The organism is Aquibacillus koreensis (genome assembly GCF_025154055.1).
GTDB classification, from domain to species: domain Bacteria; phylum Bacillota; class Bacilli; order Bacillales; family Amphibacillaceae; genus Aquibacillus_C; species Aquibacillus_C koreensis.
Map to the genome: position 1 here is coordinate 57,672 of NZ_JAOALK010000049.1, position 53,098 is coordinate 110,769.

Genomic DNA, 53,098 nt, shown 5'->3' on the forward strand with positions numbered 1-53,098 from the left:
TTTTTTAAATTTATTTGTAGCTCTCGCTAACTTCATTGCATACTCTGCTACACGCTCGCTATGACCTCTAGTATAGGGATCCTTAAGTTCCAATGTAGCAATAATCCCTTTCACAATCCCTTCTAATTGCTTATCATAGGACTTCTTAACAGCTTCTACATAACTGTGTATCCGATGTAAAATGATATAAGCTATCATAGATAATACAACAACAATAAGAATTGGAAATAATACAACAGGATCTTGAATAGCTAAGCCTATTACTAAGTATTTTAACCCCGTTCCAATTGAAACTAAATAGAAGAACCTTTTATTCACAAAAATTGGTGAAAATAGTATAATGAATAGCTCTACAACATTACCATTCGTATAACTATTACCTTCACTTCCTAGATAAAACCATATGTCGCTTATTATATTAATAGATGTTAATCCAATAAAAAAAATATACTTAATTAAATACGGTTTATCATTCTTTAATAGGAACATCGAAACCGGTAAAAGACCAAATAAAATGATATATTGAACATAATCAAATATATTGGTTTCTTTGGCTAAGTCTGACCCCCATGGTAGTTCAGGTAATAAGTAATTGTAAAAAACATCATATATTATAAAAATTGCATAAAATAACCATAAAAACCATATTGTTGTTTTTACTTCCGCATTTGTTAAAGCACTACTCTTAAGTCGTTTTTGCATTTTTTAATCCTCACCGTTTCTAGTTAGTATTATGATACATGATTATTGACCTTCATTTTATTAAGATAATGTTAATAATCATAAAATTCTGTCATTATGTTAGTAATATTAGATGATTTGGTGATTAATTGTCTAGTTTTTGACTAGCGTTAAGGATTAGTTGATTTTTTTCATAGTCCATATTACTTATTTTTGATATTTTACTACTATATAGGTTTTTTCTGGGCTATTATGTACGTTCTTGTAATTAAATTCTAATACATTTATCTAGATCTTCAAAAAGAAATTTTTGCATACGATAGTCCAATACTTAACCAGAGAAGGTAGTAGTCTACTAGATTTAGCAAAGGTAGATTTATGTATATTTTTGATTGTATTAGTCATGTTATGTCCCTAACATTTACTAATTAATTGAAGTATAAGTGAATAATGGAAATGTGTAAATATTAGCTGAAATAAAACTGTAAACAGATTGTAAATTATTTCACAATATATAAGTATTTTATCCTATGTGAAAATGTAATTTTGGAACAATTCTATATTTTCTTATAAAAAATAGTGCAAAGGTGGGAATTTATTCTTAAAGCATTATTTGTTTCTATTTACTCGACCTTTTGCTGATTTCCATAGTTTTTAGGTGTTTTTACAATTAGAATTAAAAAAGCAATCCAAAGTCATTAAAAGTAATGACTTTGGATGTGCTTCTTAATAGAAATGTCATTGAGATTTATTAATGTAAGACGACTATTCCTGCCCTCCAACTTCCTCGTTCTCGCCTTCTCCTTCAACAGATTCATCTATTTCCTCACTAACTCCATTTTTTGCTCTTTCTTCTTTTAGATTATAATAAGCATCCATCATTCTTTTTCCAATATTGTGATGAGGAGAATAACCTTTTAATTCTTTCCCGTTTCTAGGAACAACGATGGCAAAAGCAACTTCTGGCTCGTCGTATGGTGCGTAACCAACAAGTGTAAGATTCTCTGTATTCCCTACTTTAACACCGTTCTCATATATATCATTTTCTGCAGTTCCTGTTTTCCCAGCAACTTTATACTTTCTATATTCTGGTTCACCCCAATAGGAAGATGAAGAAGCAGTACCTCTAGAACCGTGATATACATCAATTAAGCCTTGCTGAACACGGTTAATGTATTGATCACTCATATCAATTTTATTCATAACATCTGTATTTAAAGATTTTACGACAGGTCCTAGTTGACCTTTCTCAGACTCTGATTTTCTTATTTCTTTTACAAAGTGTGGTCGAACACGATAACCATCACTAGCAATTGTTGATATATACTGTGCTAACTGAAGTGTAGTGTACGTATCATATTGCCCAATCGCAATATCCAATAAGTTACCTGCTTGTTGATTTGCGCCAATTACTCCGACACTTTCATAAGGCATATCAATTCCGGTTTCAGTACCTAAACCGAATTGATTAAAATAATTCCGAAGCTCTTGAAAGCTATCCCAATCAAAGCCATATAATGGTTCATTATATCTGTAGGTAGCATCTGCTAAACGCATGGCAATATGAAACATATAGACGTTGGAAGACCGTTCTAATGCTACACGATCGTTTAACCAACCAAGGTTATTATAAGAACTTTTTTCTGGTGTTTGGGCTATTTTAACTGGTTTATCCTCAATTCTAGTTCCAATCCCAATCACTCCAGAATCTAGCCCAGCTAATACGGTTGCGCCCTTTACCGCAGAACCGGGCTGATACGCATCATAGATAACACGGAACGATTGATCAGAGTACGTCCCATCTTCACGGTCATAACGACTACCGGAAATTGCTAAGATCTCACCGGTTTTAGGTTCCATCAATACGGCTAAAGCATCTTGCAAAAATCTATTTGATCCTGGATATTGCTGAAGTGCTGCCTCTAATTCCTCTTGAACAATTACATCTAACTCTTTTTGTAATTCCATGTCAATGGTAAGCACTAAATCATTACCACTTTGACCATCTACAACGGTTTCTCTTCCCACAACTGCTCCACTCTTGTCAATTGTATATTGGACTTCTTCTTTAATTCCTCGCAGTTCACTTTCGTATTGTTGTTCTAAACCACTTAATCCTACACGATCATTTCTACTATAACCACGTGTTAAGTAGTAATCACTATTTTCACTTGGAATCCCTTCGCTGGAAGATGAGATCCTACCAATAAAGTTACTAAACGTATTTCCATAGACCGTTTCTCGACTCCAATCCGTTGCAGCGTCGATGCCTGGTAACTCATAAAGATGTTCAGCTACCTTGGCAAACTCTTCTGCAGTGACACCTTCGTTCTTTATCACATGCGGCGTCAATTCGTAAGCTTGGTCTAATTCCTTCTTAATCGCAACAATATTTAATAATTCTTTATCCGACCAGTCATATTCGTTATAATCCGCAGCTGTAATTTTATCAAGTATCCTCTGGTATTGCGGACCATTCTCTAAATCTTTTTCCTCTTCAGTGAGTCGTTCTGTGGCTTCGTCTGCATTAAATAGAAACCAATATTCTTTTTTATCTCTTTCTCTTATTCTATCTTTTAATTCTTCCTGATCTTCTTCAATCACGATAAACTCCGCTAATTTTTCTGCAAGGTCAAGGCGCTTATCTGCAGACTCACCACTTTTAGGTGGTGTATAAGTAATGGAACGCACAGGTTCATTATCCAGAATAATTCTACCGAACCGATCATACATGAGACCTCTTGGTACGGATAACTTTGTAGTTGTATCTGATGTTTTATTAATTTCCTGTTGTGCTTCTTCCCCATTTAATATTTGTACTACTCCTAACTGTAAAACTAACATGGCAAATAAAACGAATACAAAAATGAAAAGTATATTTAACCTAAAAGGCAGGTGTGACTTATTTTGTTTTTCTTTAGCCATTTTTTACCCCCCAAAACTTAAATACGGAACAATTAGCAATATTTCCCTTTAATTACATACTAACACAAATATTTCAAATCTTTATACATTTTAACGATTAAAATATTACAAAGAAAAAAATAGTATAATAGTTAAATTCTGTTAAAATAAAGATGTTATGAGGAAGCTATGAAGGTGAGGAGAAAACATGACCGTTTTAGAAGTAAAACAGTTAAAGAAGTCCTTTGGTGCAATTCGTGCCGTGGATGATATTAGCTTTTCTGTAAAAGCTGGTGAAGTATTTACAATTATTGGTCCAAATGGTGCTGGTAAAACTACAACACTTGAAATGATTGAAGGACTTGTTCCACCAGATCAAGGTGAAATTAAATTTGGCGAATTAAACTGGGATAAACATGCTGATCAAATTAAGATGAAAATTGGAGTCCAACCACAATCTAGTGCGATGTTTGATTTGTTAACACCAGAAGAAAATCTGAATTTATTTTCTACATTTTATACAAGTGCACGACCAACAGAAGAAATATTAGAGCTTATCAATCTTACAGAACATCGAAATAATCATGTCAAAAAGCTATCTGGTGGACAAAGGCAAAGACTTGCTATTGGGCTAGCCATGATAAGTGACCCTGAAATCATTTTCCTCGACGAACCTACAACAGGTCTAGACCCTCAAGCAAGACGCAACATTTGGGATATTATCTTACAACTTAAAGCATTAGGAAAAACAACAATACTTACAACACACTACATGGAAGAAGCAGAAAAGCTGAGTGACAGAGTATGTATTGTAGACCAAGGGAAAATTGTGACATTGGATACACCTGCTTCTCTAATTGAACAGCTTACACAAGAAAGAGAAGTACACTTATCATTTATTGACGGCGCTGAAGCAGCAGAACAAGCTGAGCTATTTATGACCAAACTAGAGTCTGTTACGCGTACAGAACGAAACCAAGCATCATTAAAAATTTGGACGACAAAGCCTGAAGATACTTTGTATGAGTTATTTAAGTTTACCAAGGAAAATAATTACCACGTCGAACAGGTGTCTATCCATGAGATGAGTTTAGAAGATGTGTTTATTGCATTTACTGGTAAGGAGTGGAGAGATTAACATGAATAATATGAAACAATTTCAACAGATGTTTCTCGCACAGCTTAAATTAACATTACGAGAAAAGCAAGCGTGGTTTTGGGGAATCTTCTTCCCTGTCATTCTTATGGTTATTTTTATGGTCATCTTCAGTGGTGAGTCGAACGAGGACTTTCAAGCCCAAGTTGCGGTTGTAAATGAAAACCAAAATGAAACTTCTGACATGTTATTAAGCCAGATTAGCCAAATGGAACTCTTGGATATCAAAGAGGGAACTTTTAACCGTGAAGATGCAGAGGAATTGGTGGAGGAACAAGAAGTAGATGCAGCTATAGTGCTACCTGCATCAATGGAAGAAACTTCCCTTTCTCTTATTATCAATAAAGAAAATGAACAAGGGGCAACTACGCAAGCTTTATCAGGTATCTTAGACAAATTAATTCAACAAGCTAATTTAAGTGCTGCAGGTGCAACTCAAACCTATCAATTACAATTTGAGTCCGTTACTTCTGGTACCAACGAATTAGATTATACTGATTTTCTCCTGACAGGAATGATTGCTTTAGCAATTGCGCAAGGTGGGTTATTCGGAATGGTGGATTTAGTAGAGATGCGACGAAAAGGTCTGATAAAAAGACTTCGAATGACCCCGGCGAAGATGAGTATATTTGGTCTTAGCGATATGGCAATGCGCTTCATATTCAGTATTATTCAGATCGTTCTACTTTCTCTTATTGGAGTCTTTATATTTGGTGCGAATCTTTATATTAACTTTTTTAGTCTTATAGTCGTATTCCTATTTGGAGCACTTTCTTTTAATGCACTCGGTTATTTTATTTCATCATTCAGTAAAACAACAGAAGCTTATATGGGTGTTGCAAATATCGTGAGTTTTCTCATGATGTTCCTAAGTGGAGTGTTTTTCCCAATTGAAACGATGCCCGAATGGATACAACCGGTTTCACATGTCTTACCACTCACCTATTTTGCACAAGGATTAAGAGATAGCATGGTCTATTCGACAAGTCTGGCATCAAGTACGCTATGGATAGGAATAGGAATTATTTTTCTTTGGGGAGCAATAGCTTACCTAATAGGTTCATGGTTATATAAAACAAAATCAATTGTAGCAACAAGGTAGCATTATGATAAAAAACGGGTCGTGTTCATTAACGACCCGTTTCCTTTCACAATATTAGTTTACATAATATCATTATGTTTAACTTACTTGTTTCTTTTGCAAGTAGTCAACAATTCCCTGTGCGCATATGGCCAGATCAACTTTTATATGCTGGTGTACATGATCCGAAGATGGAACACCTTTTTCCTCTAAAAATTCACTAATCATCTGATATAATTTAGCCTCCACAGACTTTGCCTTTTCTTCAAACGGTAAGTTTGCAGTCAAATCGTATTCCTTCTCCCCTATTTCAACAAATTTTGGAAGCCAAAATTTAATTTGTTCATAAACAGATTCAGGGTTTTGTGCTTTTCCATAATGCCCAAAAAAGATGGAATCAACCCCTAAGTCTTCAACTCGATCTAATGATAGTAACATATCCTCAGGATCAAATTGGTTAGGTGAAGTAGACGGAAGAACCAATTCAAAATCATGTGTTTCTGTTGGCGGGTAAAGAATCCCAAGTGTATCGCCTGTAAAGATACCGTTACTTAATGAATCATAAATCGAAAAATGATGTTTAGCATGTCCAGGTGTATCAAAAAAAGTTAATGTCCGATTTTCTCCAACTTTCAATGTTTCTCCATCATTTTTTGTTATTATTCGATCCTCTGGAACTGGCACAATAGGATCAAAAAGATGATCAAAGCTATCCCCATACACCGCTTTTGCGCCTTGGATTAGCCTCGAAGGATCAGCTAAATGTCTTTGTCCTCTTGGGTGAACATATACATATGCATTTGGGCATTTTTCCAGCAATAGGCCTACTCCACCAGCATGATCCAAATGGATGTGCGTAACGATAATATGTTTAACTTCATCTAAGCCGATATCCAATTGTTCCAATCCTTTGAGCAAATGCGGGATGGACGGACTCGCACTTGTCTCAATAACTGTTATTTCTTTTTCATGTAAAATATAGGAACCAGTTCGTTGTTCTAGACTCAGGTCATAAAGATCAATTAAGGACATGTTATAACCCATTGATTTTGGTTGTGACATATTACCACCTCATTATGAAATAGGATAAATGAATACTACTTATCCAACATCAAGATATCTCTGATGTCATCTTCTGTTAAATAAGCTCCATCTTGCTTCTCTTCATCTAAGATTTCCCCAATTAATTGGCGCTTTTTTCCTTGTAATTCATTCATCTTTTCTTCAATCGTACCACGTGTTACCAGCTTAATCACTTGAACATTTTGTGTCTGGCCAATCCTGTAAGCTCGATCAGCTGCTTGTTCTTCAATAGCAGGATTCCACCATGTATCGTACAATATAACGGTATCTGCCCCGGTTAAATTTAAACCAGTTCCCCCTGCTTTTAAGGATATAAGGAATACGTCACGCTCTCCTTCATTAAACATAGAGCAAATTTCTACCCTTTCTTCTGATGGGGTCTGTCCATCTAGGTAGAAAAATGAGCGTTCTTTTCCTGCTAATTCTCTACCAATCAAATCAAGCATTTTTGTGAATTGCGAGAAGATTAAAACCCGTCTCTTTGCTAATCTCGCTTCTTCAATCATCTCTATTAATTTGTCAAATTTAGCTGAACCAGCAGTATATTGATCAACAAACAAAGCTGGATGACAACAAATTTGACGTAATCGCGTTAAACCTGCCAAAATTCTTATTTTATTTTTTCGAATCGTATCCTGATCCAGATGTTTTAACGTATCATGTCTGAGTTTTGCTAAATAAGCCGCATACAATTTTTTTTGTTCCGGGTGTAATTCCACTGAGATTTGGGTTTCGCTTTTTTCTGGAAACTCTGATAACACATCTTTTTTCATTCTACGCAAAATAAATGGCTTAGACCTGCTTCTAATCTTCTTTTTTGAAAGGTGACTATATTCCTTTAAACCAAGAAAGAGATCTGGGAAAATAACATGAAAAATCGACCACAATTCTTCGATTGCATTTTCAACTGGTGTGCCAGTAAGCGCAAATTTATTCGTGGATTGTATTTTCTTAACAGCTCTAGCTGTTTGTGTAATTGGGTTTTTAAACGCTTGCGCCTCATCAAAAAACACGGAATGGAAGTGATGCTTTTCAAAGCCTTGGACATCCCTACGCAATAAGGAATAGGACGTAATAATTAGATCATTATTATCCATATTTTCTTGTAGTCTTAAACGATCTTTTTTCTTCCCATCTATTATCGATACCTTTATGTCTGGTGCAAACTTGTTCAACTCGTTTCGCCAATTGTACACAACAGAGGAAGGGCACACGATAAGTGATGGTTGATTAGTTGTTCGACTTTCTTCTAGTTCTGATAAAATAAAAGCAATACTTTGCAATGTTTTTCCAAGCCCCATGTCATCTGCTAAGATGCCACCAAAACCGTAATAAGCTAAAGTTTTCATCCACTGAAAACCTTCTACTTGATATCCTCTTAAAATAGTTGATAATGAATCTGGAACATCAAAAGTTAAGCTCCCTGGTTGTCGAATATGTTCTAAAAATGTACGAAAAGATTCCTCTACGAAAATAGCTTGATTTCTTTCTACGTTATCTAATAATTTTAAGCTTTTCTCAAGTGGCATACGTAATCCATTGATTGGATCTCCATTCTGCTCTGGTAAACCCTGAAGAAAACGTTGTATGTCATGAAATTCTTTTGTTTCTAGTGACATGAAGGACCCATTACGTAGTCGAAAATATTTACGTTTCTCTTCTAGAGCTTCTAATACCTCGCGAACTTGATCATCTGGAATACCATCAAGTTCAAACTTATATTCAAGCCAGTTCGTTCGTTCTTTCTTAAATTTAACCCGTATTCTTGGAAAAAAAGAATCTTTCGTAATCCGATTCCTAATTGCAGTGGTTGTATAGACTTGAGCAAGCTTTTGTAGTTTTGGGACAACATAGGTTAGAAAGTCATACTCTAAGTCTTCATTATGGAGGAAATAGCCACTATCCGTTTGGGTGAACTTACTATCCTCCATGATTTGAAGAATCTCCTCTTCCTTTTCTTTGTTCCTGATCAAGTTACTCGTTTGAGGATGAGATTCCAACGGATTGATGACTATACTTCCATAATGAAACTCCAATCCAGCTAGTAAACGATTACTAACACGGTCTAAATAAAGCTTCACCACTAACGGTGTTTTCTCCCATTTTTTTTGCAAAGATTTAGCGACCTTTACTTCACCTAGTCTTTTTAAGCCGGGTACCACTTTTTCTAAATAAATAGGAATCTGTTCTTTAGGAATAGGTATGTCGTTTGTGTTAATCGCACCTATCACTCGTTTGAATTCAAGGAGGCGATCACTATCTTGTTCAGATAGATTCCAGATGTTTGCCTTTTGAAGAACAATTGAATAATCACGCATGATAACGAATTTGTTTAACCCTTTAACGCTTAGGTAATAACTGTGATCTCTTTTTAGAAAGTCAAAGTGTAGAGGTAATTGTTCTTCCATCATGTTAAAACCGCTATAGTGCCCGCCGTCTACAAAAAATGATATATTTGCGACTTTTTTTAGTAATGGTGCAAGTGCCTTCCACGAAGAAGGGGGTATAAGTAGTTGACTTCCTGGCATATCACTTAGAAATAGTGCTTGTTTTTCTAGATATATTTGTTCATCAGAAATAATCTCAATGAGTTGTTGAATTACTGCATCTGTTTCTACTGAATAGCAATGCAAATCTAGGTCAAACGTGAATAGATTAGAAATCTTATAAGGACGATTAGCTTTCATATCTGTTAAAAATGTCCTAATTGGATTGATTTGTTCTCCATTTATTTGTACTTCTATTGAAAATAGAATTCGATCACTAACAGGTACAGGTCGAAGTGTAAAAGCAGCTTCTACCATTTCTCGATTTTCAAAATGCCGTTGAGATTTACCTGTTCGTGAGGGTGGTTCTTGGAACATATGGATCAAGTCATTAGATACAGACGCATTTTGGCCGCTTTCTAACAAGACAGGATTTCCACGCTCATGATGATAGATAGCTAACAAGACGGCAGCTACATGCTGACAATCTTTTTTATACCCTGCCAAAGTCGGACAACTACATGAAGAGTAGAAATCACCATTTCTTGCCTTTTTAATAATTACGCGAAAGTCTTCTGTTGTCTTAACAGTAGCTTCACAAACATCTACACTATAAGTATGGAAAGTAATATTGTTAGATTTATATATCGATTCCCCACTCTTAAAGGAGACTGTCCCACATCTTTCTTTAATGCTCTTATTGCTTACTTTAATGTTCATGTCCGCCCCTCCTATTATTCTTTTAGGGCTTTATTTTATCTATTTCAAAATTATATCATATTGTCTTTTTGCTCATAATCAAAAAGGCTATCCTTTTGTCGTAGAATACCCTTTTTTAGACTAGTTGAATAATTTAGTTGTACTTATCAAGATGTTGCTATTGTTTAATCCGATTAGAAAAGTAGAAAAGAATCCATTGGTTGGTTCATGACTTTTAAGTATATTTAAAAATCCATTTTAAAGAAAAAGATCTTTCAAATTACAAATAAAATAATTAATTATCATTGATTCAATTCAATCGTACTAGTTATTTCTGTTTCATTTAATGCCTGTGATGCTAGATGATCAGCTTCTCGATTTTTCTTTCGCGATACACTTCGATATTCTGGTGTAATGCCTAAGGCTTCTAATTTTGTTTCGATTCGATCTGCCCATCTGTTTAACTCCTCTTCCACACAAGGCCAATCACCAGTCAACTGGTTTACAACTACCTGTGAATCACCAATAAAGGTAACAGGCATATGGTGCACGCCAAGAAATTCTAACTCTTGAATAGCTAAATGTAATGCAGCATATTCTGCTTCATTATTCGTATTTAACTCTTTAACGAGCGCATTTTTCCTTAGCCGATACGATTTTCCGTTCTGTTGATAATAAATAGCACATCCTAATCCTGATGTGTACGTATCGATGTCAAAACCGCCATCAAAATATACCGTTACATCGTGGGCTTCTGTCTCTATCCCTTTCATATATTTCCTTAAATCTTTTATAGTCCACGTACTGTCCTGATCGTCTATGAAAGTAATTTCTTTGACGCGTCCAGTCTTTTCGATATCCTCTGCCAGTAATATTGCCTTTGCAACACGCATTGTTTCCGAAGTAAATGTTGTTTGTACACCTTTTGCTGTTTGATAAATGTATTCAATTCTTACATCCATCCAATTACCACCTTTTCAACATAATCAAGATTTTATATGGGTTTATTTCTTTATTCTCTCAACATTCGGTACATATCATCCATCTATTTTCTACCCATAAGTAGAATTCATACAAGGTCTACTTTAATATCGCCGATACCAGCATGTATATTTAGGTTAGTTAAATGTAACCAGATTGAATTAAGGTTTGTATCGGATGCACCAGCATTTACAAGCAGTAATTTACCTAAGACTTAACACTTAAGACTTATATTGTTATTATGTTATGCGATAAGCGCCTTTCGCTGTTACTACTCAATCAATACACTAATTGGATAAAGGTATGGTTGTGGAGGTTCTTGAATTTCCTTCCATTCTTTCACTTTAATTGCAGGGAGTTGTACGCCATTATAATCTTCAATGTAAATCGTACCGCTTATTTCCATCCATGTATCCTCCATGATAAGAGTTACATCGTCTAAATTAGATAAAAATCCAATAATGGTAGAATCGGCCACACAATGTGTAATAAGATATCTAGCTAGCACAAACTGATTTTCTTCAAAGTTATCTTCCTTATAGACAAACCCATTTAAAGTAATTTCTTTCCCCACATATTCTTCTACATTAGCACTTATCGCTTCATAATAGGCGGAATAAACAGTGTCATTCATTTCTATAGAAGGTTCAGTCTCTAGATTACTCGCAATCTCGTTATATTCTTCTTCTGTCATCGTATTTGAATCTAAATTAGGGTCTGGTTGATTGTCGCTGGTTGGTGGTGTTTCTTCCGGCTTTATATTTTGTTCTGATTCAGGTGTACTCGCAGAATTTTCGGGCAGATTTTTTAAGTCCGCATCACCTTCTACTTCTGTACGTTCGTTATCTAGTGCATTATTGGTAATGGATAGCATGACCCCTTTTTTAGATGCAATGGATGCATCTAATGTAGAAGGAGGTAAAATAAACCCTGTTACTATTGGTAATACAATAATAGAATAAGAAATCAACTTCCTTATGTTCATGCTTTTATCTCCATGATCGTGGTTGTGTTCGTGATCACTACAACATTCATGTGCTTGTTCTGATTTTGTTGACCAGATCCGCTGTAGTTGGACTGTAAATAGAATAAGTAGTATGATGACACCAATTTGACTAATCGTGTTATATTTTGGGTTGATCAGTTTTAATATATCTCTCGTATAGTGTAAGTTGATAATATATAATGCAAAAAGTAGTATAATAATCGCTCTAACCGCTTGTTGAATATTTAAACGCATAATAATCCCCCCTAATATAAGCCTTGAACTAAAATAAAGGTGCTAAATACTACAATCGTTACAATGCTTATAAAGATAACGACAAATCTAGTTTTAAATACACTTAACATCATCAAAGTATTTTTTAAATCAATCATCGGCCCATAAACAAGAAATGCTAAAATAGCCGTAGTTGGAAAGATATTACTAAATGATGCTGCGATAAACGCATCTGCTTCAGAACAGAGAGATAGTAAATAAGCTAACCCCATCATGACAGCTGTACTGGATGCAACGTCACCATTTCCTATTCCAACTAATGATTCGGAAGACACGTATGTTTGTACGAATGCAGCAAGCACTGCACCTATAATTAAGTATTTTCCCATATCAAAGAACTCATCTACCGCATGCATTAGAACATTTCCAATTCTTACTGTAATTGGTTTTTTATTGGAGTCATCTGAATGAATGTGGTTAGCACTTGTTAGTCCTTTTTTTAATTGGTTTGTTTTAAATAGGAAGCTGATGATAAGCGCTATAACTAAAGCAATTAAAAAACCTATAATCATACGTGACAATGCGATTTTCAAGTCATTTCCGAATGCCATATATGTTGAAAGAATAACTATTGGATTGATAAGAGGTCCCGTTAAAAGGAATCCAATACCTGCATAAATTGGCACACCCTTTGCAATTAACCTACGTACAATTGGAACAATGCCACATTCACATGCAGGAAAGAGTGCTCCAACTACGCAGCTCATAATAGCTGCTAAAAAGGTATTTTTAGGTATCCACCTTTTAATATGATCCTCTGTGATGAATATTTGAATAATACCGGCAATCACAACCCCAATTAAAACAAAAGGTAGTGCTTCTATTAAAATACTTAGAAAAATAGTATTCATATGAAGTACTGAAGAAGGTATATTCATATATTGTTGCAAGTTTTCACTAAAAGTTATTAAAAATATAGCCAAGCCGAACAACATAAGTCCAGTAAAATCTATTAAACTGATACGAAGTGTACGTTTCATTTTTTTCCTCCATAAACTATTAGGGAAACAACTTGTTTAGTTGTTTCCCTATGATCATACTATCTTTCTAAAACATTTAAAAGCACTTCTAGATTTTGATACATTAATGTAAAATAATCTTCACCATTTTCTATATTATCGTCTGTTAGTACAGATAGATTATGGATTTCAAGAGATTTTACCCCTGTTTCCGTTTGGATGACTTCAGCAACTTTAGGTCTAACATTCTGTTCAAACAAGAGGTGTTTAATATCATGTTCTCTAACCACGTTAATTACACTTTGCAACTGTTTTTGGGAAGGTTGATCAGAAGGTGATATGCCTGTAATCGCTATTTGCTTAATACCGTAGGCTTCTTCCCAATACCCATATGCAGCATGAGAAACTAGAATTTCATTCCTCTCTAGGCTTTCTAACTTATGATGAAACTCGTTATCTAATTCTTCTAATCTAGATTTTAAATTTTGGAAGTTATCTTCAAATTCCTCAGCTGCATCTGGTTTTAGTTGAATTAGTGTATCTTTAATATTTTCTGCTAGATTGATAGCACGGATTGGGTCCAACCATACGTGTGGGTCTACATTACCGTGGTTGTGATCATGTATATCTTGTTCATTACCATTTTCGTTGTGTGTATCTTCTTCATGTCCGTGATCATCTTCCGTATGTGCGTCTTCTTCATGTCCGTGATCATCTTCCGTGTGTGTATCTTCTTCATGTCCGTGATCATCTTCCGTGTGTGTATCTTCTTCATGTCCGTGATTATCTTCTGTGTGTGCATCTTCTTCATGTTCGTGCGTACTAGCTATCAATGCGAGTCCTTCTGCAGCTTCAACAGGTAATACCTTCTCATCTTTTAATGCATTTTTTATTTTTTTCGCATACGTTTCTAATTCTGCTCCATTATAAATAAAAGCATCCGACTTAGCTATGTCCACCATCGTTTTAGATGTTGGTTCATATGTATGTGAGTCTGCTCCTGGAGTAATAATAGATGTTACATCTACAAGATCCCCGCCGATTTCCTTTGTGAAGTACTCTAATGGATAAATTGTTGTATAAATATTTAATACTTCTTTACTATCATCATTACTATTTGAACTCGCTGTTTCACCACTTCCTCCACAACCGCTCACTAACATAATAAGTAGTATGGTTGTCATGGCTAAGATGCTCTGGATAAATTTCATTTATTTCTCTCCCCCTATTTTTTATTCCATAGTGATTATATCGAAATGGTTACGATTTGTAAATAGTAATAATTACGTTTTATTAAAACAAATTACTACTTGATATTACAAGTTTCTCTTTCACTATAAGGAGTGTATAGAAAATGAAAAACCAAGAGCAATTAAGCTCTTGGTCACGAATCTCCCTGTAATATTTCTCTTGTTTTATTTAAAATCTCTTCATCTTTCAATCGGAACTCAAACTCTACTCTTCTTGATGCATCATGACTATAATTTCCATCTTCATCCGTTCTACCGTCCGTAAATGACTTTCCATTCACTGTCAATTTATCTTGTAAATGCTGTTGTATATTTTTGTATGGGAAACTATCACTAAGGATATATTCGGCTACACTGTAAGCCCGTTCCTGTGAAAGTTGTAGATTATATAAGTACGTGTCGGTTCGATCCGCGTGTCCCTCAATAATTATTTCAGACACATACTCTTCATAGCCACTATCAAATAATACTTCTAAGTATCTTGGAACGAATTCGTCTAAAAATTGAAAAGAATCTTCTTTTAAAACAGAATCATCAAACTCAAACAATATTTCTGTATTAAAGATAATGGCACCTGTTTTCTCGTCGACTTCAATACCTAATGGCGAATCTTCAAATTCTTCATTTAAATCTTTCACTAAATTTGCTCTTACACCCATAATTTGATCAATCGTTCTTTCCATTTCTTTGATTTGAAGAGATTTGATTACCATCATACATATGAAAATCAACACGAAACAAAGCAATATAGACGTCAACAGGTCTGTAAAAGATGGCCAAAAATGACTTTCATCCTGCTCGTTTCTGAATAACTTTTGGTATTTACTAATCATCTCGGTTCATACCTCTTCCAGTATTCAGTCGCATAGCTTCTTGACTAAAATCGTGCAGGTGTTTATTTAGCTTGTATATTTCTTGATTTAATTCACCAATCGTTTGCTGTGTTTGCCGTTGATTACTTTGCTGTATATCTTCGGTAATTAATCGCAATTCCATGAACTCTTTTTTAATTGATTGATTAGTCATATCAACGTATTCGCCAATGTTACGAACCACTTTTTCCAACCGGTCACCTAGTGTACCCTCTAAATTCGTCACATATTTCGATAACGTATCTTTTAATAAATTAAGATTCGATTCCAGTTGATTTTCTCGTTGATTAAATGACTGGTTCATTTGTGCAATGGTGTTATTAATATCATGAATTAATTCATTATTTTTTCTCCCAACTTGTTCATATGTGTTTGTTGCTTCAAGTAAGTGCTTTTCGAATGCCATCGAATCAGCGGCATGTCCTTTTAGATGATTATGGAAATCTTTATTAAACTGTTTTAATTCATCGAATCTGTCCGTCAACAATTCTTTATAATTCATTTGTGCTTGGTGAATGGTATCTAACGCTGCTGGTAAATGAACGACAGAATCACCTAGTTTATCAAAGTCTGTTGAGAGTTCCCGTAAATATGTTGTAATACCTTCTAATTTTACACTGAGGTCTCCACCGAAAATCCGTTTAAACTCCCTATTATGGTCCTCTAGACCTTTAACTAGTTCTTTGTTTTTTCGGTTAATGTTTTCCATACTTTCTTTTACAGATACTTGTGCATCTAAAATAGACGACGTGAAATCTTTTAAATCGGTAGTCGTTTCTTCAAAGTGTGATAAGTTTTCTATTTGTGCGGTTGATACTTCTTTAATTCTTTGATAGGTCTGTTCAAAAGTTGTTGCCATTCGCTCATTACGATCATCCATCTTTTTAAAATAGGTAAATAATTGATCAAAGTTTTTGTTTAACTTCACCGTCGCTTTATTAAGTCCTTCAGTCATTCCATGCATACTGTCAAAAAGCACTTGAAAATCGTGTAAGTTTTGTGCTAGTCCGTCATTAAATTTAGCCAAGTCTTCTGCTGATTTTTGTAATCCTTTTGTATAGTCTTTAAAACCACTAAAATGTTCAACAATACTTTGTAACGATTGTTGATTCGTTTCCTGCAGACTAAGGATTGACTGGTTTATAGCTTCTGATGCTTTAATAAGGTTTCCCATACCATTTTCATCATACTCTTCTAAACAGGACTCTACTTTTAACATTATATCGGTCATTAAGTACTCAGTATTGAACCCTTTAATTAGTAAGGTCATGATTAGTGACAAGCCCATACCGGCAATACTCGTGTAAAAGGCAATGTCGATTCCAGCTAATACACTCGCGACATCTTCGACAAGTTGGTCTCCAGATGCACTGATACTCCCTAATGACATCGTTAATCCAATAAATGTTCCTAGCACACCAATTAAAATAAATACCGAGACCGTAGCTTGTACCATTTTAATCAAACTGATAGACGGTACACCAAATATACGCCAACCAGAGAATTTCTCTTGAACAAATGTCTCTACTTTTACTTGCTCTTCTTGCTGCCTTCGGTAAAATTCCTCTTTAATACCTTTGACAGGCTCTATATCCAATTGATCCGTCTCACGTAAATGATTCCTTACTCTCCTTAACCGTAAAAAAAGCGTTAAGTGAATAATCAAAGCTATGAAAAACGAAACGAATAATACGGCAAAAATGACCTCAATTAGTTCATTCGATATAATCGCTTCTGCTTTCTGCTCATTCACAAAAAATTTAAGTATTCCTTCTACCATGTTGGCTATCCCCCTTCTATTTTCACACTGATTTCGACTTAGACTGGATTTTCCTCTTCCTTTATAATTATTCGTCCGATGGCAAAAACATGTTTATTGAAGGGATTTTTTATAATATACATACACGATTTTGAATAAAAAAGACTTATATTTCCCATCTTAAAGGATGAGGTGTTGATATGTTGAACCGAGCATTGACTACTGCATTAATTGGAATTGGAACAGCACAATTTTTGAAAGTACCTACACATTACATCGAGACTGGTAAATGGGATTGGAGAAAATTAATAGGTAGTGGTGATATGCCGAGTTCTCATTCCTCTGCTGTCACATCACTTACTACTTATGTTGCATTAAAAAAAGGAATACCTTCTATCCATTTTGGGGTTAGTAGTATTTTTGGTCTAATAGTCATGTATGATGCAATGGGGATAAGGTGGCAAACAGGACAAATAGCAATTGCTGTGAATGATATGGATGAACAATTAGAAAAACTTTCTGTCGATCATCCAAATATTAATCATAAGAAACGAGACAGAGAATTAAAGGAGATGCTTGGCCACCTACCTATAGAAGTTGCAGGTGGTGCTGCTTTAGGAATTGCAATTGGTGCAATTAGTTATTTAATAGAGAAAAAGACAAAGAATAATATATAACAGATAGTCAGGAGTCCTTGTATAGATTCCTGACTATTTTCTTTCATAAAGAGTGGAACATTTCCCGGGTAACCGCAATACTCGACATCCCCCTACCTCTCCTATCTTCACCTTTTTCAGAATATATCCTCGATCTTGCCCCCTTATATATTGATCATTTATTTCATTGTCCAACGTTTATTGGAAACACAATACAAGAGGTTGAATACAATGAATTGAAATATGATTGATAAAGGTGGAGGAAGAAAATTATGAAATATGACATTACTAGGGATTATATAGAGATTGGCAACTCTCGACCAGGACAAAGTAATGATGGCATCAGCTTTATCGTCAGTCACGATACAGGAAATCCCGGTTCTACTGCTTACGCAAACCGGAATTATTTTAATAATACCCAACCTTTTGCATCAGCTCATACTTTCATTGATGATCAATATATCTTAGAAATTATTCCATTGGATGAAATTGCTTATCATGTTCGCACGGAAGTTACAGGTGACAATAGGCGATTTGGTAATAATGCCAACGAGGCTGCTATAGGCGTAGAACTAGCTTATGGTGGTAATATAAATTTTGAAGAAGCATATGAACGATATGTTTGGTACCATGCTTATTTAGTAAACCGTTATAACCTTGATCCTGACTCAGATATCATTGCCCATAGTACACTTGATCCATCAAGGCGAACTGACCCTCAAAATGCGCTCCACAGAAATGGTCTTTCTTGGGATACTTTTCTAAGAGATGTCAAAAATGAATTACGTAGTGAATTTGGAGTAGAAACAGACGATTCGGATGTATTAGGAGAAGCTATTGCATTACCAATTGGCATTGGCGATGAGGGACCATTTGTTGAGGAAATACAACAAGATTTAATACGCACTGGTTATTCATTGCCTCTATTTGGGGCAGACGGCATTTATGGTGAGGAAACAGAAAATGCTATCATGCGATTTCAAAGAAGATACGATTTAAAAGTAGATGGTTTAGTAGGTCCTGTCACACTCGATAAATTAAACGAAGTGCTAAACGAAGGAGGAACGCTCGATAGTTTCCCTTTACCTTCTGGAATATTTCAACAAGGAGACGAAGGAGAAGAGGTAAAACAAATACAAAGAGCACTCCAACAAGTTAATTTTAATCCTCAAGGAATTGATGGTATATACGGACCAAATACGGAAGATGCGGTGAGAAGGTTCCAATCCATGTATGCTGCATTAGTCAATGATGGCATATATGGACCCGAGACAAGAAGGTTCTTACGAATGGAGTTAGATGACAGAAATTAAAATGGAAAATCTGAAAAAACATTAGAACTCTAAGGTAGAGAAGAATTGATTCTTTACCTTAGAGTTCATTTATACTTTATAGATAGCTAAAGAATAAGGCTTTTACCTTTAACCTCTTTGTTTTTCTCTGTTATCTTGTCTTTTCCAAAGCTTCCCTGGCCAATAGGCATACTTGCCAAGTACTGTAGTGATGGAAGGTACAAGTAAAGGACGGACAATAAATGTATCTAATAAAACACCTATTGCTGTAACGATTCCGAATTGTACAAGCACTTGGATAGGCATAACTGCTAGAACAGAAAAAGTACCTGCTAGAATTAAGCCTGCTGAGGAAATAACACTACTCGTTTCCTCTACACCTTCTTTGATTGCCTTTTTCATCGACATTCGCTTGCGATTCTTCCATATACTCGAAATCATAAAGATATTATAATCTCCACCTAGTGCTACTAAGAATACAAATGCATATAACGGAATTAGACCCTGCATTGCATCTGCACCAAGAATATAGTGAATAATAATCCAGCCTAGCCCTAAAGCTGAAAGGAATGAAACAACAACAGTAACTAACAAATAAAGCATTGCTGTAATCGAACGCAAATAGATTAGTAATAGTGCTGCAATAATAATAAGTACAACAGGTATTATTTTATTTTGGTCACTACTCGTAATCCTATCTGTATCATAAAGAGAAGCTGTTTCCCCTCCAATCCAAACATGTTCACTTGCATTTTCAACACCCGCTTGATCAAGTTCATTAACTGTTATATCTATTAATTCAGGAATATAATTAACTGCCTCATTGGAATAGGGATCAATTGCTAAAGTGACTGTCCACTGAACAACATTTTCATTCACTTCTCCTGATCTTGATTCTTCAACTTGTTCAATATAGCTTAAATCAGAAAGGGTCTCTTGTAGTTCCAATTCCTCCCCATTTGTGTCTACAATTACTTGAACTGGGGCAATTTCTCCAGGAGGATAATGCTCTTCTATGATTGAAAAGCCTTCACGTGAAGGCATATCCTCTGGAAATGATTGAAGCACGCCATACGTATAGTCTATCCTAGGTACAAACGCAGCCAAAATTACTAATAGAGCAGCACTAGCAATGATAATTTGCCAAGGTCTTTCCGTAACAATACGTCCAGTTACTTTACTGAATTTGCTTCTTATTTTTGGACGTCTTATCTGCTTCCCTTTCTTTTTCTCCAACTCTTGAATCATATTCTCTGTTCTAGGTATAAATGGAAAGAATGCAGTTCTCCCAAAGAGAGCCAGAAGAGCTGGGAGTAAGGTCATAACTGCTATCGCCATGATAATAATCGCAACACTAAATGGCACTGCGAACCTGTCATAGGAAGCATATTGCGCTAGGGATAATGTAAATAATCCTATTGCTGTGGTTAATGCACTCATTAAGATAGCACCGCCTGAATTAGCAATTGCTAATTGAAGCGCCTTGTATTTATTTGGTTCTAATAGCAATTCATCTCTATACCTTGAAATCAGGAACAAGCAATAATCAGTTCCCGCACCGAACAATAATACAGTCATGATTGAAATCGCTTGAGAATCGACAACAATCCAGTCGTTTCTTGCCATTACTCCTAATAACGGACTAATAAGACCATAAGCAAAAACAACACCAATTAATGGAATAACTGCTAAAATTGGAGAACGATAGAGCGCAATTAATAATCCTAATACGAGTAATACTGTAGCAATAAGTAGTGTTATGTCAGCTTGACTAAATAAAGCTGTTGCATCGATTTGAATCCCAACTGGTCCCGTGAGTCGAACATGCATTCCGTCTGTAGACAAATCTTCATCAAATGCTTTTATATTTGTTAGTTCTACCATTTTTTCTTTTAGTTTTTCTACATCAGCTTCTAATTCCTCTGTCGAAGCAGATTCATTAAAAAATATCGGTGTTGTTAAGGCCTTTTGATCACTTGAAGTCGACTCCATTAATGCTTGAACGGGCATAGCATTAAAGTCAGGCACAAGTGATTGCTGTGCTAATGGTTCATTTATTAATTCTCTGTAAACCGACTGTATTGATTCCAAATCTTCTTCTGTTAAACCAGATTGTTTATACCAAACTAATAATAACGGGACACCAGAATCATTAGGGAATTCATCCTCCATGATCTTTGATGCCTGAACAGACATTGCATCTTCCGGTAACAAATTACTGGAACCGGATTCTTCATTATTTACCTGTGGCCAGACACTTGAAACGATGGCAACTAGTAAAATCCATAATATTATTGTAACCCATCTACTCTTTGAGCCAGCAACTAGAGCTGCGAAGCTATTAATTAAATTTTTCATTTCTGATCCCCCTCTGTACCTAAACATATATTTAGAGAAAATATTGGATAAAATACAATAATTCCGAATTGTATTATTGTCTGCATTTAATTATATATACCGGTAAGTTAATTTTCAATCATTTTGAATTAATTTAATGATTAACTATGCTATACTAATTAGTGAAAGAGAGAACAAGGAGAGATCCGATTGAAAGATAAACCGAATCGTTCACTAGGCAGACCACGTGCTAGTGACATAAAAAAACCAACCAAACAAATGATTTTAGAAACAGCAACTGAACTTTTTATTGCTCGAGGATATCAGGAAGTTTCCATTGATGATGTCGCTAAGAAATGTAATGTTACGAAAGCAACCGTTTACTACTATTATGCTAGTAAAGCTAATTTATTTACGGAAACAATGGTACAAATGATGTTGCGAATTCGTGGATATATGAAAAAGATGCTTGAGGAAGATATACCTTTACGTGATCGACTTCTGAAGGTGACGATCGCGCATTTACATGCTACTTTTGATTTAGATCTAGAAGGTTTCATGAGAGAAACAAAAAATGCGCTTACAAAAGAGCAAGTAAAAATGATTCACCAAGCTGAAGAAACGATGTATGAAGCAATTGAGATTGCTTTTAATAAAGAAATCGAAGCGGGAAAGATCGGAACAGTAAACACTAAATTTGCAGCACATAGTTTCACTTCGTTATTAAAAGTGGGCAATTATCGAGATGCTAATAATAATCCTATTTTTTCATCAGTAGAAGAAACAGCTGAACAAATTATTACATTTCTTTGGAAGGGCCTTTATAACTAGCTTTTTAAAAAAGGAGCATTTCTAACTAATTGAAATGCTCCTTTCCGTGATTCTTTTTCCTTATTTCATATACACAAACTTTGATTTGTCTTCGGTAACTACTTCATTAACTCGATCAATGAATGCTCTTTTTATGTATGGATGGTTACTAAGTTGGTGACAAATCTTTACCTGTGCTTGTCGTTCATCGTTATACTCATTAACCTTTTTTTTCATGGACTTTAAAAGCAATCCATTAAACCATAAATACGGAATAATTATGGCAGTTTTAAGATTGTTCTCCTTCCATTCATCCAAGACATCATCAAAAGAGGGTTTACACGCTGCAAGATAACATGTGTTAACGTGGCGTTTTAACTTACCTTTTAATTGATATGCTATTTCCTCAATATCTCTTTGTGTTGATTTACGATAACTACCTCTTCCTACTAAGATAATTTTTTCTTCTATTAAACCGAGTGAAACTTCATTCACTCGTTGAACTAAGAGATCGACTAGCCTCGATTGAATGCCAAGAGGTCGACCGTAACGAAAAGAAATAGAAGGATATATTTTTTTTAGCTTCATAATCTCATCAGGTATATCGACTTTGTCATGCGTAGCACTTAACAACAATACAGGAATAATAGAGATCGTAGTTGCTCCGTGCACTATTAATCTCTGCACTCCTTCTTGGATCGAAGGCATGCAGATCTCTAGAAAGCAAATTTCTTGTAATGAAGTGTTGACCTCTTTTTTAATAGATTGTAAAAAATCGATTGCTTCTTTTTTCCCCTCATCAAGTCTAGTTCCATGGCTAACATATAAGACTCCATGCATGATTTTTCTCCTCACCTATATAGCTTTGCTTGCCAGTTGATTTGTAGCTAATTGTTCTTCAAACCATTGTAATTTCTCTCTTAAACGAACTACCTCTCCAATGATAATCATCGATGGATTTGCCACTTCATGTAATTGATTTCCAATGTTACTTAATGTCCCTGTAATTGTTTTTTGATTTTTGTTCGTTCCCCAATGAATAATAGCTATTGGTGTGTTTTCACACATTCCACTTTTCACCAGACGTTCACACAAGTCCGGAAACCGCTTGATTCCCATATAGATACATAAAGTTTCTACACTCCTGACTAAACTTTTCCAATATTCATCAGAATCTTTTTCTGGGTTATACCCAGATATAAACGTAACAGATGAACTAATATTTCGATGGGTTAGTGGAATTCCAGCATATGCTGGAGCAGCAGAACCCGACGTGATCCCTGGAACAATTTCATAGGAGATGTTATGTCGATGTAACACTTCTGCTTCCTCTCCTCCTCTTCCAAAGATAAACGGGTCCCCCCCTTTTAATCGAGTTACTATCTTATTTTCGAGCGCATATTTACATAATAAATAATTGATATTCTCTTGTATTAAAGCGTGTTTTCCTGGAAGTTTCCCACAATAAACCAATTCTACATCTTTTTTTGCGTAGGAAAGTAATTCTTTGTTAACTAGACGATCATATAAAATAACATCAGCCTTCTCGATTGCTTTTAAACCCTTTATTGTTAGTAATCCTGGATCTCCAGGACCTGCACCGACTAAATACACCTTTGTCACTGAACTTACCTCCATTCGTTTTTCGAACAAGACTATCTATTTATTAATAGGCCAAGGTTAAGGTTAAGATTGTACTTACCATTACAATACAACTTAACGGAAAACCAGCCTTCATATAATCCGTGAATTTATATCCCCCTGGTCCATACACAATTAAATTTGTCTGATATCCTATTGGAGATAAAAAGCTAGCAGAAGCCCCAATAGTAATAAGAATGACAAATGGCAATGGATCCTCTCCTAAACGCTGGGCGATTTCGATGGCTACTGGGAATAAAAGTACAACTGCTGCACTATTCGTAATTACTTCTGTAAACAGCACAGTTAGTAAATAAAGTAATATCAAAATAGTGAATTTCCCTAGTGGCATAGAAAATGCTAATAGTTGATTAGCTATCCATTCTGCAGTTCCTGTTTGAAATAAAGCTTCTCCTATCCCAAAAGCACAGGCAATTAATAGCAGAACATGGATTTGAACATAGCCCTTTGCTTCATTAACCGTAATGGTTTTTGATAGTAAGAATGTCACTACAGTAAGACACATAGCTGTTACCATCGAAACAATACCGATCGTTACAAGAAAAATCATTAGTACTAGCGTGCCACACGAAAACCAAGCTTTCTTTCGATCCATTTTGTTGATTAACGGGTGATCATTTAATAGGGTGACAACATAAAAATCATTGGTCTGGCTAGATCTTTCGATAAAATCATCACCTGCTAATAACAAAAGTGTGTCACCAGGTTTTAACATAATATCACCAATCTTTGAATCTATTTGTTCATTATTCCGATGAACAGCAACGACACCAGAATCATATTTACCACGAAATTGTGTATGTTTAATGCGTTGATGTAATAAAGCAGATTGATGAGAGACGACTACTTCAATTAATTGGCCATTGCCATTTTTAAGTTTATCTAACGTAATATTTGTCCCTGTCTTAAGCGATAATCCTTTTCGTTCTTGTAAAATAGCAATTTTAGAAATCAGTCCGGTAAATATTAAACGATCATTCGCATTTAATTTGGTAGTATGTTTAACTGGATATATTTTTTCTTGATTCCGAATAATTGCAATTAGATATACACCGTCTAAATGACGCAGCCCTGCTTCATCTACCGTTTTATTAACAAGAGGGTTATCTAGATAAGGATAGTTTTCCTCTACAATCATTTCTGTTAAATATTCTTTACTCTTTTCATTTATATTTGTCTTTGATGATGAATAATTAGGCAATAGGTTATATCCAATCGTTACAAGATAAGCAATGCCTAATATACTGATAGGTAAGCCAACTTTTGCTAGTTCAAACATGGAGTACCCTTCCATACCTCTTTCCAACATTAATCCATGCACAACTAAATTGGTGGATGTTCCCATTAAAGTGATCACACCACCTAAGATGGAAGCATAAGAAAGGGGCATTAAAAACTTTGACGGAGAGATGTTATTTTCTGTACACCATTTCCGAACAATCGGAGTTAAAGTTACGACGATCGGCGTATTATTTAAAAAGGCAGATGCACCTGTAACTGGTATTAACATGTTAAATAAAGCGTGTCGTTCAGACTTTGTTTTTCCTAATAAAGTAGTTATAGCATTTTCTACGAGTCCGGTCTTTTGAATGGCTCCAGCTACAATAAATAGAAGTGCCACAGTTAGCATGCCTTCGTTTGAAAATCCGGCTAATGCTTCTGCTGGTGTAAGGATCCCAACAACCAAAAAACTTGTTAATGCCACAAATACAATAAGGTCTGGACGAGCTACTTCTTTTACTAAAGCGATCATCATCGCAATAATCACTAATAATGTGAAGATCATCTCCCAAGTCATGAATGCCCCCCCTCCACCAATTAAACTCATTAGAATACTTGGATTTAAATATAAAAATAACTTGTTCAAGTAACGAAATTATTCCGTATAAGCCTTATTTTTCAAGAATTCAATTACATATTGAGTAGATTCTTCTATGGTATGTTTATCTGTATCAATGACAATCTCTGGATGTAAAGGCTCCTCGTATGGAGAGTCAATGCCAGTAAATTCTTTAATCTGCCCTGCACGTACTTTTTTGTATAGACCTTTAGGATCCCTTTTTTCGCATGTTTCCAACTCTGCCTTCACATGAATTTCGATGAACTCATCACTCTCTAATAATGCGCGAACATTGTCTCGGTCTTGGCGATAAGGTGAAATAAATGCAGTTAACACAATCAATCCCGCATCAACCATCAGTTTTGAAACTTCACCAATTCGACGGATATTTTCTGTACGATCTTCAGGACTAAAACCTAAATTTTTGTTCAAACCATGCCGAATATTATCACCATCCAAACGGTACGTACGAATTCCTGACTGATACATCTTCTTTTCTAATTCCACAGTTAAGGTTGATTTACCTGATCCAGACAAGCCTGTAAACCAAAGTACAACACTTTTATGCCGGTTTAATCGTTGTCTTTCTTGCTTCGAAACTTCAGATTCATGCCATACGATATTTGTAGACTTAGGCAATGATTTTCCTCCTTCTATTTGATTCATATCCTCATTAAATCTGTTGCATTCCTTTTATAAGAACTTCAGCTACTTCTGGACGTGAGAATTGTTTCGGTGGCCTCTCTCCATTCCGTAGCATTTCACGAACCTTCGTTCCACTTAAATGAACATGGTGACTCTGATCGTGGGGACAGGTTTTGGATGTTCCCATGTTTTCACACTTTGTGCAAAAAAAGGCATGTTCAAATCTAAAGATTTGAATACCTAGTTCTTCTTCAAAATTACGAATGAAATCCTGTGCCTCATACGTACCATAGAAATCACCAACCCCGGCATGATCTCTACCAACAATAAAATGCGTGCAACCATAATTTTTCCTGACAATTGCGTGAAGAAGTGCTTCTTTTGGACCCGCATAACGCATTGCAGCAGGATAGATAACCAAGCGTGTGCGGTCTTTAGGGTAATAGTGTTCTAATATAACTTGATAGCTTTCCATTCGCACTTTAGCAGAGATATCATCGGATTTTGTTTCACCGACTAGTGGATTTAATAATAGACCGTCAACTGCTTCCAGTGCGCTTTTTTGGATGTACTCATGAGCTCGATGAACTGGGTTTCGTGTTTGGAAACCAACAATTGTTTTCCATCCTAGCTCTTTAAACATCTTCCTCGTTTCTAAAGGATCCTTATGAAATTCACTAAATTCATCATGAACAGGACGGTTTAACAATGTAATTGGACCAGCTATACAGATGTCTCCTCTTTCGTAAAGTTTTTTTACTCCTGCATGTGCTTCATCTGTTGTTCCATATACCTTTTCGGCTTCTAAAGGTTTATTCAACTGAAATTTTTCTTCTACAATAATGGTTCCGTATAGCACACCATCTTCACCTATAAGTGCGATCTCTTGTCCTTGTGATATCGTTGTAGCTTTATCTGCAGAAATTGGCAATGTTATTGGGATACTCCAAACAATCCCATTTGCCAATCTGGTGTGTTGTATGACACTTTCATAATCCTTTTTGCCCATAAATCCTATTAATGGACTAAATCCACCAATTCCAATAAGTTCTAAGTCAGATATGGCCCAATCTGAAATCGTTAATGTTGGAAGAGACTGAGCTAAATCGATAGCTTTTTCTCGTTCCGTTCCTTTCAATTCGCGATTAACTAATTTCCCACCATGCGCTTGAATTGTCATACGTTGTCTCCTTTATACAAATTTGATCTGTAGATTTATTTATTCGCCGTTGGTACAGAATGGAAATCCAATCCGAATTTGACTTCCTCAACGTACCCTGCACGAATCACGAAATCTCCAAAATGTTCCTTTTCTTTTCGTTCTTTTGCGTAGGACTGTAATATTGGTTTTAATGAATCTAAGATTTCTTTTTCTCCGATATTTTCTCTATATAATTTGTTTAATCGATCACCATTAAAGCTTGCGCCTAAGTACATATTGTATTTACCAGGTGCTTTTCCAATAAAACCAATCTCAGCTAGGGCTGATCTAGCGCATCCGTTTGGACAACCAGTCATGCGGATTGTTATTTCTTCATCCCGTAGTCCTGCTTCATCAAGAATAACTTCAATCTTATCTATTAAGGACGGTAAATATCGCTCTGCCTCGGCCATTGCTAATCCACATGTTGGAAAAGCAACACAAGCCATCGAATTACGACGTAAAGCTGAGTTTCCTTTTCCATCAGTAAGTTCGTATTCCTCGACAAGTTTCTTTATCTTCGGTTTCATGTGGTTCGTAACGTTACTAATAATTAGATTTTGGTTAGCTGTAATTCGGAAGTCTCCCTTATGAACTCTAGCAATCTCTCGTAATGCTGTCTTTAGTTGATAGCCCTGTTTATCTATCACTCTACCGTTTTGGATAAACAAAGTTAAATGCCATTTTCCATCACCTTTCACCCATCCATAACGATCACCGTTATGGTCAAAATGATATTCTCTTGTAGGTTGTAATTTCCATCCTAACCGTAATTCTAATTCTTGGATAATCCAGTCTTTCCCTAACCGGTCCACCGTATATTTAAATCGAGCGTTCTTACGGTTAGAGCGATTGCCATAATCGCGCTGTATCGTTATGATCTTCTCTGCAACATCAATGATCTTTTCTTTTGAACAAAATCCAATTACTTTTCCTACTTGCGGATATGTTGTTGTATCACCATGGGTACTTCCCATTCCTCCACCAACAACAACATTAAAGCCAATGAGCTGGTCCTCTTCGATAATCGCGATGAATCCAAGATCTTGTGAAAACACATCCACATCGTTTGAAGGCGGAACCGCTATTCCAATCTTAAATTTTCGTGGTAAATAAAGATCTCCGTAAATTGGTTCTATTATCGCTTGGGAGCCACTGTCTACCACCTTTTCTTGGTCAAGCCATATTTCATGATAAGCGTTTGTACGCGGTAAAAGATGGTCACTTACCTTTTTCGCCCACTCATTTACTTCAGCATGGACATTGGACTGATATGGGTTAGAAACACTCATTACATTTCTATTTACATCTCCACAAGCAGCGATAGAATCTAGTAAGCGCTCATTCATAGTTTGGATGGTCTTTTTCATATTCCATTTTAGAATGCCATGCATTTGAAAGGTTTGCCTTGTTGTTAGCTTTAATGAACCATTACCATAATGATCGGCTAAGTCATCCATCGTTAACCATTGTTCCGGTGTGCAGACACCTCCTGGTAGTCTCACCCGAAGCATAAATTGATAAGCAGGTTCTAGCTTTTGTTTCTTTCGCTCTTTCCGTAGATCACGGTCATCTTGCATATAACTCCCATGGAATTTCAATAATTTTCCATCATCATCAGGTATAGCCAGACTTAACGGGTCAGCAAAACTTTCTTCAATTGTTCCACGAAGATTTTTACTTTCCTTTTTTATGCGTTCCATTTCACTTGGTGGTCCTGCTTCGTAAGGGAATTTTTCTGTCATTTATAAACTCCTCTTCATCATTGTTTTTATTTTTTATTAATACACATCACGTTGATACCTTTTGTTTTTACGCATTTCTGACAGGTACGCTTCTGCCTCTTGTGCAGTTTTATTTCCTTCTGTTTCAATTATCGATAAAAGTACTTTTTGAACATCTTTGGCCATGTTTTTCTCATCGCCACAGACATATAAATTGGCCCCTTGTTCTAACCATTGATAAAGCTCTTTCTTTTTCTCTAGCATCCGGTTCTGCACATATACCTTCTCTTCGTGATCCCTTGAAAAAGCAACATCCATCTTCGAAAGCACACCTTCTTTAAGCCATTTATTCCATTCAACTTGATAAAGAAAATCAGTTAAAAAATGTTGTTCTCCAAAGAATAGCCATGTTTTACATGTAGATGCTTGTTCTTCACATTCTTCTAAAAATGCTCTGTATGTTGCCACACCAGTACCTGCTCCAACCATAATAATTGGTGTTTCGGGGTTGGAAGGGAGTCTGAAATTATTGTTCTTTTGGACATAAATCGGTACATAATCTCCTGGTTCTAAACGTTCGGCAAACTGACCAGAACAGACCCCTACACGATCTCGGGAATGTGTTTGATATCGAACTGTCCCAATTGTAAGATGTACCTCATCAGGATTTGCTTTGGAACTACTTGCAATGGAGTATAGCCGAGCTGGGATTTTTCGCAAGATTTTTATGAAATCTACAGCTGTCACCTTCCACGGTCCAAAATCCCTAATTAAATCTAATAAATCTCTTCCATTCATATAGGCAAGAAGGTTTTCTTTGTTCTGTGTCAACACCATTTGTTTTAGTGTTTCATTTGTTGAAAGCTCTGCAGCCTTTTCTAACAAAGGGATCGTTAGCGTTGTAATTTCAAAAGTGGTCGTTAAAGCTTCACGTAAAGAAAGCACGTCACCAGATTTACTAACCGGAACCGATTCGTCTGGATTCCAACCTGTCTCTTCTATAATATTCATTACTAAATCAGGATCATTTTCGGGAATAATTCCTAAGCTATCACCAGGTTCAAACGTCAAATTTGAGCCCTCAATGTCTAACTCGATGTGACGCGTTTCTTTATTTGAGCCACGGCCATTTAGAACTAAGTTTTCTAATATTTTTGCCCTAAATGGATGTTTTTTTGAATGCGAGGGTTGGTCTCCATCCATTTCTTTGTTACTAGAAGTTGATGGTCGTTGATTGTTAACAGTTGATTTCTCCGTTACCTTAGATAAGATAGCATCGAACCAACCCTCTGCTAATTCTTCATAATCCAAGTCACAATCGACACGTGGATGTAACCTTTCTGCTCCTAGTTCTGCTAATCGTTCGTCAAATTGCTTTCCTGTTTGACAAAAGTATTCGTACGAACTGTCTCCTAATGCAAGTACGGAGAACCGAACATCTTCAAGTTTCGGAGCTTTGTTACTGCATATAAATTCATAAAAGGATAATGCATTATCTGGTGGGTCTCCATCACCATGCGTACTAGTTACAATGAATAAATCTTGTACATTCTTTAATTGTTTGGGTTTAAAGTCATCCATCATTCTCACAGTTACTTTAAATGATTGACTTTCTAACTTCTGCCCGAATTCTTCGGCCAGTGCTTGGCTATTCCCTGTATCTGTTGCATAAAGAATGGTGATTTCCCTTGTCGTTAACTGGTCAGATGTAACATCCGTTTCATCACTTTGAATGGTGGCTTGTATAGCCGTGGAAATCTGATTATTACTTGTAATAGACCCTGCTGCTATATAACCACTCAACCATACTTTTTGATTATCGGATAACGTTGGCAAAAGCCTATTTAACAGTTCGATTTGCTCACCTGTAAATGGACTATTCATTACTTGTAGTTGCAAAAGTCTCACCTCAACATTTTTTGTCCGTTACTTGTCAATGCAATGCCAATGCCTATTCAAGGAACCTATAAACCACTTATTCCACTTAATCATAGAGGATAAGTAGGATATAAGTGTAAAAAAATAGACTTGAGTCCTGTATAGATCATTGTGAATCACTCTTTGTGTGAAGCCCACACTCTGTCTTGTTCAAACCTTGCCATCTTCCTGAACGTTGATCTCCAGTTTCGCTAGCAGGTGTCGTACATGGTATACAACCAATGCTAGGATAATTTTTGTCATGTAAGTCGTTGTAATCCAAGTTATTTAATTGAATATAGGACCAAACATCTTTCCACGTCCAATAAATCAATGGACATATTTTAATAGATTTAAATCGTTCATCTTTATTCACATAATTGGTTTTACTTCTACTCAGGGACTGTTCTCTTCTTAAGCCAGAAATCCATGCCGTTGCGCCATCAAGTGCATTCTCTAATGGTTTAATTTTTCGAATATAACAGCATTGGTTCGGATCCTTTTTCCATAGGGCTGATCCATATTGCGTTGATTGCTCCTCTAACGAAAGCTCTGGCTTCTTTAATTCAATCTGAAGCTTTGGATATCGCAACTTCACTTTATCGATTAGGTCGTATGTTTCTTGAAAATGTAAATCTGTATCTAAAAAGACGATGTTCGCATCTTCTTTTATTTTTGAGATTAAATCGATTAATACAATTCCTTCTGCACCAAAGCTACAAGCATAGACGACAGATTCCCCATACGTCTTGTATGTCCAATCTAATACCAACAAGGCACCTTTTAGGTCATCTGTTGGGTGTAAATCAGTTAATGGGCTTGATTTGAAATTGTGATAGGAAAGTACGTCAGTGTCCATTTTTGTCTCCCTTCCATATTCAATAAGTATAGTTTAAGGACTATAGAGGATAGGTGGTAATGTAACCACCATCCTCTTTATGATCCAAATTTCTTACTTATTTTCTTCTTACCAAATTTCCTTAGCAGTATCGACAATGAATTTCAATTTCGCCCACTGTTGTTCTTCTGTTAGTTTGTTACCGTGATGGGTGGAAGCAAATCCACATTGCGGACTAATGCAAAGTTGATCCAATGGAATATATTGAGACGCTTCTTCTACACGAGCTTTAATTTTCTCTTTATCCTCAAGCTCCCCATACTTTGATGTGAAAACACCTAATACAACTCTGGCTCCTCCACGTGGAATATGTTGTAAAGCTTTAAAATCTCCAGAACGCTCGTCATCATATTCTAAGAAAAACCCATTCACTTTTTCTTTTGCTAATAATGTTGGTGCTATTAGGTCATAACTCCCTGCGAAGGCCCATGTTGAACGATAATTACCACGGCACAAGTGTGTAGTAACAATTAAATCTTCAGGTTTATCTTCAAGGACACCATTAATAACTCGAAGAGCCAAATCAATTAGTTGCTCTCTCTCATATTTGCCATCATTAAATGGAATATCTGTTGATGAGAGCCCAGCGATGTACACATCATCTAGTTGTAAATAACGAACACCTGCATCATAAAAAGCTTGGATCGCTTCACGGTAAGTCTGAATAACATCTTTTGCATATTCTTCTATGTCCGGATATATCGTTTCATCACGAATACCTTTGTTAAATAATTGATTCGGGCTTGGAATCGTTTGCTTAGCAACAGCACGCCCACCTACAATTTCATTAAACTCTAAGAATTCTTTGATATGAGGGTGATCTGGATTAAAAGATACTTTTCCTGTAACCCGTACATCATAACGCTCTGTTTCTTCGTCTTTAAATTGAAACCCCTTATCTGGGATATAACCTTCCACCCCATTTAAATGCTCTAAGAAATCCGTGTGCCAGAATCTACGCCTGAATTCTCCATCCGTTACAGCTTCCAAACCTATTTCAATTTGTTTATCAACAATACGTGTAATCTCCTCTGTTTCAATGCTGTAAAGTTCTTCCTTACTGATAAGTCCATCACTAAACTTCTTTCTAGCCAAATGAATTCGATCCGGTCGTAGTAAGCTCCCTACATGGTCTGCTCTAAATGGTGCTTTTGTCACTGTTACTGTCATAATAAATTCCTCCTCTTTATATATATAAACAAATATATTGTTTATTTCCTTATCATCTAACTCTTACCTGTTTCGCTGCTATCTCCAAAGCCAAATCTATATCTCTTATTAGATCACAGGCATGCTCTAAACCGACTGATAGTCGAAGTAATCCGTCTGTAATCCCTCGTTTTTCTCTTTCTTCATTAGGCATTGCTGCGTGTGACATGGTACTTGGATAGGACAATATAGTTTCCACTGCTCCAAGACTTACGGCAAAAACTGGTACTTTGGTTTTTTCTACAAATGTTTTGGCAACCTCTTTGTTTGGTAAACGAAAAGATAAAACAGCACCGTCTCCACTTGTTTGCCTACGATGAATAGCGTGACCTCTATGATAAGATAGGCCTGGATAATAAACTTCCTCAATCAGTGGATGATCCTTGAGATAGTTTGCAATTTGGAACGCTGATAATGTTGATTGTTTTAAACGAGCTGCGAGTGTCTTGATTCCTTGAATTAATAGGTAAGAATCTTGCGCTCCCAAAATAGAGCCAAATGTGTTTTGTATAAATGCTAGTTTCTCTGCTAACTCTTCGTTATTTGTCACTGCCAGACCAGCAATTATATCACTATGGCCAGACAAGAACTTAGTCGCACTATGCAAAACGATATCCACCCCTAAGTGCAAAGGTTGTTGATATAACGGTGTCATAAACGTATTATCCAAAAAAGTTAAGCAATCATTTGATTTCGCTAATTTTACAACTCCTTCAATATCTGTAATGTTCAAGCATGGATTTGAAGGTGTTTCCATATAAATCACGCGTGTATTTGGCAGAATAGAACGTGCCACCGCATCTAAATCAGTCATATCTACAAACGTGTAATCAATGAAATACTTGTTTAGTAATTCCGTAATAAACCGATACGTGCCACCGTACACATCTTCGGAAACAACGACATGATCACCTGCAGATAAGAGCATAAAACTTGAAGCAATGGCTGACATACCAGATGCAAAAGCAAACCCTCTTGTACCACCTTCTAATTCTGCAATTGTTTTTTCTAATGCAAGTCTAGTAGGATTACCAGATCTACTGTAATCAAATGGGCCAAATGCATCGAACTTCTCTTGATGATACGTACTAGATAAATAGACTGGGACATTTACCGCACCTGTTTTTTGTTCCGACCACCCCCGAAGTGATCCATGAATTAGAGTTGTCTCGATTTGTTCTTTGTAATTACTCATTAATCAACCTCCTCTTTCAAACTTAGGAATGCTTGGTTTAAATCTGCCAACAAATCATCTATATGTTCAATACCAACAGAAAAGCGCAATAATCGGTTACATATTCCTCTTCTATTTCTTTCCTCCTCTGGAATGTCTGCGTGTGTTTGAGTAGCGGGGTATGTGATAAAACTCTCTACTCCACCAAGACTTTCTGCAAAAGTAATCAATTTTAAATGATTTAGTAATGGACCTACCAACTTACTATCTTTTAATCTAAAAGATAGCATCCCTCCTTTTCCTGCATATAAAACATCCGTAACCTTGGGTTCTTGTCTTAAATAAGAAACAATTTTCTCTGCATTGTCTTGATGTTGGCGCATCCGTAATGGTAATGTTTTTAATCCTCTAATCAGTAACCAGGAGTCAAATGGAGATAGCACACTACCTGCAGCGTTATGTAAGGTGGCTAGTTGGTCACATAGCGATCTTCCTTTTGCAATCACTAATCCAGCAAGTACATCATTATGCCCTCCTATATATTTGGTTGCACTATGGATTACAATATCTGCCCCAATTTCTAATGGTCGTTGTAGATAAGGCGTTAAAAAAGTGTTATCCACAATGAGTACTAGATTATGTTCCTTAGCTAGATGGGCGTAATCACAAATATTAACTTCTTGCATTAATGGATTTGTCGGTGTCTCTAAAATAATTGCTTTTGTTTTACTTGATATTTTTTGCTTAACTTGATCGATATTAGTAAATGGTGTGTAAGTAGCTTTTATTTGATATGCATTCTCGTAATATGCAAGTAATCGGTACGTACCTCCATAAATATCTTCCGTGACCAATAACTCGTCACCAGCTTTGAACAATGACAGAACTAATTGAATAGCAGCCATTCCAGAACTACATGCAAATCCGGCATCTCCGGCCTCCAAATCAGCGACACCTTGTTCTAAGATGGACCGGGTTGGATTTTTTGTTCGTGAATAATCATATCCAGTTGACTGTCCGAGACCTTCATGTTGGTATGCTGTAGATAAAAAAATTGGTGTACTTACAGCACCTGTTGCTAGATCGCTACGGTTACCTAATTGAGCTAATCTTGTTTCTATTCTTTTTTCGCTCATAGACATTCATCCTTTTTTAGGAGATTTAATATTAAAACAAAAAGACCCTCTCATAAGAAGAAGGTCTTTTAAATAGTTCAAAACATTCTTCTTATCTATTAGGTTATAAAAACCTATTGGAATTAGCACCGGGCCAACTGGCTGGTTGCTGAGATTTCATAGGGCCATTCCCTCCATCTCTCTTGATAAGAAATATTATTTAATTGGTAAAATTTAACTTTTTTACAGTATAGTTTAAAACAAATAATAATACAAGTGATTTTTAAAAAAAATTGGAAAAGACTTTCTTCACAAGAAGAAAGTCTTTAATTTCAAAACGTTTCCTCTTATCTACAAGGTAATAACCTATTGGAATTAGCACCGGGCCAACTGGCTGGTTGCTGAGACGTCATCGGGCCAATTCCCTCTATCTCTCTTGATAAGATTGAATTTATTGAATTTTTAAGTACTTTAACTGTACCTAACTTTGGTAATAAATGCAATAGTTTTTTCCAAAAATATGAAATTCCACTCATGTTTGGGTGAAATAACCAGTTGAATTACAAAAATAAAAATCAGGTCTTTCTATTCATTCATTTATCAAATCCTACAATAGGTCTTATTGCTCGTCTAATTATCAATGACCCATCATACATTATGGCAGAGGTGAGCAAATTGAAAGTAGCTACTGGTAAAATACATATTTTTATAGTCTTGTTTTTAGTTAGTTTAATTATGCGTGTGCAAATACCTGTATTTACTCCATTTGCGGCAGCTTTCGGCGCATCAAGTGTGTTGATCGGTATTATTCTAAGTGTTACTTCTCTATCAAATTTATCAGGAAACTTGTTAGCTGGACCCTTAGTCGATCGTTTCGGCAAAAAAGTATTTGTAACATTACCAATGTTTGCTTCCGGTATTTTCTTTATTGCACATGGTTTAGCTTCTAGTTCAACTGATCTATTAGTACTTCATGGATTAAATGGTTTTGCGTTAGCCTTTTTCATCCCTGCTGCATATGCACTCTTATCAGGTTATGCAAGAAACAGTCGAGAACAAGGGAAAAATATGGCTGTTAATGGGATTCTCTCAACAATTGCTAGTATTGCAGCTCCGCTAATTGGTGGTAAGTTAGTCGTTATTATCGGTTACGTTAACACATATTTTCTAATTGGAGCAGCAATGATTGTAACTGGTATATATGCGATTCGCTCTCTACAAGAGAAAGAGTTAACAGTAACAATAAAAAATCAACCCAAAGGCACATCAAAACATATGAAATTGGTCACAAGTTCTAATTTAGTTGGTGTTTATTTAATTGGCTTTGCCGTCATGTATATTCATGGGGTATTGATTTATGAGATTCCTTACTTAACAGTGGATCAAGGAGTTTCAACGTTTCGCACCGGACAATTGTTTAGTTATATGGGATTAGGCACCTTATTAACTTTGTGTTTATTTTTCATCCATCGTTTTTCACCATTAAAACGTCTTGTCGTTGGCTTATTCGGGATGTCTATAACATTGGTAGGCCTTTTCATGGCTTTATTACCTCTACCGTTATTGTTATTTTCAATGGGTGTATTTTTTGGACTAGTTATGCCTGCGATGGCAACTGCTATTACAGATCATGCTAGCAATGCAGTTCATGGGAGAGCTTTTGCCTATATGTCTGCAGTATTTTCTCTCGGAATTATAACAAGCTCGTTTATTACGGGTGTTATTCGTTCCATGATCTCTCCATATTTTGTAGCATTTTTAGTTGGGATGACTATCCTTACAGTTGTAGTTTACCTAAGGTTACGTTCTTATCAAGACAAATGAAATTAACCTATAGAAGACTCAATTAAAAGAAAGATCTTATAGAATATTTCAAAATTATTTTCCAATACTAACTGTTGAGGAGGGATCATGATGGCAAAACGGACGAAAAAAAATGACCCGCAACAAAAAAACAAACAAGGTTTTGACTCCAGTAAAACAGACGCTGAATTTTCTAAGGAAATTGGTAGTGCAGCAGCAAATCGCGCCCACAAAGAAAAAGCTAAAAAAGAGCGCGCCAATAAAATCAAGAACCAATAGCATAAGAGGGAGTTAATTGGAAATGTCTAAATCAAAGAGTCAACGTGAAAGACAATGGAATACTAGAAAACAATCACAAGACCCACACGGAAAAGTTAAATCCTTTGAACAGCTTGCTGAAGAAACAAAAAAAGAAGATAAATAAAGAAGTAAACATCACGGATCAAAAACCCGTGATGTTTTTATATTCACTTTATATATGACAGCACACAAGGATTCTCTCACCTTTTCTATTCACCTAATCGCTTTTCACATACAATATTATTTACCGTCTCATACATTTTACTTAAACCTGTCATACTTGCTTCAAAGTCAAAAGCATCCTTTTCTGAAATTCCTAATTTGTTTGCCTCCATTCCTGCCTCCATATTAGCTCCAAGAAAAACAAATTTCCATTCATCCTTTTCTTGTTTTTGTGATATCAACCGATTTACTTGTTCGTAGTTGTATTCCTTACTTGCATTCTCTAAGCCATCTGTTGTAATGACGAATATGACATTAGAAGGCTTCTCTTGATCTATTGTTCGAGAAAGTCGGTAACCTACATCGACAATCGTTTTACCCACCGCATCCAGCAATGCTGTCATACCTCGAACATAATAATGAGCATTTGTTAACCTTACCATACTCGCTTCTATCCCATCCCACAAAATTTCATATTGATCATCAAATAAAACCGTTGTAAGCCTAGTTTTTCCTTCCAACTCATTTTGCCTTTTCAGAAAGGCGTTAAATCCACCAATCGTGTCTCCTTCTAAACCACTCATTGAACCACTTCGATCCAACAAAAATATAATTTCGGTTACTTCTGTACTCATCTTCATTCATCCTTTCGTCTTTTCCATGCTATAATAGTATCCAAAATTGTCCTAGATTCGGTCGCTTATAAAGCGACATTTTCGGAAGGGTGTAGACGATGTTAAACAAAAAGATGATGAAAGAATTACATGCGTATATCAAGCGAAACTTCATTGTTATGCCAGCAAATATTTATGATGCAGATAATATTTCCTTTGATATTTATTCTGAACACAATGAACTCGAAAATTATATTAAAACGAATAAAAAAGACTCTATTTCCTCTGTTCTCTTCAAAATCATAGACAAAAAAGGGTTAACGGATGTCGAAGTTTACAAAAGAGCAGGTTTGGATCGAAAGCATTTTTCAAAAATACGTTCAAATGCGAATTACAAAATAAGTAAACAAACAGCTGTGTCCCTTGCAATTGCGCTTCGATTAACAAAAAAGGAAACCGAACAACTTATGAACGTTGCTGGTTTCTCTCTTTCCGAAAATGACACATTTGATTTAATCATACAGTTTTGTTTAGAAAAACAAATCTATGATATAGATGATATTAATCAAGCTTTACATAGTTATGACTTAAAACCACTTATCCGAGCATAATCGAGATTATTTACATATGATGATCATTAAGAAAAGGCTTATCAAAATCAAGCTTACCTTTAATCCGCTTAATTCTTATTTTCTCACCTTGTAAGAATTCATCAACATCAATCACAACAGGCTTCTGGTTAGCACCGATAGAAAACCAAACCTTATTCAATTCTGTATCGTAGACTGTTGTATGCAATGTTCCTGACCAAGCATCATACTTTTTTGAAAATACTTCTTTTTCACTATTGTTTAATAGCTCAAAGGCTTGAACTACATTAGAGTTATCAATTTGATTGTTTTTCATGAGATTTTGTCTTCTAATGGAATCGTCCATTCTGTAACGATTTTCATCCGTTAGGAGTTCAAAATGGTTCGTACAGACATTCGTTGTTCTTTCTGTAACAGACCTAGGAGAAGCCTCTACTACGATTGTTTTTCCATTACGATCAAGTAAAACATAATTAAAGGTAGTACGATGTGGGATCTCTCTCAACACACTTATCGCTTCTTCTACTGTTGCACATGTTTCAAGGATGATGCGACCAATCATATTACAAATAAATCCGTCCCCTGAACCAATTCTATTTACAAAATTATAACCCATCATAAGTCCCTTTTCATTCATTCCATCCATGCGACCAGTAATTTGCATCGATGGACCTACTACGGCATAGCCTGTATCCGTTGGTTTATAAAGTACAAATCGCCCCTCATAACCACTAGGATGACTATCATAATTGCGGACCATGTAATTAGTACCCGTTAAAATGGAACATCCACTTCTGCTATAATCGACATAATGTCCTCCAAATTCCCGTAATGCATCTTCCATGTTCCAATTTAGTGCATCAGCCAAGCCACGTATTTCATCTATCATACCTGGAATGAAACGTTGAAGTATTGTAATCGATTCTTGTTGATTAATCGAAAAATAACGCGTTCTTTTTGACGTCCATTGTTTAAAGCGATTGGGAAGGATCGGTGAACCTTTTAACAATTCTCCTTGCATATATCCAAAATCATAATGATTTCCTGTAAATTGAACAACATCACTAAACACTGCTTGCATGATGAATACTCCTTCAAAAATAAAGATAACAAGAAGATCATACAGGACTGATTATACAAAGTCTAATATGAAGATGCACTTTGGATACATGGAGAGTTTTTCGTAATGAACAAATTTTCATAAGTAGAAACATTTTCTCTAGATCTTCATTTGGATAAACCATATGACTTTACCAACGACTAGTGTTAAACTACACTATAAATATGTTTTTTAAAACATTTAAACATACTACTAATATAAAAAAGCATAGTTATAACAAAACTACTTTTTTAAAAAAAGGAGAATCATAATGGTTTCTGAAGATGAGCTCCAACTATTCAAAAAAGAAATTTATTTATTAATAGATGAATATGATCGATGCTTAGATATAAAAATAAAGAATCAAATTTACCATGATATCGAATTATTACTAGATGTAATTGTAATGAGGTAAATGCCCCAATAGTGAAATTAATTTTCTTTGACTTCTATAACAAAATCAGAGCCAGATTCAACACTTATTTTGACATCACCTGACTCCTTAAACGTATATGGTTCGAGTTGATAAATTTCATTAATTCCAAATGCTTCTTGTAATTGATTAATATTTGTTGCTTCTACTTTTGAAACTGTTGAAGTCCACTCTACTTTTTTACCAGAAGGGTAATGAATGACAAATGGAATTTCATTGTTATTGTCCTGATCTAACCCTTCCCATGAAACTAAATGAACGGTCACATTCTCATCTTCCATTACGAGATGATCCGCGTAATACCCCATCTCACCAATATCTCCGAACACTGTATAATCTTTCCCATTAATTTTAACGTCAAGAAAAGGAAGTTGATACGTCAATTGAAAATATATTCCATAGCCTAAAGATGCAACAGTAGCTAGGGTTAATCCAGTTACTGTGTACTTAAAAGATTTTTTAGAAAAACTACTCATTATTTCTGAATATGGTGCAAATTTATCAACCAAAAGCAAAATAAACAAAATGCTTGCAAATACAATACCAATGACAATATACAAAATAAATCCCCCTCCTCTATTTATTATGTCTTAAATACGGGGGAAATAAGTGAAAAGTTTCAATTATTAAAATATTCGGCATTAATAATATATTTGGTTCCAAATCATAAATAGTTGTCAAAAACCTAAACAATACCATATAGTATTGCTTCCATCAACATATACTAAATATAGATCTTCTAACCTTTCATCCACAATCGTCAAGCCCACTGCCAAAGTATCAATCGTATTGTAACTTTTATGATGTAATAGCTTATTCTATTTATTTCATGATATTACTTTGATCCAATGCTCTTCACCTCTCTCATACACATACTTGACGTATTTTGAAATCTTTTGCATGTATTATTTGTTAATGCATTTGAAGATTATTCGGTTTTGCATGATAATGATAGTAAGTTCATGGTCAAGAAATATTTTTAGGGAATGAGAAGTAATGACTAATAACGAACATTTGTTTGATAAAGCATTAGATGTATGGATCAAGCAATTACCCCAGATAAAAGATGTAATAGAAATGATACCCATCACCTGGGAAAACCCTTTATTAAATCATTCTAAAATTGAATTTGATGAAGAACTCGGTAATGCTAGAGAACGGTGGAGACGGTTTGCTCCATATTTACAGACAGCTTTTCCAGAATTACATAGAACAAATGGTGTTATCGATTCTAACTTACAAAAAATAAATAACATGAAACAATACTTAGCGAATCATTATCAAGTCAATATTACAGGGGAATTGTATATGAAATGCGATCATCAATTACCAATTGCTGGATCGGTTAAAGCTCGAGGTGGTATCTATGAAGTGTTAACTTATGCAGAAAAAATAGGTTTCCAACACAATATGCTTTCTATCGATGATCCTTACTCAGTACTTAATGAACCCCGATTCAAACAACTATTTAGCAATTATACGATCGGTGTTGGTTCGACAGGTAACTTAGCATTAAGTATTGGCATTATTAGTGCAAAGCTAGGTTTTAAAGTTAATGTCTATATGTCTATGGATGCGAAACAATGGAAAAAAGATCTTCTGCGAAATAAAGGTGTGCATGTACATGAATGTAGCGGAGATTTTAGTGATGCAGTAAAATACGGCAGAATACGAACAAGCCTTGCCCCTAACGGTTACTTTGTAGACGATGAAAACTCTAAAGATTTATTTTATGGATATAGCACCGCGGCTTTCCACTTACAAAAACAACTAAACAATAAAGGGATCCAAGTTGATCACCATCACCCATTATATGTCTACTTACCCTGTGGTGTTGGAGGTGCTCCTAGCGGGATCTCTGCTGGGTTAAAAGGAATATTTGGTAGTCATGTTCATTGTTATTTTGCTGAACCGACACATGCTCCAGCTGTATTATTAGGTTTAATGACAAATAAACTCGATAAAGTATGTGTTCAAGACTTCGGTATTGATGGTAGAACAGAAGCAGATGGTTTAGCAGTTGGTCGGCCCTCGGCGTTTGCAATAAAAAAGATCCAATCATTAATTGATGGTATTTACACAATGGACGATGATGAATTATTCAAACTTTTATCATTACTTTTTGATTCTGAGAATATAGCGATTGAGCCTTCGGCGGCAGCATCCCTACTTGGGCCGGTAGAAATCGCAAGACGAGAATCTATTCCTAAGAAGACAACACATGTCGTTTGGGCCACAGGAGGATCATTTGTTCCAAGAGAAGAAATGCTAGATTTTTATGAAAAAGGAAAACTGCTTCTCAATTTGAATTAAAAATGTGATAAAAGCAAGAAAATCGTAGAAAAAGCAAATCAATTTGTATTTAATGTTTAGCAATAATTTTGTTGGATTTATTTTTACCCCAGTAAAAAGAATGGGACGAATTAACTTGTCCCATTCCTTTTATGTTCCACAATAAGTAACGTATGGTTCATTACATGCTGGCGCTGGCGACATAAATGCTTTAGCCTTAGAATTGTAAACATATGGATCTTTTAATACTTCAAGCAGACGTGTCATCACACTGTAATCATTGTTTTCTACTGCTGCTTCTAATGCTTCTTCTACTCGATGATTCCTTGGTATAACTGCTGGGTTATTCTTTTGCATTAATTCTTTTGAAGAAGCTTTCGATTCCTCTTGTCGTTCTAGTCTTGAAGACCATTTCTCCTTCCAAGCTTCAAATTCAGGTGTACCAAAAAACGACAACTTATCTAATTGATCCTCTGCTAATAATCGGAATGTGTTTGTGTAGTCTGCCTCTTCTTTCTTCATCATGGCTAAAAGTTCACTAATTAGTGTTTCATCCTCATCTTCTTCACCAAATAGCCCAATTTTTTTTCTCATACCTTGGATGTAATGAGTATTAAACATATCCTTGAACAAAGATATTTCATGTTGAGCAAGTTTAACCGCTTCCTCTTGGACATCATGCAATAATGGCAGTAGTGTTTCAGCGAAACGAGCTAAATTCCAACCACCAATGGCGGGTTGATTTCCATAAGCATACCTTCCTTGCCTGTCAATTGAACTAAAAACTGTAGATGGATCGAAATGATCCATAAATGCACAAGGTCCATAATCAATTGTTTCCCCATTAATTGTCATATTATCTGTATTCATAACACCATGAATAAAGCCGACTAGTTGCCATTTTGCTATTAACTCCGCTTGTCGTTTAATTACTTCATGAAGAAAAGAAAGATAGATGTTTTCTTTATCCTTTACGTATGGATAGTGTCTGTCTATCGTATAATCGGTAAGCTTCTTTAGATCTTCTGGCGTACCCCAATGTGCAACATATTGAAACGTTCCCACACGGATATGACTTGTTGCTACACGTGACAAAATTGCACCGGGCAAGTAAGTTTCACGAATGACATCCTCTCCAGTTTTTACAACTGCTAGGCTACGTGTAGTTGGTATTCGGAGTCCATGCATTGCTTCACTAATAATGTATTCTCTAAGCATTGGGCCAAGTGTAGCTCTACCATCTCCCCCACGAGAATAAGGTGTTCTACCTGAACCTTTTAATTGGATATCATACCTTTCCCCATTTGGAGTAACTTGTTCACCAAGAAGGATTGCTCTACCATCACCCAACATATTAAAATGACCAAACTGGTGCCCTGCATAAGCTTGTGCTAATGGGAAACTTCCTTCTGGTAACTTGTTACCAGCGCACACTTCCGCACCCTCGCTCTTCTTTAGAGGTTGCTCATTCAAGCCTAAAGAGTTTGCCAATGAAGCGTTAAATATAACTAATTCAGGTGATTGTACGGTGGTTGGTTCTACTTTTGAATATAACAGATCCGGCAGTTGTGCATAACTATTGTTAAAATTCCATCCTATTTCATTCGTCGTTTTTTGTTGATCCATACTCAACCGACCCCCTTTAATATTTTTGTGTAGATATATTTCAGGTATTCCTGTTGTTCTATTGTGACTATATTTATGTTTCACTGCTATAGGATAAGTATCCAAATATATTAAGATCCTCTCTTACAATTTGATGGGTAATGTGATCGTAACATATTAATTCAAAGTTGTTGTAGCATTTTTATTTATAAACCTGTATGATTCTCAATAAGTAAAGAAAAGCTAAAGATGAATATGGAAAGAGAGAGGAAGATATAAATGGAAGAGATCGAAGTTGGAGAAGTATTTACAATTACTGATGAGAATAACGATGAGCACACTGTTGAAGTGTTGGCTAAGGTCACGTTAGAAGATATTGATTATGTAGCTGTAAGCTTTATTGAAGATCTTCAAGAAGATACCGAAGAGGATATTGACATATTTTTCTTAAAAATTGATGAAGATGGTGATTTGTCAGCTGTTGAGTCTGATCAAGAATTTGATAAGGTATCAAAAGCCTTTGACTCTATTTTAGAGGACGAGTAATATCTAGAAAAGGATAAGTGGGACAAGGGACACCCTTCGTCCCCTAACCCTCTACAGCAACTTTTTCGTTTATATGCTTTTCTTTTTTAGTTGTGAGTGTAAAGAAAGCGATGGATCCAATCAGGGAAGTAGTAAATAATGCAGCTCCCATCGGTATCGCTGTAGTTTCATTAATTCCAATGAGTGGCGCAATCATGGAACCTATTAGTAAAGGTAACATACCTAATAATGCGCTAGCACTTCCTGCACGATGTCCTTGGTTCTCCATGGCTAACGAAAAAGTACTAGTTAAAATAATACCAATTGTAAATAAGTGAATAAATATTGGTAGCACAATCATGAATAATGGTCCATTCACAATCGTCATAATTAGTAACAACGTGTTCGTACATAGGGAAATAATCACACCGGTACGTAGTAATGTTCTTTCCTCTATAATTCCGCTTAAACGACCTACTAAAAAGCTGCCCGATATAATGGCCAACCCATTAATGCCAAACAGAATACTAAACACTTGTGGAGAAACCTGATAAATGTCTTGGTACACAAAAGGCGTACCCGCCACATAAGCAAATGTCCCACCTTGCACAAACCCTACTACTATGGCATAACCAATAAATGACCGATCTTTTAATAGACTTCCCATCGTACGAATGGAACTTCCAATTGAACTAGGCGTACGCTTTTCTTCCGGTAACGATTCTTTTAATTTAAAAGACACCGTCAATACGATCAACATACCTAGTAAACTTAAAAACAAAAATACTGTATGCCACGTAGCAAATGGTAATAATAATACTGCTCCACCAGCTACTGGAGCAATAATCGGACCTGTTGCATTAATAACCATTAACAAAGCGAAAAACTTAGTCAATTCTTTTCCAGTAAAAATATCACGAACTACAGCTCGAGAAAGAACTACACCAGCAGATGCTGTGAAACCTTGCAAGAATCTTGAAATGATCAATACGGTTATATTGGGAGCTAAAGCACAGATAAGAGATGCTACAGCAAATAGAGAAATAAATACGAGTATGGGTTTCTTTCTTCCTTTTGCATCACTTATTGGCCCTACAACCATTTGTCCAATCGCTAGACCGATTAAACATGCGGTCAGACTTAGCTGTACCAATGAAGCTCGAGCACCTAGGTCGTCAGCAATACTCGGAAAGCTTGGTAAGTACATGTCAATATTAAATGGTCCTAGCATACATAACATAGCAAGAAGAAAGGCTAGACCCAATCTTTGTTTTCCAGTTGGATTATGTAATGCAGTATTATGTTTATCTTGTTGAATATCCAACACCTCCCTAACCTTTATTATTATGAGGGATGATAATCAATTAGTCTAGAAACTAGATTTTTATATGGAGGGAACATTTTTTTCTCGTACACTCCCTATAGAATTATTCAATCATATACATTAGAATAGAAAAGGCTAACAGTACAAGATAAAACAAAATACAGTTACAAATTACATACCGAGGGATGACTACTTATATGGGAATACTACTACTTTTATTAAGCACTCTAATGTGGAGCTTCGTTAGCATCCTAGTGAAAGCTGCATCTTTTTCAGTTGACAGTTATACCATCACATTTTTACGTTTTTTTATCGGGGTTATTTTCTTATTTTTGTTCGTTTGGTTTAGCAGAAATAAGGTTACCATCACCTGGAAATCCAAATGGATTTGGTACGGAGCACTTGGAAAGATTGTTAACTATCTTTTTGAAAACTTTGGTGTTTCGATTGGTTATGCGTATGAGCAAATATTAGTTACACCATTTCTGACTATTTTCATGTTATTATTTTCAATCTTTTATTTTAAAGAAAAAGCAACTTTTCTCTCTTGGCTTGCTGCCACTCTTTGTATTTCTGGCGTCTTTCTAATTAGCTGGAACGGTTTACCAATTGCTCAATTGTTTGAGTTTGATTTATTTTTGACAGTGATCTTTGCTATTTCTGCCTTGGGAGCAAGTTTCCACTTTGTGAGTCAAAAAGTATTGATTCAAAAAATGGGTGCTGTCGATATGAATCTGTCCATTTTTTTGTGGTGCAGTGTTTTAACAACCATACCGCTCCCAACTCAATTTGAATGGACTGGAGAACTTAGTAGCCTATCCATCTTAGCACTTGTTTTGTTAGGTTTTATAACTGGAATTAGTTTTATCATCTATGCTAAAGGGCTAAAACATGTTTCGTTTTTAATTGCGGCTGTTCTTGTCAACTCCAGTGTACTATTCACCATTTTCTGGTCATGGCTTTTTTTCAATGAGCCCATTACCATTTATGTTATTTTAGGATCTATTTTATTTTTAGTTGGCATGATTGTATTGAGCTTACCGAGTGCAAAAGTATCTAACCAAAATAGAAGAGATCAAGCTTAATAAGATTTAGTTCAAAAATAAAGGAACAAGTTTTAAGTGATAAAACTTGTTCCTTTTTTTATTCGTTTTGTTTTAGGATTGTGTCAATCAAGTCTTGCATCACCTCTTCTGCCGACGTTATCTTCTCACCGCCACCTTGTGCAAAGGAATTTTTACCTCCCCCTCTTCCATTAATTTTTGGTAACACTTCTTTTATTAGTAGATTCATATTAGCAGTTGGTTCTGTGCTTCTCCCACACACTACTTGTAAATGTTGATCCGTTTCATTAATGAACAACACAATGCAAAAGGTCACCTGCATAGTAATAGCCTTCGCAAGCTCTTGTATTTCAATTAAAGGGCGATTATGATAAATCATCTTTATTAGCTTATAAATCTTGATAGATTGATGCTTGTTCAACAAGTAAATTTACTTCATATTCGATTAATTTAGACCTATAATCTTCTATTGTTTTTTCTAAGTCTTTTTTGTTTTGCAACACTTTAGCTACAGCATCAGATAATTGATCTTGTGGTGCACTTAAGTCATTCGTTAAACGCAGCATCGTTTGATGTTTTTCTCCTAATTGTTTCAACACTCGTTTTCCACAAATGAAATAAACACGGATCTGCTTCTTTTGTTTTTCCCAGTGTAAAACCTTGAGCGAATTTACCTGACCAGTTGATGTTGGATGTGTTCCACCACAACCGTTGTAATCAAATTGTGGGATAATGACTAAGCGTATATTGTCCTTTACACTAAGTTCTTTTCTTAATGAATAATTCATGATTTCTTCTTCCGTTATCCACTTCGATTCTATCACACGGTTTTCAAGAATAAGATCATTGACTATATCCTCTACATAATTTACTTCATGATTAAGAAGATCTGATGTTTCAAGATCAATCGAACATATGTCCTGTCCTAAGTGAAAGCCAACCGTTTTATAGTTGTATATATCCTCAAATGCAGCTGATAACATATGTTGTCCTGCATGTTGTTGCATATGATCAAACCGTCTGTCCCAATCTATACTTCCATAACATTCGCTTTGTAAATCTAATGGTGTCTCTACATAATGACGAATTTCCCCTTCAACTTCTTCCACATCTGTGATGGACACTCCATTAATCACACCTGTATCATGAGGTTGTCCACCACCAGTTGGATAAAAAATAGTTCGCTCTAATACGACATACCAACGCCCTGTCTGATCTTTCTTTTGATACCATATCTTTGTTGAAAATTCCCGTTTATAAGCATCATGATAATACAATTTTTCTGTCATTTTTATTCCACTCACCTTTTTCTAACGTCTTACCTACTATAGCATAATGTGTTAAAAGGTTTCTCGATCCTAACGAAACTATTTTTTGCTCTAATCTTATTTTTATAAAACTAATGTATCCCATTTTTTTCTACCAAATGTTATGATTAAGGTTAGAGATAAAAATAATGTTATACATAAGGAGCATTTATTATGACACAGCATAGCCTAACAAGGAACAATGTTCAGGTGAAGGGATCTGGAAAACAACCGATGATATTTGCACCTGGTTTTGGATTTGATCAAACCATTTGGTATCCGGTTTTGAAATCATTTGAAAATGACTACCAAGTGATTTCGTTTGATTATGTAGGTTTTGGAGGTTCAGATATCAGCGCATATGATTCTGATAAATACAATCAAATATCTGGTTATGTTGACGATTTGTTAGAAATTTGTTCAGACTTAGATTTACATAATGCTATATTTATTGGCCATTCTGTTGGAAGTATGATCGGAATGTTGGCTTCTATAAAGAAACCTGAATTATTGTCAAAAATGATTATGATTGGACCGTCTCCTTGCTTCATAAATGAACCTCCACATTATCATGGGGGCTTCGAAAAAGACGACTTAATAAACTTATTGGAGATGATGGATAAAAATTATACAAGTTGGGTGAATAGCATATCAAAAACAATTATTAATGATGATGCAAAGCCAGAGATGGCACAAGACATTGAGGAACGCTTCTCCTTGAATGAGCCAAATATTACTAGAACATTTGCTGAAGTTTGTTTCTTCACTGACTATCGTGAATATCTGTCTAATGTAATGACCCCGTCATTAATTATCCATAGCTCCAATGATGTTTTTGTACCAGACGTTGTAGCTGATTATATGAAAGAAAATATTCCTTTTTCCAGTGTTATACATGCAAATACAGTTGGACATTGCCCACACATGAGTCATCCAGAAGAAACCATTGAACTAATAAAAGATTTTCTACATAAACAAGAAACAAGATTAAACACGAATTCAGGTGAATTATAGCAATGGACCAACAATTAAACCTTTTGCCTAGTGGCTTTTTTTCACTTTCAACTAATTATGAAATCCTAGCCGTTAATCATACTTTACTGCAATTACTTGAATATGAAAAAGAGCAATTAATTGGGCAGACTATTCATACAATCCTTTCTAAATCGACGAGTAAGTTCTTTCAACTTATGTTTTATCCCTTAATGACTTCAAAACAAAAAGTCGATGAAATGTATCTTGAATTAAAGTCCAAAAAAGGACATGATATTCCTATCTTAATTTATGCAACAAGTGATAAAAATAAAGTAATCACCTGTGTGATTGTACCTATTACTAAGCGAAATGAATATGAAGATCAACTGTTAGAAGCAAAGAAGGTAGCCGAGGAAAGACTTATTGAAGTAAATAAAGTTAATCATCAACTAAAAACTGCCCTTCGAAATTTAGAGGAAAAGCAAGAAGAACTCTTAAAGGTAAATTCACAAATCAGCAAATATAAAATGGAAACCCAAAAGGAACTGCAATTAGCCAAGAATATACAAGAAACATCATTAACAGAAAAGATAGACAATAATCATATTCAAATTGAGTCCTATTATAACGCTTCAAGTGAATTATCCGGAGATATTTATGGCTTCTACCAAATAAACGAACATCAATATGGAGTTATCTTATTAGATGTGATGGGACACGGAATTTCGTCTTCCCTTATCACCATGTCACTTGGGACTTTATTTCAAAGATTAATTTCTAAAGGGGTTCCTACGGACTTATTGATGAAAGAATTAGATGAGCATCTGCATGGCCTATTCTATAACAATGAAGAAGCATGGCATTATTGTACAGCCATTTATCTATTTATTGATACAAATAAACAAACAATCGAATACGTAAATGCGGGACATCCACCTGGTCTATATCATGGTTCCAATGATGCACAAAAAGAGCTTTTTGCCTCTAGCCCACCAATAGGATCATTCGAAGGTATGTACTATCAAACGAATACGTTTAATTTTGTAAAGGGTTCTAGAATCTTACTTTATACAGATGGCGTTTCCGAATCACATAGGCGTGTTAGTCTAAACGAAATGTTGAAGAAACACATATCCATTCCAATTGATGATTTTAAACAACATCTATTAGCAGCTATTCAAACGGATAATAACCAAGAAGGTCCCCATGACGATCAATGTTTTATCATAATTGATTTGAAGTAAGTCTATGCTCGATTGATAAGCAAGGGAATGTTTGTGTTCCCTTCCTTATTAGATCGAATGATGATTGACCTCTGATGAATCAAACTTCTCTTTTACTCATTTCTCTCTATATTTTTACCTTCGACGAAACGCATAACCCATTATTGATGCACCATTTTAAGTTCCCCCTACCTCAATCGATTTCTTTGTAAAGCACTTGAACTTCTAATGTAATTTTGTCACCTAACGCCCATTGTAGCCATATGTTATTATGAAGCCTCTAAATAAAGGAGACAGCATAATGAATACAATTAATCGAAACAATACAGTGGTGCATTTTGATAAAAATCGCCTTTTCTTTAATAAATGGGAAATGTACAAATTGTTGTCTTCGTATCAGGTCCCTTTCCATATACCATTTACAACCGTTTTAACAAGACAGTCCTTGCATTATTTTTTAAATAGTACATCTCCATTCTTTATCAAACCTGTTAATAGCTGGGCAGGAAAGAATATTACACTTGTCAACCCTACATTAAATGGTTTCATTTTGAGTCAACCCAACGGAAATTCAAGCTTCTATCAAAATCAATCATTGATTATGCAAAGTATCGAACGACAATATGCTGGAACGCATTCTATTCTTCAAGAGAAGGCACCACTTACAAGCTTTAATTCAAAAGTCTTTGACATCCGGGTTCACTTACAGCGTGACCCATCTGGTGGTTGGATATATGCAGGAGATCTAGCGAGAATAGGTGGCAATAAAGTAATCGTCTCTAATCTATTCGCACAAGGCGGAGGTGTTATGGAAACAGACAACGTTATAAATCATATTCTCGATTTTAATCAAGTAAATAATGTAAAACAGAAACTCGCTAAATCAACTTACACCATCGCAAAAATACTTGATTCACAATATCCATTTGTGGATATTGGAGCTGATTTTGGATTAGATCAGCAGGGTGATTTATGGTTATTAGAAGTCAACACAAATGATCGAGAAGGTAGGCCTGGTTACGATTTATTTAAGAAATTACCTAACAAAACTACTTATAAAAAAATGATCACGATAGATAAAGAACGGAAAAAAGTCTGGAACAAAACTAAAATGTTCCCTTATCTTTTAAGAGGTTAATCCGTACTTCCAACTTACAAGAATTTTATTACAAATTTTGTTACTCCTAATAAGTGTTATGATAGAGATACTAAGTGAAGTACTGTATTGGGGAGTGAGAAAATGACTTGGCAAAAAGACCTTCTAAGTTTAATTACAAAGTCAAAAGATGAAAAGATGGCGGTGGCAGTAGATACATCTACAAATGAATATCCGGTTGAAACAATTAGAAATATTTTATCATTATTTAATGAGGTACAAAAGAAAACCCCTCTAATTTTTGCTGATTATAAGATTAGGGAAATAACGGACACTGCAAAAGTCACTGAGATTCCACTTATGTCTCACGGTAAGGCATCTTACACCGACACACTAGAATGGGCAAAGGAACAAAAAATCGATAAGCTTTTTTATATTACAGACGTAACTGGTTATTTCTGGGAAGGTTTAGAGATTAATTATGATGTAATCTGGCTGATTCCCGACAAATTCAAGCCTCAAGTTCCATTTGGAAAATCACTAAACCTAGTCAGACAAAGCAACAAGAAATAATCATGTGGGACAAGCTTCAACTTGTCCCTGCTTTAAATTACTCTGTTCTGTTAAATTATTTCTTTTGTCTTTTATTTAGATCCAAATTTGTCTAGGGCGTTGAACTTCACGATAGAATATTTATTTTCAATTTCAAGTACCTCTATTTACTTAATATCCTTAAATTCCCTTTCCCATGGGCCAACTTGTGCCCAATACCTCATCGGCCCCAGGTTGAAAGCAAATGTAATTTCCTTTAATCCCGGTTTCATTAAGTAATTAATATAGACTATTCCGTGTGCACATCTATTTTTATTATTAATTAGTTTATTGTGTTTTACTATCCTTCTTTAAAAAGAAATTCACAGAAAAAAAACAACTTATTCTGAATAAAAGCATTCAGAATAAGTTGTTTTAAGTTTGCCTAGCGACGTCCTACTCTCACAGGGGCAATGCCCCAACTA

46 protein-coding genes, 1 pseudogene and 2 riboswitches (1 of these 49 running past the window's edge) are annotated in these 53,098 nt (G+C 35.5%); of the genes and pseudogenes, 18 read left to right on the forward strand and 29 right to left on the reverse strand.

Going from position 1 to position 53,098, the window contains the following annotated elements; all coding sequences use genetic code 11:
* Together NYQ66_RS14275 and NYQ66_RS14280 are read right to left on the reverse strand one after the other, a co-directional pair.
* On the reverse strand, positions 1-702 hold the 5' portion of the coding sequence (locus NYQ66_RS14275; RefSeq protein ID WP_259870378.1) for an HD-GYP domain-containing protein. 519 nt of this gene lie to the left of the window's left edge; the window shows 702 of its 1,221 coding nt (coding positions 1-702); it begins with the start codon at positions 700-702; its stop codon lies off the left edge, out of view.
* 744 nt (positions 703-1,446) lie between these two features.
* Positions 1,447-3,606, reverse strand: coding sequence for a peptidoglycan D,D-transpeptidase FtsI family protein (locus tag NYQ66_RS14280; RefSeq protein ID WP_259870380.1), 2,160 nt, complete (start codon positions 3,604-3,606; stop codon positions 1,447-1,449).
* Between the two features lie 187 nt (positions 3,607-3,793).
* On the opposite strand from NYQ66_RS14280, the gene NYQ66_RS14285 reads away from it, so the two are divergent.
* Both NYQ66_RS14285 and NYQ66_RS14290 read left to right on the forward strand, forming a co-directional pair.
* The gene (locus tag NYQ66_RS14285; protein WP_259870381.1) at positions 3,794-4,723 is read left to right on the forward strand and encodes an ABC transporter ATP-binding protein; all 930 of its coding nucleotides are present in this window, start codon (positions 3,794-3,796) and stop codon (positions 4,721-4,723) included.
* A gap of 1 nt (position 4,724) precedes the next feature.
* Positions 4,725-5,843: an ABC transporter permease gene (locus NYQ66_RS14290; RefSeq protein WP_259870383.1), complete on the forward strand. Its 1,119-nt coding sequence runs from the start codon at positions 4,725-4,727 to the stop codon at positions 5,841-5,843.
* Positions 5,844-5,921: 78 nt separating this feature from the next.
* Here the strand turns inward: NYQ66_RS14290 and NYQ66_RS14295 are convergent, their stop codons facing one another.
* The 8 genes from NYQ66_RS14295 to NYQ66_RS14330 all read right to left on the reverse strand — a co-directional run bounded on the left by NYQ66_RS14295 (position 5,922) and on the right by NYQ66_RS14330 (position 17,211).
* A complete protein-coding gene (locus tag NYQ66_RS14295; protein ID WP_259870385.1) occupies positions 5,922-6,884 on the reverse strand; it encodes an MBL fold metallo-hydrolase in 963 nt (320 codons plus the stop codon).
* 35 nt (positions 6,885-6,919) lie between these two features.
* Entirely contained in the window at positions 6,920-10,111 is a 3,192-nt protein-coding gene (locus NYQ66_RS14300; RefSeq protein WP_259870386.1) for a DEAD/DEAH box helicase, read from the reverse strand.
* 281 nt (positions 10,112-10,392) lie between these two features.
* Entirely contained in the window at positions 10,393-11,052 is a 660-nt protein-coding gene (locus NYQ66_RS14305; RefSeq protein ID WP_259870387.1) for a ribonuclease H family protein, read from the reverse strand.
* Positions 11,053-11,342: 290 nt separating this feature from the next.
* Complete coding sequence (locus tag NYQ66_RS14310; protein WP_259870389.1) at positions 11,343-12,311, reverse strand: TIGR03943 family putative permease subunit; 969 nt, start codon at positions 12,309-12,311, stop codon at positions 11,343-11,345.
* 11 nt (positions 12,312-12,322) lie between these two features.
* The gene (locus NYQ66_RS14315; RefSeq protein ID WP_259870390.1) at positions 12,323-13,330 is read right to left on the reverse strand and encodes a permease; all 1,008 of its coding nucleotides are present in this window, start codon (positions 13,328-13,330) and stop codon (positions 12,323-12,325) included.
* Between the two features lie 59 nt (positions 13,331-13,389).
* Positions 13,390-14,520: a metal ABC transporter solute-binding protein, Zn/Mn family gene (locus NYQ66_RS14320; RefSeq protein WP_259870392.1), complete on the reverse strand. Its 1,131-nt coding sequence runs from the start codon at positions 14,518-14,520 to the stop codon at positions 13,390-13,392.
* 173 nt (positions 14,521-14,693) lie between these two features.
* The gene (locus NYQ66_RS14325) at positions 14,694-15,392 is read right to left on the reverse strand and encodes an OmpA family protein (protein ID WP_259870393.1); all 699 of its coding nucleotides are present in this window, start codon (positions 15,390-15,392) and stop codon (positions 14,694-14,696) included.
* Positions 15,385-17,211 carry a MotA/TolQ/ExbB proton channel family protein gene (locus NYQ66_RS14330; RefSeq protein WP_259870394.1) on the reverse strand — a complete coding sequence of 609 codons (1,827 nt, stop codon included), beginning with the start codon at positions 17,209-17,211 and terminating at the stop codon, positions 15,385-15,387. The genes NYQ66_RS14325 and NYQ66_RS14330 overlap by 8 nt, the downstream gene beginning before the upstream one ends.
* Before the next feature lie 179 nt (positions 17,212-17,390).
* On the opposite strand from NYQ66_RS14330, the gene NYQ66_RS14335 reads away from it, so the two are divergent.
* The 3 genes and pseudogenes from NYQ66_RS14335 to NYQ66_RS21445 all read left to right on the forward strand — a co-directional run bounded on the left by NYQ66_RS14335 (position 17,391) and on the right by NYQ66_RS21445 (position 19,159).
* Positions 17,391-17,867 carry a divergent PAP2 family protein gene (locus NYQ66_RS14335; protein ID WP_311202024.1) on the forward strand — a complete coding sequence of 159 codons (477 nt, stop codon included), beginning with the start codon at positions 17,391-17,393 and terminating at the stop codon, positions 17,865-17,867.
* A gap of 248 nt (positions 17,868-18,115) precedes the next feature.
* Positions 18,116-18,619: pseudogene (locus NYQ66_RS14340) on the forward strand (peptidoglycan recognition protein family protein); the annotation flags it as partial.
* Positions 18,620-18,700: 81 nt separating this feature from the next.
* Positions 18,701-19,159, forward strand: coding sequence for a peptidoglycan-binding domain-containing protein (locus NYQ66_RS21445; RefSeq protein ID WP_311202025.1), 459 nt, complete (start codon positions 18,701-18,703; stop codon positions 19,157-19,159).
* A 108-nt stretch (positions 19,160-19,267) separates the two neighbouring features.
* On the opposite strand, the gene NYQ66_RS14355 is transcribed toward NYQ66_RS21445, so the two are convergent.
* Positions 19,268-21,496 carry an MMPL family transporter gene (locus NYQ66_RS14355; protein ID WP_259870396.1) on the reverse strand — a complete coding sequence of 743 codons (2,229 nt, stop codon included), beginning with the start codon at positions 21,494-21,496 and terminating at the stop codon, positions 19,268-19,270.
* 189 nt (positions 21,497-21,685) lie between these two features.
* Between NYQ66_RS14355 and NYQ66_RS14360 the strand changes: the two genes are divergently transcribed.
* Positions 21,686-22,306, forward strand: coding sequence for a TetR/AcrR family transcriptional regulator (locus NYQ66_RS14360; RefSeq protein WP_259870399.1), 621 nt, complete (start codon positions 21,686-21,688; stop codon positions 22,304-22,306).
* Between the two features lie 60 nt (positions 22,307-22,366).
* On the opposite strand, the gene NYQ66_RS14365 is transcribed toward NYQ66_RS14360, so the two are convergent.
* From NYQ66_RS14365 to NYQ66_RS14415, 11 genes are all read right to left on the reverse strand, one after another.
* A complete protein-coding gene (locus tag NYQ66_RS14365) occupies positions 22,367-23,125 on the reverse strand; it encodes a sirohydrochlorin chelatase (protein WP_259870401.1) in 759 nt (252 codons plus the stop codon).
* A gap of 15 nt (positions 23,126-23,140) precedes the next feature.
* Entirely contained in the window at positions 23,141-23,908 is a 768-nt protein-coding gene (gene cobA / locus NYQ66_RS14370; protein ID WP_259870402.1) for a uroporphyrinogen-III C-methyltransferase, read from the reverse strand.
* Between the two features lie 43 nt (positions 23,909-23,951).
* A complete protein-coding gene (locus tag NYQ66_RS14375) occupies positions 23,952-25,745 on the reverse strand; it encodes an SLC13 family permease (RefSeq protein ID WP_259870404.1) in 1,794 nt (597 codons plus the stop codon).
* A gap of 78 nt (positions 25,746-25,823) precedes the next feature.
* A complete protein-coding gene (gene cysC / locus NYQ66_RS14380; protein ID WP_259870405.1) occupies positions 25,824-26,426 on the reverse strand; it encodes an adenylyl-sulfate kinase in 603 nt (200 codons plus the stop codon).
* Between the two features lie 34 nt (positions 26,427-26,460).
* On the reverse strand, positions 26,461-27,612 hold the full coding sequence (sat, locus tag NYQ66_RS14385) for a sulfate adenylyltransferase (protein ID WP_259870407.1): 1,152 nt from the start codon (positions 27,610-27,612) through the stop codon (positions 26,461-26,463).
* 35 nt (positions 27,613-27,647) lie between these two features.
* The gene (cysI, locus tag NYQ66_RS14390; RefSeq protein ID WP_259870408.1) at positions 27,648-29,378 is read right to left on the reverse strand and encodes an assimilatory sulfite reductase (NADPH) hemoprotein subunit; all 1,731 of its coding nucleotides are present in this window, start codon (positions 29,376-29,378) and stop codon (positions 27,648-27,650) included.
* Positions 29,379-29,414: 36 nt separating this feature from the next.
* Positions 29,415-31,256 (reverse strand): assimilatory sulfite reductase (NADPH) flavoprotein subunit, encoded by a 1,842-nt coding sequence (locus NYQ66_RS14395; protein WP_259870409.1) that lies wholly within the window; start codon positions 31,254-31,256, stop codon positions 29,415-29,417.
* A gap of 145 nt (positions 31,257-31,401) precedes the next feature.
* Entirely contained in the window at positions 31,402-32,133 is a 732-nt protein-coding gene (locus tag NYQ66_RS14400; protein WP_259870410.1) for a phosphoadenylyl-sulfate reductase, read from the reverse strand.
* Between the two features lie 108 nt (positions 32,134-32,241).
* Positions 32,242-33,342, reverse strand: coding sequence for a 5-methyltetrahydropteroyltriglutamate--homocysteine S-methyltransferase (locus NYQ66_RS14405; protein ID WP_259870412.1), 1,101 nt, complete (start codon positions 33,340-33,342; stop codon positions 32,242-32,244).
* Between the two features lie 52 nt (positions 33,343-33,394).
* Positions 33,395-34,576, reverse strand: a complete 1,182-nt coding sequence (locus NYQ66_RS14410; protein ID WP_259870413.1) for an aminotransferase class I/II-fold pyridoxal phosphate-dependent enzyme — start codon at positions 34,574-34,576, stop codon at positions 33,395-33,397.
* Positions 34,576-35,691: a methionine biosynthesis PLP-dependent protein gene (locus NYQ66_RS14415; protein ID WP_259870414.1), complete on the reverse strand. Its 1,116-nt coding sequence runs from the start codon at positions 35,689-35,691 to the stop codon at positions 34,576-34,578. Before NYQ66_RS14415 ends, NYQ66_RS14410 begins: the two co-directional genes overlap by 1 nt.
* Positions 35,692-35,779: 88 nt before the next feature.
* A riboswitch (SAM riboswitch) is annotated at positions 35,780-35,883 on the reverse strand.
* Between the two features lie 131 nt (positions 35,884-36,014).
* Positions 36,015-36,116, reverse strand: a riboswitch (SAM riboswitch).
* Between the two features lie 109 nt (positions 36,117-36,225).
* On the opposite strand from NYQ66_RS14415, the gene NYQ66_RS14420 reads away from it, so the two are divergent.
* From NYQ66_RS14420 to NYQ66_RS14430, 3 genes are all read left to right on the forward strand, one after another.
* Positions 36,226-37,494, forward strand: a complete 1,269-nt coding sequence (locus NYQ66_RS14420; RefSeq protein ID WP_259870415.1) for an MFS transporter — start codon at positions 36,226-36,228, stop codon at positions 37,492-37,494.
* 90 nt (positions 37,495-37,584) lie between these two features.
* Positions 37,585-37,752 (forward strand): hypothetical protein, encoded by a 168-nt coding sequence (locus NYQ66_RS14425; protein ID WP_259870416.1) that lies wholly within the window; start codon positions 37,585-37,587, stop codon positions 37,750-37,752.
* Between the two features lie 22 nt (positions 37,753-37,774).
* Positions 37,775-37,897 (forward strand): DUF6254 family protein, encoded by a 123-nt coding sequence (locus tag NYQ66_RS14430; protein WP_259870417.1) that lies wholly within the window; start codon positions 37,775-37,777, stop codon positions 37,895-37,897.
* 85 nt (positions 37,898-37,982) lie between these two features.
* On the opposite strand, the gene NYQ66_RS14435 is transcribed toward NYQ66_RS14430, so the two are convergent.
* Positions 37,983-38,570: a vWA domain-containing protein gene (locus NYQ66_RS14435; protein WP_259870418.1), complete on the reverse strand. Its 588-nt coding sequence runs from the start codon at positions 38,568-38,570 to the stop codon at positions 37,983-37,985.
* Positions 38,571-38,668: 98 nt separating this feature from the next.
* Here NYQ66_RS14435 and NYQ66_RS14440 point away from each other — a divergent pair, with 98 nt between their 5' ends.
* Positions 38,669-39,160 carry a hypothetical protein gene (locus NYQ66_RS14440; protein WP_259870419.1) on the forward strand — a complete coding sequence of 164 codons (492 nt, stop codon included), beginning with the start codon at positions 38,669-38,671 and terminating at the stop codon, positions 39,158-39,160.
* Positions 39,161-39,170: 10 nt separating this feature from the next.
* Here the strand turns inward: NYQ66_RS14440 and NYQ66_RS14445 are convergent, their stop codons facing one another.
* Positions 39,171-40,220 (reverse strand): C45 family autoproteolytic acyltransferase/hydolase, encoded by a 1,050-nt coding sequence (locus tag NYQ66_RS14445; protein WP_259870420.1) that lies wholly within the window; start codon positions 40,218-40,220, stop codon positions 39,171-39,173.
* Positions 40,221-40,509: 289 nt separating this feature from the next.
* On the opposite strand from NYQ66_RS14445, the gene NYQ66_RS14450 reads away from it, so the two are divergent.
* Positions 40,510-40,653, forward strand: a complete 144-nt coding sequence (locus tag NYQ66_RS14450; protein WP_259870421.1) for a hypothetical protein — start codon at positions 40,510-40,512, stop codon at positions 40,651-40,653.
* Between the two features lie 17 nt (positions 40,654-40,670).
* Here the strand turns inward: NYQ66_RS14450 and NYQ66_RS14455 are convergent, their stop codons facing one another.
* A complete protein-coding gene (locus NYQ66_RS14455; protein WP_259870422.1) occupies positions 40,671-41,231 on the reverse strand; it encodes a hypothetical protein in 561 nt (186 codons plus the stop codon).
* Positions 41,232-41,667: 436 nt separating this feature from the next.
* Here NYQ66_RS14455 and NYQ66_RS14460 point away from each other — a divergent pair, with 436 nt between their 5' ends.
* Positions 41,668-42,984, forward strand: coding sequence for a D-serine ammonia-lyase (locus NYQ66_RS14460; RefSeq protein WP_259870423.1), 1,317 nt, complete (start codon positions 41,668-41,670; stop codon positions 42,982-42,984).
* 129 nt (positions 42,985-43,113) lie between these two features.
* On the opposite strand, the gene NYQ66_RS14465 is transcribed toward NYQ66_RS14460, so the two are convergent.
* Positions 43,114-44,589: a protein adenylyltransferase SelO gene (locus tag NYQ66_RS14465; RefSeq protein WP_259870424.1), complete on the reverse strand. Its 1,476-nt coding sequence runs from the start codon at positions 44,587-44,589 to the stop codon at positions 43,114-43,116.
* A gap of 258 nt (positions 44,590-44,847) precedes the next feature.
* Between NYQ66_RS14465 and NYQ66_RS14470 the strand changes: the two genes are divergently transcribed.
* On the forward strand, positions 44,848-45,114 hold the full coding sequence (locus NYQ66_RS14470; protein ID WP_259870425.1) for a DUF1292 domain-containing protein: 267 nt from the start codon (positions 44,848-44,850) through the stop codon (positions 45,112-45,114).
* 43 nt (positions 45,115-45,157) lie between these two features.
* Here the strand turns inward: NYQ66_RS14470 and NYQ66_RS14475 are convergent, their stop codons facing one another.
* The gene (locus NYQ66_RS14475; protein ID WP_259870426.1) at positions 45,158-46,420 is read right to left on the reverse strand and encodes a Bcr/CflA family efflux MFS transporter; all 1,263 of its coding nucleotides are present in this window, start codon (positions 46,418-46,420) and stop codon (positions 45,158-45,160) included.
* Between the two features lie 194 nt (positions 46,421-46,614).
* Here NYQ66_RS14475 and NYQ66_RS14480 point away from each other — a divergent pair, with 194 nt between their 5' ends.
* On the forward strand, positions 46,615-47,502 hold the full coding sequence (locus NYQ66_RS14480; RefSeq protein ID WP_259870427.1) for a DMT family transporter: 888 nt from the start codon (positions 46,615-46,617) through the stop codon (positions 47,500-47,502).
* A 58-nt stretch (positions 47,503-47,560) separates the two neighbouring features.
* Here the strand turns inward: NYQ66_RS14480 and NYQ66_RS14485 are convergent, their stop codons facing one another.
* Both NYQ66_RS14485 and NYQ66_RS14490 read right to left on the reverse strand, forming a co-directional pair.
* Positions 47,561-47,860, reverse strand: a complete 300-nt coding sequence (locus NYQ66_RS14485; RefSeq protein ID WP_259870428.1) for a DHH family phosphoesterase — start codon at positions 47,858-47,860, stop codon at positions 47,561-47,563.
* Positions 47,861-47,870: 10 nt separating this feature from the next.
* On the reverse strand, positions 47,871-48,770 hold the full coding sequence (locus tag NYQ66_RS14490; RefSeq protein WP_259870429.1) for an alanyl-tRNA editing protein: 900 nt from the start codon (positions 48,768-48,770) through the stop codon (positions 47,871-47,873).
* A gap of 192 nt (positions 48,771-48,962) precedes the next feature.
* On the opposite strand from NYQ66_RS14490, the gene NYQ66_RS14495 reads away from it, so the two are divergent.
* The 4 genes from NYQ66_RS14495 to NYQ66_RS14510 all read left to right on the forward strand — a co-directional run bounded on the left by NYQ66_RS14495 (position 48,963) and on the right by NYQ66_RS14510 (position 52,655).
* Entirely contained in the window at positions 48,963-49,802 is an 840-nt protein-coding gene (locus tag NYQ66_RS14495; RefSeq protein ID WP_259870430.1) for an alpha/beta fold hydrolase, read from the forward strand.
* 2 nt (positions 49,803-49,804) lie between these two features.
* Complete coding sequence (locus tag NYQ66_RS14500) at positions 49,805-51,007, forward strand: SpoIIE family protein phosphatase (RefSeq protein WP_259870431.1); 1,203 nt, start codon at positions 49,805-49,807, stop codon at positions 51,005-51,007.
* Positions 51,008-51,287: 280 nt separating this feature from the next.
* The gene (locus tag NYQ66_RS14505) at positions 51,288-52,124 is read left to right on the forward strand and encodes a YheC/YheD family protein (RefSeq protein ID WP_259870432.1); all 837 of its coding nucleotides are present in this window, start codon (positions 51,288-51,290) and stop codon (positions 52,122-52,124) included.
* Between the two features lie 102 nt (positions 52,125-52,226).
* On the forward strand, positions 52,227-52,655 hold the full coding sequence (locus NYQ66_RS14510; protein WP_259870434.1) for a VWA-like domain-containing protein: 429 nt from the start codon (positions 52,227-52,229) through the stop codon (positions 52,653-52,655).
* Positions 52,656-53,098 lie beyond the last annotated feature (443 nt).

What these genes read in the sequence shown, in the direction of transcription:
- NYQ66_RS14280 (WP_259870380.1), bottom strand. Translation starts at nt 3,606, where the DNA reads ATGGCTAAAGAAAAACAAAATAAGTCACACCTGCCTTTTAGGTTAAAT.
- NYQ66_RS14285 (WP_259870381.1), top strand. Translation starts at nt 3,794, where the DNA reads ATGACCGTTTTAGAAGTAAAACAGTTAAAGAAGTCCTTTGGTGCAATT.
- NYQ66_RS14290 (WP_259870383.1), top strand. Translation starts at nt 4,725, where the DNA reads ATGAATAATATGAAACAATTTCAACAGATGTTTCTCGCACAGCTTAAA.
- NYQ66_RS14295 (WP_259870385.1), bottom strand. Translation starts at nt 6,884, where the DNA reads ATGTCACAACCAAAATCAATGGGTTATAACATGTCCTTAATTGATCTT.
- NYQ66_RS14300 (WP_259870386.1), bottom strand. Translation starts at nt 10,111, where the DNA reads ATGAACATTAAAGTAAGCAATAAGAGCATTAAAGAAAGATGTGGGACA.
- NYQ66_RS14305 (WP_259870387.1), bottom strand. Translation starts at nt 11,052, where the DNA reads ATGGATGTAAGAATTGAATACATTTATCAAACAGCAAAAGGTGTACAA.
- NYQ66_RS14310 (WP_259870389.1), bottom strand. Translation starts at nt 12,311, where the DNA reads ATGCGTTTAAATATTCAACAAGCGGTTAGAGCGATTATTATACTACTT.
- NYQ66_RS14315 (WP_259870390.1), bottom strand. Translation starts at nt 13,330, where the DNA reads ATGAAACGTACACTTCGTATCAGTTTAATAGATTTTACTGGACTTATG.
- NYQ66_RS14320 (WP_259870392.1), bottom strand. Translation starts at nt 14,520, where the DNA reads ATGAAATTTATCCAGAGCATCTTAGCCATGACAACCATACTACTTATT.
- NYQ66_RS14325 (WP_259870393.1), bottom strand. Translation starts at nt 15,392, where the DNA reads ATGATTAGTAAATACCAAAAGTTATTCAGAAACGAGCAGGATGAAAGT.
- NYQ66_RS14330 (WP_259870394.1), bottom strand. Translation starts at nt 17,211, where the DNA reads ATGGTAGAAGGAATACTTAAATTTTTTGTGAATGAGCAGAAAGCAGAA.
- NYQ66_RS14335 (WP_311202024.1), top strand. Translation starts at nt 17,391, where the DNA reads ATGTTGAACCGAGCATTGACTACTGCATTAATTGGAATTGGAACAGCA.
- NYQ66_RS14355 (WP_259870396.1), bottom strand. Translation starts at nt 21,496, where the DNA reads ATGAAAAATTTAATTAATAGCTTCGCAGCTCTAGTTGCTGGCTCAAAG.
- NYQ66_RS14365 (WP_259870401.1), bottom strand. Translation starts at nt 23,125, where the DNA reads ATGCATGGAGTCTTATATGTTAGCCATGGAACTAGACTTGATGAGGGG.
- NYQ66_RS14375 (WP_259870404.1), bottom strand. Translation starts at nt 25,745, where the DNA reads ATGACTTGGGAGATGATCTTCACATTATTAGTGATTATTGCGATGATG.
- sat (WP_259870407.1), bottom strand. Translation starts at nt 27,612, where the DNA reads ATGACAATTCAAGCGCATGGTGGGAAATTAGTTAATCGCGAATTGAAA.
- cysI (WP_259870408.1), bottom strand. Translation starts at nt 29,378, where the DNA reads ATGACAGAAAAATTCCCTTACGAAGCAGGACCACCAAGTGAAATGGAA.
- NYQ66_RS14400 (WP_259870410.1), bottom strand. Translation starts at nt 32,133, where the DNA reads ATGGACACTGACGTACTTTCCTATCACAATTTCAAATCAAGCCCATTA.
- NYQ66_RS14405 (WP_259870412.1), bottom strand. Translation starts at nt 33,342, where the DNA reads ATGACAGTAACAGTGACAAAAGCACCATTTAGAGCAGACCATGTAGGG.
- NYQ66_RS14410 (WP_259870413.1), bottom strand. Translation starts at nt 34,576, where the DNA reads ATGAGTAATTACAAAGAACAAATCGAGACAACTCTAATTCATGGATCA.
- NYQ66_RS14415 (WP_259870414.1), bottom strand. Translation starts at nt 35,691, where the DNA reads ATGAGCGAAAAAAGAATAGAAACAAGATTAGCTCAATTAGGTAACCGT.
- NYQ66_RS14425 (WP_259870416.1), top strand. Translation starts at nt 37,585, where the DNA reads ATGGCAAAACGGACGAAAAAAAATGACCCGCAACAAAAAAACAAACAA.
- NYQ66_RS14430 (WP_259870417.1), top strand. Translation starts at nt 37,775, where the DNA reads ATGTCTAAATCAAAGAGTCAACGTGAAAGACAATGGAATACTAGAAAA.
- NYQ66_RS14435 (WP_259870418.1), bottom strand. Translation starts at nt 38,570, where the DNA reads ATGAGTACAGAAGTAACCGAAATTATATTTTTGTTGGATCGAAGTGGT.
- NYQ66_RS14440 (WP_259870419.1), top strand. Translation starts at nt 38,669, where the DNA reads ATGTTAAACAAAAAGATGATGAAAGAATTACATGCGTATATCAAGCGA.
- NYQ66_RS14445 (WP_259870420.1), bottom strand. Translation starts at nt 40,220, where the DNA reads ATGCAAGCAGTGTTTAGTGATGTTGTTCAATTTACAGGAAATCATTAT.
- NYQ66_RS14450 (WP_259870421.1), top strand. Translation starts at nt 40,510, where the DNA reads ATGGTTTCTGAAGATGAGCTCCAACTATTCAAAAAAGAAATTTATTTA.
- NYQ66_RS14460 (WP_259870423.1), top strand. Translation starts at nt 41,668, where the DNA reads ATGACTAATAACGAACATTTGTTTGATAAAGCATTAGATGTATGGATC.
- NYQ66_RS14465 (WP_259870424.1), bottom strand. Translation starts at nt 44,589, where the DNA reads ATGGATCAACAAAAAACGACGAATGAAATAGGATGGAATTTTAACAAT.
- NYQ66_RS14470 (WP_259870425.1), top strand. Translation starts at nt 44,848, where the DNA reads ATGGAAGAGATCGAAGTTGGAGAAGTATTTACAATTACTGATGAGAAT.
- NYQ66_RS14480 (WP_259870427.1), top strand. Translation starts at nt 46,615, where the DNA reads ATGGGAATACTACTACTTTTATTAAGCACTCTAATGTGGAGCTTCGTT.
- NYQ66_RS14485 (WP_259870428.1), bottom strand. Translation starts at nt 47,860, where the DNA reads ATGATTTATCATAATCGCCCTTTAATTGAAATACAAGAGCTTGCGAAG.
- NYQ66_RS14490 (WP_259870429.1), bottom strand. Translation starts at nt 48,770, where the DNA reads ATGACAGAAAAATTGTATTATCATGATGCTTATAAACGGGAATTTTCA.
- NYQ66_RS14495 (WP_259870430.1), top strand. Translation starts at nt 48,963, where the DNA reads ATGACACAGCATAGCCTAACAAGGAACAATGTTCAGGTGAAGGGATCT.
- NYQ66_RS14500 (WP_259870431.1), top strand. Translation starts at nt 49,805, where the DNA reads ATGGACCAACAATTAAACCTTTTGCCTAGTGGCTTTTTTTCACTTTCA.
- NYQ66_RS14505 (WP_259870432.1), top strand. Translation starts at nt 51,288, where the DNA reads ATGAATACAATTAATCGAAACAATACAGTGGTGCATTTTGATAAAAAT.
- NYQ66_RS14510 (WP_259870434.1), top strand. Translation starts at nt 52,227, where the DNA reads ATGACTTGGCAAAAAGACCTTCTAAGTTTAATTACAAAGTCAAAAGAT.